Raw genomic sequence first — 57,671 nt, 5'->3', positions numbered from 1 at the left:
CGGTGTAGTCGGCTTCGGCCGCCCCGAGGCGTTTCTGCTGCGCGGCCCGGCGTTGCGCGAGGGTCCGGTCGACCTTGGCCCGGCTTTCGGTTGGTGCAGTGGCGCGCTTGGCAGGCTTGGGCGTCGGGGCCTTGGACGCAGGTTGGGAGCGGCGAACGACGCGGGGCCTGATCGGGGCGAGCTGGGCCGGGTCGCCGTTCTCGTCGACCACTCCGAACCCGACATGGCGTAGCGCGCTGGACAGCTGCCCGGTCCGCAACAGCTGGGCAGCGCCGGGGTCGACGAGGGCGGCGTCGAGAGTTTCGGTCAACCGCTCCGTGGTCTGCGCGGTGACGCGCCGACCACCGGCGGCACGCCAGCTCGCGACGTGGACGAGATCGCCGACCAGGTCGTGGCGCTGCCGGGTCAGCTCGCGCCGACGCCCGCTGTCGGCGGTCAGATAGGTCTCGCGCAGCTGCTCCCCCAACTCTGTCAGGGCATGAATACCGTCGGGGTCGGCGCGGACGAGCTGGTTGGCGAGCCAGGCAGCGATCGTGGGCTTGCGCAGGGCAACGATCGCCGCGGGGGCCACCTCGTCACCGTGGCCTCGGACCGCTCTTGCGAGCTGGTTGCGGGCGGCCACGAACTGCTCCGGTGGCAGCCCGTACAGCTCAACGACCGAGGCGTCTATCTCCACCCTTCCACGATCCAGGTCCGATCAGCCGGCGCCAAGCTCGGCCGCAAGCACGGGCAGGTCCTCGGGCCGTAGGTCCGGGCGCAGGCGCACGTACCGCATCCCGTGCCGGGCCTGCCCGGCCTGGGTCGCGGCGTCGGCGGTGACCTCGACCACGACGGTCCGGTCGACCTTGATCAACGGCTTCTTCGAGTCCGGTCCTCCCCACCGGTAGGAGCTGATCTCGTCCGGCCACGGGTGGCGGCGGCGCGCGGGGGTCAGTACGGCGGCGAGCTGGGCCGACTGCTCAGGCCTGAGCGCAACGGTGCGTCCGACAACTGTCAGCTCGGAATCGGCGGTGTAGAGGCCGGCGATGACGACCTCCGGGCGGGTGATCGAGCCCAGCACCCCGCCGACGATGACCTCACGGGTCGCGCGGTGCTTGACCTTTCAGAGGGCTCGATTCTGTGTCGTGCACTGTCGCGCTGGGTGGCATTCGCCAGGTGCGCGACACCGTCCACGGTGCTATGGCCTGCTCGACATCGCCCCGTGCCTCCGACTGAGCCGAACGACCGAGATTCCACGGACATCTGCCCTCGCCGGTGCAGAGGCGGCCGGCGAGCAGGGACCGGTATTTGAGCTGCGGTCGGTTCGCTTCAGTCCGTAGCGTGCGACATGTGCAGGGTAAACCGGAACCAAGGGAGCCGATAGACGTGCGCGCAGCGGATGCCGACAGTCCGGTGGTGGCGCTCTCGGATGGTGTGGTCACTCTCCGGTCGTGGTCGAGAGATGACGCCGGGTTCATGGCGGAAGCATTCGCCGATCCAGCGATCCGACGCTACAACGGGGCCCACGACCGACTCGGACGACCGGCTCCGCCGCTCTCGATCGAGGACGCTGAAGCGATCATCGACGAGTTCGCGTCGAGCTGGCGGGCGTTCGGCGCGGCGGAGCCACCATCTGGTGTTGCATTCGCGATCACGGACGCAGCCTCTGGTGGCCTGGTCGGCTGCTGCGGCGTCGATGACTGGTCGAAGGCAGACGTAGCGCAGTTCGGCTATTGGATCGGGCCGAGCGCGCGAGGGCGCGGGTATGCGACTCGGGCGGTGGTTCTGCTCACACGGTGGTTGTTCGAGCTCGGCGCAGCTCGCGCCTTCCTGACGGTCGAGGCGGACAATGAAGCGTCAGCTGCGGTGGCCCGCCGCGCGGGGTTCGTGCACGAGGGAACGATGCGCGCACACAGCGTGTGGCGGTGCGAGCGCATCGATGTGATGTGGTTCGCGGCGCTGCCGCTCGAATGGACGATGCGCGATCCGGACGAACCAGCGTGATGTGCAACGCGATCGGAGCCGGGCTGGTCATGTCCTTCGGCGAGGGCAACGAGTGAGTGGATGTACGCCATGCAATGAGAACGTAGACCGCTCGACGAGGACGATCCTCATCCGCTCGTAACGACTTGCCCTGCAGCAGCACGTCCGGACCCTGGAAAACCGGCCGTCAGAGAGCCTTGGTGAGGACGTCTTTCTCAACAGTGGCCTGGGCGCACCCGACGACGTCCGCAGCCTCCAGCATGCACTCGCCGATCGCGAGCAACAACTCCTCGAGCTGCGCCGCCAGCTCGAAGAACGTGGCGATGAACTCGCCGCGGCCCGAGCGGCCAACCGCGAATTGATGACTCAGCTCAACGCCCGGCCTACTTGACGCTCAGGCGGAACGGAGATCCGTCGATACTGTCGCACTATGTCTCGTGCCTTCCAGAGAGCGCTGGCCGCCGTGGCTCGCTTCAATGACGCCCATCCCTGGTCCCACAACGACGCATATGCCGCACTCGTCCTCCACCATGCACGTCGTGTCCGCGCGGCCGGTGGAACGGAGGCCCTGGACGTGGGCTGCGGGACAGGCAACCTTGTCCGCCGGCTTGCCAGCGTCTTTCCCGCAGTTACTGGCATCGAGCCCGATGCCCCGACCGCGGAGCAAGCTCGGCGCACAACCGCAGACCTCGCCAACGTCCGCATCCTGACCCAACCATTCGACGAGTCCCACAGGAACCGCTACGACCTCATCACCTTCGTGGCGGTGCTGCATCATCTGCCGTTGCAAGCCACGCTCAAGAAGGCGCGCGGATTGCTGCGCCCGGGTGGCCGACTCGTGGTGGTCGGCATCAGCCGAGAAGCGCGCGCAGACCTTCCATGGTCGATTGCCTCGCTGATCCTGAATCCGATCGTCGGCGCCGTCGCGCATCCGCGACGATCAAGCAAAACCCCAACGCATATGACCGCCCCCACCGCCATGGCCGCGGACTCGTTCGAGGAGATCGCCCTCACCGCTGAACCCATCCTGCCCGGCGCCCGGCTCAGACGCGGCCTGTTCTGGCGATACACATTGTCCTGGACCGTCCCACAGGGACGCTCCGCCGAGACCGACCAATGAAGGCGAGCTCGTCACTACACAACTCCAGTCGTGCACGACACCTGTCGTGCACCGTCGCGCGGCAACGACTCGCCGCCTGACCTTGCAGGTTCAGTCAGAGCTAACCCAACCGAACACTGGCCACCCCAATAGAATTGACCTTGACCCAGGCGTCGCGCCGCCCCGGGGTGTAGCGGGTCGCGGCACCCTTCACGACCAGACCCTCCACACCCATCGCGGCCGGCAAGACCTCGAACCACTCTCTGGCCTCCTCGGGGTCGGCGGTCACCGGGGTCAGCTGCAGCGGCGGCACCTTATCCGAACTAGTGCTCCAGCAGTGGTTCGTGATCAGGCAGGTCGGACTGCTTGACGGTGGTGGTGTGAGTCAGCGCAAGGGACTTCTCCAGAAAATCGACATAGGCGTGCCCGGCCGAGAGGCTGTCGAGGCGCCCGAGTGTCGCGAACTGGTCAAGCAGCTGACGCAGGGCGGCGAGGTGGTCTTTCCAATCGCCGTCAGGCGTATGGGGGCCGCCGAGGAACTCGATCGTCCGGGCCGTCTCTGGTGAGCGGCGGGCAAGTTGCTTTCCCGCGATCGGGACGAGCGCAAGCCGCATGGCCTGCTCATCATTGGAGCTCTTCGGGGTGGCCGACTCGTGCTGGCCGCGGGTGAGGTACTCGGAGAAGGTGGCCGAGGTCCGGTCGATGGCGCGCCGGTCGACGATGATCGTGCTGTCGGAAGGCCAGCGCGCCAGGGAGAGCGGGTGGATGTGCCAGTCGATCCACAGCGGAAGCCCATCCACGACGTACTGAGCGCTCACCGCTCTCGTGCCAAGGGGCCGTTGTGGCGGGCGTCGATGGCGAAGGCCAGTCGACCGCGGCCGTTGGGGAGGCGGCCGGGTGTCGCGTAGTCGTTGAGATGTGCGTCCTCCACGACGATGAGGAGGTCGATGTCGCTCCAGTCGTCGGCGCCACCGGCGCCCAGAGAGCCAACGAGGGCGGCGCCGGCCACTACCTGATCGTCTTGGAGGGCGGCAGTCACGGCGCTCAGCCACCGGGCTCGGATGCTGGCGAGGCGGGGCGCCGGCGGTGCACTGCTCTTGATGCTCATCGCATTAGACCTTAGACCGGCAAATGCGGATCCCGCGACCGACATCGGACGTGTCAGTGATGGTGGATGGTGGGGAGGCCGAGCAGGACGGGACCGTCGGCCGTGGTCTGGTGTTCCATCTGCTCGAGTTTCTCGTGTGCGCCGGTGAGGCTGACTTTCAGTCCTTCGACCTCGCCGAGCCAGTTGTTCTGTTCGGCTTCGGTGATGCGGGCATGCAGGTTGGTGATGATCTCGCGGAGCCGATCGGCCTGGGCGGGGTCGGGTCGGAGCAGCGCGCAGCGCAGGCAGGCGTGTTCGTGGTGGCAGTTGGTGCCGTAGGCGCGGCCGCAGCTGCCGAGGCTGACCTTGCGTTTCACAAAGTGGCCTTCGAACTCTTCCCACTCCGCGGGGGTCGGGCGACGGTATTCCTCGCTGGGCCGGGTGAGCCGTCGCTGGCCGATCCAGGTGCGGTGATGGCGGATCACGTCTTGAGGGTAGATCGCCGCGTAGCCCTGTGTGGTGGCGATGCTCTTGTGGCCGAGCAGGACCTGCACGATGTGCGGTGGCAGGCCGCTGGCCAGGGCGTCGGTGGCGAAGACGCGCCGGAAGTCGTGGGTGGTGAAGTGGACTTGTTGTCCGTCGATGATGATGTTGGCGCGTTCCGCGCACCTGCGTATCAATGTCCAGACGGTGTCGGGTGAGATTGGCCGGAGTTCGGGACCCCAGTACTTGGCGAACAGGTGCGGCAGTGCAGGACTCCACTCGTGGTCGTGCGGGTCCCATCGTGGCGTCAGCGGGATGTCTTGGTGGCCGCCGCGGACGCGGTGGATGACTTCGGAGAGTACGTGCACGAGTTCGGGACCTGCGACAAGGAGGCGTTCCTCGTCGGTCTTGCTGGGTGCGATGTGCAGGAGGGGGATCTCTTCTTCTGTTGAAGGGATCCGGTAAGGAACGATCGACACATGGGTCAGTTCGAGTAGCTCCTCGCACCGGATTCCGGTGAGCCGAAATGTCTCAATCAGCGCCCATGACCAGAAAGCTGCGTCCTCTTCGTAGCTGAGGTTGCGCGACTTGTGGTTTGCGCAGTCGATGCGAACCGGTCCGCTGGGCCGGGCCCGTCGGACCGTCCAGGTATCACCGGCAACGCTGATGGTGCCACCATGGCCGGCCGCGGCGGCCGCGGCGAGCAACTCGGCCGACGCGTGGCGGTCCTTCCGCGCTTGTGCGAGTAGCTGCGGGAGAACCGGCGCGATCTGGCGAGTCCGTTGCTGTGTCCGCGCAACTTGCTTGCGGCGCAGCTTGGCGTAACCGGCCACCTCGTGCCGGCTGATGGGTGAGGCGCATGCCCAGGGCGCCCAGTAGGAGTCCTCCAGCGCCCACTGGGCGAGGTCGAGATAGAACGCCCGGACGATGAACAGCTGGTTGAGGTGGTTGACTCGCAGCTCGCCGTTCTGCCGGATTCTGATGCCTTGCTTCCACTCGTCGGCGATCTCGCGTGTCAGAGCGAGGGTCGGCAGGTCGGGGTGGCGAGAGGTGACGTCCAGCCAGAAGTTCTTGATCAGGATCTGGGCGTGGCTGCGCCAGGTGGAGTAGTCCAGGTTCGGCCGGCGCTGTTTCAGGTACTCGAGGAAGAGCTCACGATGAGGACTGCGGAGCTCGTAGCGGTCGATCAGTTCCTCGGCCGACAGTTGCGGCTCGCGGCCCCGCTGCACCGGCCAGGCCACGGATTCATGTGTGATCCAGCCCAGGTCCATCAGCACCCGCCACAGGTGCTCGATCGAGCGTCGATGCGAGCTATGCAGTCGCAGCGGGGTCAAGGCCGCATCCATGGTCAGCAGGTCCTGCGCGGTGACTTGGCGGATCGTCTTGCCGGTGTGCGCCAAGATTTTGCCCAGCGTGTGCCGGACTCGCTTGCTGAGCGTGGTGCTGCCGAGAAGTTGATCGATTCGCGCGCCGATGGTTGCCGCGTTGTCGAGGTCGCGATATTCGCCAATCGTGTGGAACAGGCCGAGCTGGCGGCCCTGCTGCCAAGCGAAGGACGGTCGCAGGATGTCGAGGACGACCATCACGGTCAACCCCGCCGTCAAAGTATCCCGCAGAGGTTTGGCGCAGCCGGGTTGCACAACGGTCTGCCAGTCCTCGTGACCAGCTCGTCGGCGCCCGCGCGCCGACGTCGCGGCGTCGAGCAGCAGCCACCGGTCGTTCCACGTATCGCCCGGCAGAGCGGCCAGGTAGTCAAGCACCGCCCGAGCTCCTCTGCCTGAGCCGGCCGCCCAGTTGCGTTTCGCCGGTGTCATGGTGCTTGCGTGGTGTCCTCGACCGGTGCGCTGGCATGCTGCCAGTTGATGGTTCTCGACCGCCTGCTGGATGTCATCAGCGGTTGCGGTGGCCCACCGCATGGGCAGCGGTAGTTCGGTGATCGGCGCAGGGCGCGGCGGACCCGGCGACACCTCGAGCAGCGGATTCGGACTGCGGCGGGTGCCCTGTTTGACTCCGGCCATCATCGGTCCCTGCCCAACACCGTCGACAACGCCCCCGGGTCGTAGCTGGCCAGGCCGCCGTGTGGGTCTTGGTCGACGGAGGGACCGAACACTGCACGGTGGTGAGCGACAACATCCTCGAGTCGTGGCCTGCTGTAGACGGCGAGCGTGTCGAGGGACGCGTGGCCGAGCAGGTCCTGCACCTCGTGCATCGGCACCCCACCATCCAGTGCGCGGATCGCGAATGTGTGCCGCAGATCGTGCAACGTCCAGTTGGCCCCTAACGATCTGTTCACCCGAGCCATCACCGCCCGCAACGCGTCGTAGGTCAGCGGCCGGTGCGGCTCGCGCAACGTCAACCAGACCGGCTGTCCATCTCCGGGCGTTCCGCGGTCGAGCTGGTAGAGCCGCAACCACACGAACGCATCCGGCGACGCCGGCAGCCACTGCCGGGACCCGCCCTTGCGCACAACGCCGATCAGCTGGTCACCGTAGTTGATCATGTCGCCGGTCAGCCCGAGCAGCTCCGAGGCCCGTGCGCCGCTGCTGACATAGAACGCGGCCAGCGCCCGGTCGCGATGCGACTTCAGCTTGCGGAACAAGTCATTGAAACTCGCGTCCGGGATCGCCCGCGGCAGCGGCTGAGACTCCTTCTGCCGCAATGCACGCCGCCTGGTCGGCGCAAAGTCGTCCATCGGGTTGTGATGCCGATTCGGCCAGCCAGCAACCGGAACAGGATTGACCACAGGTCCCTCGCCCCGCTCGCGATGGAACTCGTAGAACTCGTGCACCGCCGACAACGTGTGGTTGATCGTCGCAGGCGCGTAACGGCCGGTCTGGGCCTTCTTACCCGTCACCCGGTTCACCGGCAGTCGAGGCCCGGGCGGATTCTTCGCGCCAGTGAACTTGTCCGCCTGACGCGCCCACAACACGAAGTCGCGGACCACCCTCTCCGATGTCTGATCCCAATGGCAGTCCGTCGCCCAGCAGAACCGCAGAAACCGCAGCAGCGACATCGCGTACGCCCGCACGGTGTGCCGGGAACAGTCGTTGGCCACCAACTGCAGCAGCCACTCCGTGCCTGGCCCGAACTCCAGCCCCCCGGTATCGACCACGATGAATCCCGGTTGCCGACCGGTCGCCCGAACGCAGCCGTCGGCACGCACATCCGGATCGGGTGTCCTGCTACTCCCAGCCATGCCTGCAACGGTGCTCCCCGCACACACCGGCCAACCGCTCCGACACGCGCTCTAACCTCGCAGACTGATTCGGTTAATACACCACCGTTGCAGCTCTCACCTGCCACCGACGACCCCGACGAGGCGAAGGAATGGCCGGCGGCGTTCAAGTCCAGTGGTGTCGAGGGCCTGGTGGCCAAGGGCGCGTCGACCGCCGCGCCGTGGGCCTGGTCTTTTATGACGCGAAGTGGCCGGCCCACGCCGACGACCCCGATCGAGCCGGCGCTGTCCGGCAGCACGACGGCTGCCGTCGTATTGGTCACCACCGCCTGGACCTGGGCGGCGTTCCTGCAGGACAACTTTGTGGCCTGGTGAAGACGGCCGTTCCAGCACCGCCAGCGACGATGCCGACCTGGGGTGGGCGACGTCGCCGATCATCGCACTGCGATCGGGTTCAGGGGTGCGCCGACCGCGCCGGTCACCTTCAAAGGTGCCGCGACGACGAAGAACTCGTAGATCCCGTCCTCCGCGCAGGCTGCCGCCAAGGCGTCGGGATCCCACATCTCGCCGATGAACAGCCCGATGTGCGGGATCGCGACCTGGTGCAAAGGCTGGAAAGCATGGTCGAACTCGTTGGGCCGGACCTCGAATCCCCACGTGTCCGTGGCGACGGCCGCGATCTCAGCGCGATGCAACCAATCCACGGTGGTAAAGGACAGTCCGGGGGCGGGCCCGCCGGCATACTCCCCCCAGCCGTCTCGGCGAGCGCGGGTGAGCTGGCCGGTACGGACGACCACGATGTCGCCTTGGCCCACTGCCGATCTCGGTCCCTGGGCGGCGATCGTCGCCTCGAGGTGTTCCTCGGTGATCGCGAACCCGTCGGGAAGTTCCCCGTGCATGCCGAGGACACGGCCGACGTCGAGCAGCACACCCCGTCCGGCGATCGGGTCGGCCACAGTCTCGATACCGGTCACTCCGTCGCCGAGACTGGTGACGACCTGGTCGGCGCGCCGCCCGTTCCAGGCGACGCCGTGGTCGAAGATGTGCCCCAGGCCGTCCCACTGCGTGGAACACTGCAGTGGCATGGAGATGACGTCGTCCGCGCCGCCGATGCCGTGCGGGAATCCCTGGGCGCCTGCGGCCGCGTCGGTGCCGGTGTCCAGCATGGTGTGTACGGGATTCGTCCGTCGACGCCACCCCCGCTGCGGGCCTTCCATGTCGAACGACTGCGACAGCGAGTACGACGCCCCTGTGCGCACCAGCCTCGCAGCGGTTCGGCGCTTCTCCTCGGTGAGGAAGTTCATGGTGCCCCGCACGTCGTCGGCGCCCCAGCGCCCCCAGTTGGAGACCCTCTTGGCAGCGGAAGCGATCGCGCCGTCGGGGTCTGCTCGATCCGGCTTCACGACAACTCCGCGAAGGTGCCGGCGACCCAGTCGGCGATGAAGGTACCCACGTGCGGCAGATGGTCGAGCCCGATGTGCTCGGTCGCACCCTCCTCCGGGCAGAAGATCCGCAGTTCACGCTTCGGGCTGTTGACCGCTTGCTCATAGGAGCGATGCGCGTACTCGAGCGGGATCTGCCGGTCGTTCTGGCCGTGCGCGATCAGGAACGGGCAGGTGATCCGCTCCACGATCCCGTCCAGGTGGACCGCCTCCGTCTTCTTGATGAACGTGTCCAGGTCGTCCTCGCCCCACACCCACATCGCGTGGTCCCAGTAGTGCGGGACCGGGTTCTCACCCTCACGCTCCAAACGCCGTTTCTGCACCGCACCCCAGTTGTGGTTGGCGCCCCACGCGACGCACAGGGCAAGGCGCTTCTCAAACGCGGCCGCACGCGGCGCGTAATAGCCACCCAGCGACCAGCCCACCAGGCCGATGCGGTCGGGTCGCACGTCCGACCGCATCAGGAGATAGTCGACGCAGGCGCTCGCCCAGCCCTCCGTGGCGACCCGTGCGGTCAGGGCACGCAAACGCAGCGCCTCGCCGCTTCCCGGACAGTCGACCATGAGCGTCGAGATTCCGCGGGCGGCGAGCTCGGCCGGGAACCCGGAGGTGTACATGTGCTCCTTGGTGGAGTCCAGGCCGTTCCACATGATCATCACGGGGGCGGGCTCGCCCGCACGGCTGGCGTCGGTGAAGTACGCCGGCAGGCTGCTTCCCTCGAACGGCACTTCGACCCGCGTGGTGGCGGGGTCGACGAGCTCGAAGCCCTTCTGCAGCAGATCCATGCAGTGCTGGTAGGTCGCGCTGCGGCCAGGGTCCTTGGCGCTCTGCATGCGCTCGGCCTGGCTGAGGTAGACCGCGGCGCGGATGTACTTCTGCCCGGCGGTGCGGCCGTGGCCTGCCTTCCCTGCCTCGATCGCCTGGTGCTCGAGTTGGTCCGCCACGTCCTGCCAGGCCCGCATGAACTCGGCGGTGCCGACGTCGGAGCCCTGCTTGGCGAGCTCGCGGATCGGGCGACACGCACGGTCGACCTCATCGATCAAGCCGCCGCTGTTGAGCGCCGCGACGACCCCCAGGTTCCACACGTAATTGCCGGGGAAGTACTCGAACATGCTGCGTTTCCTCGTTTCGATGGATCAGGGAGCGGCGTACACGGGCCGCAGGGCATCGGACACCGGTTTGGCACCAGCCTGGGACGCCGTTCCGCCGTCGACGGGGATCTCCGCACCGCTGACGTAGGAGGCGGCATCGGACAGCAGAAAGGCCACCACTTCGGCCACCTCGTCAGGCGTGCCGGTGCGTCCGAGCGGGCAGGCGTCCACGGCAGCTGTCCGGAACGCCTCGGGAGCTGAAGCGGTCATTGCGGTCTCGACGAATCCGGGGTGCACGACGTTGACGCGGATGCCTCGAGAACCGAGCTCGAGAACCGCAGCATGGGTGAGCCCGCGAAGGGACCATTTGCTGGCCGTATAGGCCACGGGGTAGTGCCCCTGGAGGCCGGCGAGCGATCCGACGTTGACGATCGAGGCTCCGGCCGGCATGAGCGGAGCCAACGCCTGAATCCCCAGCAGGGGGCCGAGCACGTTGACGGCCTGTACCTGCCCGAAGGCCTCGGTGGTGACGTCGCCGAGGCGGGCTCGCCACGTCGTGCCGGCGCAGTTGACCAGACCATGTACGGCGGAGCCGGAAAGCTCGTCGGCCAGCGTTCGCCAGGACTCGGCGTCAGTCACGTCGCAGAGGCGGATTCCGTCGCACGCCTTGCGGTCGATGCCGACGACCTCGCCCCCACGTCGGGCGACAATGGCGGCGACGACAGCTCCGATGCCGGATGCGGCTCCCGTCACGACGACCCGGCGGCCCGCAAGACTGGTCATCGCGCGACCGCCTTCACCCGACGGCGTACGTCGGGCACCGACGGGGCTGAAACGGCGTCCGCCACGGTGTTGCTCACCGATCCGATGCCCTCGACCGTGAGGGTGACGACGTCACCCGCCTTCAGCGGTGGCGGGTCCTGCGTGCCGCGGCGTCCCCACAGCTCGGCGAGGCAGCCTCCGTTGCCGACTGTTCCCGACCCGAGCACGTCGCATGGTGCAACGAGGCTGTCGCGCGAGGCGTAGGCGATCATCGCCTCGAACGTCCAACCCATGTGGGACAGCAGGTCGCGGCCAACCTCCGTACCGTTGACCTCGGCTGAGCACCGCAGCGCGAGGAAGCCGTCCTCGTCGCGGAACGATTCGAGCTCGTCCGCGGTCACGATCCAAGGCCCCAGGGTGCTGGCGAAGTCCTTCCCCTTGGCCGGACCAAGACCCACCTGCATCTCCCGGCGCTGCAGGTCCCGCGCGGACCAGTCGTTGAGGACGGTGTAGCCGAAGACATGGTCGCGGGCCTCGTCGACGGACAGCGACGAGCCTGCCGCCCCGACTACCACCGCGACCTCGAGCTCGAAGTCACGCGCCACACTCGTGGACGGGAAGCACACCTCGTCGCCGGGCCCGATCACCGTGTGTGGGTTGGTGAAGTAGAACGTCGGGCCGTCGTACCAAGCCTCCGGCACACCGTTGGCCCCGTCGACGCTGCGGCGAACACCCTCGACGTGCTCCTCGAACGCGACGAAATCCCGCACGCTCGCAGGCTGCAGCGGCGCTCGCAGCCGTACATCCGCGAGCGGGAGGCCGGCCGCGGTCAGCGCCGCATCCGACAACGACCGGGCGGCCGGCAACCCCTGCTCGACGACGCCGCGCATCGTCAGCCCGGCCGCGAAGGCATGGACGAGGTCGCCGTCGACGACACCGACCCGCTCGGTGCCGCCGGGATCGAGGAAGGTGGCGAGCTTCACGGGTTCACACAGGAGGCGCGACGAAGACGCCGCGGTCGGGGTCATTGAACGACCGCTTGGCGACGAACTCGCTCATCGGGTTCGCGGTCCCCCACTGGTCGGTGACGTCCGGGTCGGAGAAGTCGTAGAGGTGCGGATGCCAGGTGTCCTCGTCGAGTTCCTCGAGTTCGGTGGTGTATTCGATGGTGTTGCCGTGCGGGTCGAGGAAGTAGCTGAAGGTGTTGTTGCCCGCCATGTGTCGGCCGGGGCCCCAGACCTTCTCGATCCCGGCGCGCAGCAGCCGTCCTGTGCCACGCATGTACTCGTCGATACCGCGCATCTCGAAGGAGGCGTGGTGCAACGAGACGTGCGGGCAGCGGGCGATGGCGAGACTATGGTGGTACGCGTTCGTCCGCAGGAACCACATGACCTCGCCCAGGTGCGGGGAGAACAGGGTGTCGGACAGCGCGAAGCTCAAGTGCTTGTCATAGAAGGCGACCGTCGCCTCCGGGTTCGGCGAGTTGATCACCACGTGCGACAGCTTCACCGGGATCGACTCGCCCGCCTCGATCTTGCGGTGCCGCCTCACCTCGACGTCTGCGGAGACCTCGATGGTGCGACCGTCGTTGTCGAAGAAGCGGAAACCGTAGCCGCCGCCCGGCGTCTGGAGCTTGCCCGGCTCCGAGACCAGCTGGACACCATCGGACCCGAGCCGCTCGGCCAGCGTGTCCACGTCGCCAGCGCTGGCCGCGCCGAAGGAGATGAGGTCCAGCCTCTTCTCCCCCGCCTTGCGCAACCGCACGGAGTACTGCTCGGGCGAGCCCTCGGCCGCAAGGAACACGATGCCGTCGTCGGTGGTCTCGGGCTTGAGTCCCCACATGGTGGTGTAGAACTCGAACTGCTTGTCGTAGTCGGGCACGGCAAGGTCGACGTGCCGTAGATGGGTGAGCAGACGCGCGGTCATCTCGTCTCTCCGTTGGTTGGTCGGGTCGGTCAGGCGGGTTCGGCGAGCAGGTGGGAGATACGCCCGATCAGTCCGGACACGTCGCCCTGCTCGTGGTTCAGCAGCCACTGGCCCAGTTGCAGGGAGGCCTCGACGACAGCGCGGGCCCGCTCCACCCGTCGGGCGTGGAACTCGGACCACATCTCCTCGGTCAGGGCATCGGCACGCGTCAGCACGTCGTACAGCACTGCAGCATCCTCGAGCGCCTGGGCCGCGCCCTGCGCAATCGTGGGCGGGCAGGTGTGCGCCGCATCGCCGATGAGTACGACGCGCCCGCGGTTCCACGGGGCTTCGAGAAAATGGGCCTCGAACCAGGTGTAGTTCACCCGCGTCGCATCGGTCATGCTCTTCCGGATCTCGTCCCACGGCCCGTGGTACGCGGCTGCCAGTTCGCGCATCACCTCAAGGGATTGCTGCGGTGCCAGCGTGCTGCGGTTCTGGGCGGCCTCGACAAGGTAGGCGTAGAGGCTGTCCTCGCCGGTCGGGCAGTAGCCCGCGATGAAGCACGGTCCGCCGTAGAAGAGGTCGGTCCGGGTCACCGACGCCGGCCTCGGCGCGAAGACCCGCCAGATGCCCATCCCGGTCTTGCAAGTCTCCAGCAGGATCCCGAGCTCATGGCGAGTCCACGACCGCACGCCGTCGGCGCCGACGACGAGGTCGTAGCGGCCGCGACTGCCGTCGGCGAACCGGACCTCGACACCGTCCTCGTCCTGCTCGAGCGACGCCGGGATGGTGCCGAGCCGGAGCTTCGCGCCGGCATCGACGGCCCGGTCCACGAGGATCCGCGCGAGCTCCGGGCGATACATGCCCATCGTCGCGGGCAGATCCGGGCCGCCGGTCCGGATGTCGTCGATTTCCGCCAATGGCGTGCCCGCTGCGTCGGGTGCCCGCAGACCGAGGGTCGTGAACGCGAACCCGTGCTGACGCACCTCATCCCAGACACCGAGCTGCCGGAGAATGCGCAGGGCATTGCCCTGGAGGGTGATGCCTGAGCCGAGCGCGCTGACGTCGGGCTTGGTGTCGACCAGGTCGACCGCTACGCCCGCCTCGGCGAGCAGGATGGCCGTGGCGGTGCCGGCGGCACCGGCGCCGACGACAAGGACGTTCTGGACTGCGGGCACGGCTACTCCCAGGTGCTTGGGGAACGGCCACCTCTTCGAGCGAGTGACCGGCACCACTGTGCGCAGCGATCCCGCCATCACGGAACCACTAGTTGCCAATGGGCAGCATCGATGTGGCTTATGGTTGACTCGTGCCCGGGAACGATCTGCGGAATCTGGATCTCAACCTGCTACTCACGCTCGATGCGCTGGTCCACGAACGCAACGTCACCCGGGCGGCTGAGCGATTGGGGCTCAGCCAGCCCGCGGTGTCGGCGGCGCTCGGCCGCCTCCGTCGGCACTTCGGCGACGAGCTGCTCCACCGGACCGGGAACCGGTACGAACTGACCCCGCTCGCCCAGCAGCTGAGCTCACGTACGGCATCAGCGCTCGTCGGCGTCCAGCGAGTCTTCGACGCCTCACCCGACTTCGACCCGATGACGTCCGAGCGCGAGTTCACCCTCATGGTCTCCGACTACGCGGCGACGGTCCTGGGCGATCGCCTGGTGACGACGGTCGCCGACGTCGCCCCGCTCGTCCGGCTGCGGTTCCAGCAGAACGACACCAATGCGGTCGATCATGCACTCGAGACCTTGCGCAGTATCGACGGCATGGTCATGCCGCACGGTTTCCTGACCGACATCCCGGCCACCGACCTCTACGAGGACAGCTGGGTCTGCGTGGTCTCCCAGGACAACGAGCTCGTCGGCGACGAGTTGACGCTGGAACAGCTCGCCCAGACGCCGTGGGTGGTGACCTACCACCGGCCGACCGCCTTTACACCAGCGGCCCGGCAACTGCGGATGATGGGTGTAGAGCCGCACGTCGTGGTGGTGGTCGACAGCTTCCTCGCCGTCCCCTTCCTGGTGGCGGGGACGAATCGGGTCGCGGTTCTCCAGGCGAAGCTGGCACACCGCCTCGCCAGCGCCGGCATACGCGTTCTGCCGTGCCCGTGGGAGGTCGTCCCCCTCAAGGAAGCGTTCTGGTGGCATCCGATCTTCCGCCACGACCCCGGGCACGCCTGGCTGAGGAGTGTCCTGCAGGACGTCGGCCGCGAGGTAGCCGGACCACCAGCACATTAATGCGGTGGATACCTATACGAAACAGCATTGACTTCCCAGCTAGCTCGCTGAACCTTCACGCTCATTCCGTGGCGGCCGCCACCACGCCGGTTCCCCGAGCACAGCGGAGTTCACGATGACCGACAGCCACCTCCACCACGCCGTCACCCTCGATGAGCGACACCCAGGATCCGCACGCACTGCCGGGCGACCGCAGGGCACGTTGCTGATGTTGATGAGTTGCCTGCCGGTCCTCGGCGCCGTCCTGCTCGCCCCAGTGCTGCCGTCGATGCAGCAGCACTTCGCCGGTACGCCGAACGCGGCCGTGCTGGTCCCCGTAACGCTCACCGTCCCGGCCTTGGTCATCGGCCTCGTCGCGCCGTTCGCAGGTAGCATCGTGGACCGGTTCGGCCGCAAGCGGCTGCTCGGCGCCCTCGTCACCTACGCACTGTTCGGCACCGCACCGCTGTGGCTTGACGGCCTCCACGCCATCGTGCTCACCCGCGTCGGGGTCGGCGTCACCGAGGCGGCCATCATGACCTGCTGCACCACCTTGATTGCCGACTACTTCTCCGGCACCGCTCGCGACCGCTAGCTCGGCCTCCAGACCGTGTTCGCGTCGATCTCCGCCACGCTCTTCTTCGCCGTCGGCGGCGCGCTGGGTTCGCTGGGGTGGCGGGCGCCGTTCTGGCTCTACTCGTCCAGCCTCGTCTTCGCCGTTCTCACGGTCCGGCTCGTGTGGCAGCCGACGGCGACCCGCCCTGGCAGCCACGACAGCCTTCCGCCGATCCCGTGGCGCACTATCGCGGCACCGTGCCTGGTGACGCTGTTCGGCGGCGTCGTCTTCTATACACCGATCGTCGAGCTGCCCTACGTCCTCGACGCCGCCGGCGTCGCCGCCGTCACCACCATCGGTGCCGTCACCGCCATCGCCTCGGCCGCCACCGCCACCGGGGCGTTCGTGTTCGGGCGGATCTCCCGCCTGGGCACCCACACCCTCCTGCCGATCGCCCTCGCGCTGGCCGGTACCGGCCTTGTCGTCGTCGGGCTCGCCGGCTCCGTTCCTGCGATCGTCATCGGCGCCGTCGTCGCCTCCGCGGGCACCGGACTCATGTTGCCCACCCTGCTGGTCTGGGCCGTGTCCGGGCTGTCCTATGAGCAGCGCGGCAGGGGCACCGGACTTTGGACCGCGGCCGTGTTCATCGGCGAGTTCATCTGCCCGCTGCTCGTTCTGGCGCTCGTCCCAGCCACCGGTGGTCTCGGCGGTGCCCTCGTCCTCATCGGCAGCCTCACCCTCGCCCTGGCGGCCGGCACCCGCCTCCGGCTACCCCGTCCCGCTACCGCCTAGCACTCCAGCCAGGCGCCCGCGGTCGCGAACGCATCGCAGACCTGGAGTTCGGCCACCACCGACCATTGCTGAATGTGCGTCCCCTTCGCCGCTTCTACACCCTGGCCTGCGAGTGTGCAGCCCTTGACAGCCGTGACGATCGCGGTGGGGTGGTGTTCCTCGCTGCTCCGCCCAGGTCCGTGGCGATGTCGGCAACGGGCGGCAACCTTTTCGGCTCCGGCGGCAACTGCGCTGTGGAACGTCGACCGGATCTACCGAACGGATGGACATGAGGACAACGATGCACGGCGCGGCGGAGCCGCTGCGCAAGCGCCGGCGGGTCATCGGCATTCCGCTGGCTCTGCTGTTCGTCGGCGTCGTGGCCTTCCTGGCCGCGGCGCTCCTCATCGGGGGCCGCGCTGATACCCGGCGTACGGCCGAAGAGTCCGTTACGGCGGCCCCGGCGAGCGTCCCGGCCGATTCCGGCTCACCGACCGTGGCGGCCGACGCCTCGATGGCACCGACGCAGGCGCCGGTCACGAGCCCGCCGCCATCGCCCCGCGGTACCCCGACGCCGTCGGCCGCCAGCAAGTCGCCTGCCGCTTCTCGCAGCCCGCGCACGCCTGCCAACAGCCCGCTCAGGCCTTCCAGCACCCCGCACCCGGAGTCCGCGGCGTCGATAGCGCCTCTGGCCGGACGGATCAAGCCCGCCATCCGTTACCGGGGCGTCGCGACCGCCTACGAGGCGGGTGACGGGAATGGTGCCTGCCTCTACGGGCCGTCCAGCGACCTCATGATCGCGGCGATGAACCACACCGACTACGAGTCGGCCAAGGCATGCGGAGCGTACGTGCTGGTCCGCGCCGCCAACGGGGCGTCCATCACGGTGCGGATAGTCAACGAGTGCCCGTTGCCCTGCGCACCCGGGCAACTCGACCTCAGCCAGGAGGCGTTCTCCAGACTCGCCAACCTCTCCGTCGGCCGGCTCCCGATCACCTGGAAGCTGCTGAGCCCCCCCGCGTCCGGCACTCTCTCGATCCGGTACAAGTCTGGCTCCAGTCCGTACTGGTGCGGCGTCCAGGTGATCGGCCACCGCAACCCGGTGGCCGCGCTTGAGTTCCGGACCGCCAAAGGCTGGCGAAACCTGCACCGCACCGACTACAACTACTTCCTCGCCACCGACGGCAACGGATGCGGCAGAGCGATCAGGGTCACCGACATCTACGGTGAGCGGCTGACCATTGACGGGATCGCCCTCAAACCGGACGTCGCGCAGCCGACCCGGGTCCAGTTCACCCGGCATTGACCGTGCCGCCCGTCCATCGTCAGGACTGCCTCCTCCACGGGCGATCGCCTCCGGCAGGCGGTGAGGAGCACTGTTACGCTCGGCCCGATTGTTAACGCGAACATCGCAGGGAGAGGGCAACCGCGGGAGATGCTGGTCGACGACGCGTCCGCGGAGTTCCACGACTTCTTCGAACGCCACTACGCCGAACTGGCGCGTCTCGCCCACCTCCTGACCGGCGAGAAGGACGCAGCCGACGACCTCGCCGCCGATGCGCTGGTTGCCCTGTGGCAGCGCTGGGACCGGCTGCGGGCAGCGCAACACCCAGTCGCTTACGCCCGCGGCGTGGTGGCCAATCTGGCACGGGAACGGATCCGGAGCGGGTCCGCGAGCGACGGCGAGTAGCGCTGTTCTGGTCCCGCAGTACGGAGCCGGTGGACGGGCCGGACGTTGCGGTCGTGCTGGACGTCCGGGCCGCGCTCGCCCGGCTGCCGTTCCGCAAGCGGGCGTGCGTGGTCCTGCGCCACGCCCTCGACCTGTCGGAGAAGGACACCGCCGCTGCGCTGGGCATCTCGGTCGGTACGGTGAAAAGCCAGACCTCGAAGGGGATGGCCGAGCTGGAATCGTTACTCGGCGCGGAAGCGGTCGGCGAACTGGCGGCAGGAAGGAGGAACCGGTGAACGACGAGATCAGGCGACGGCTGCGAGAGGCCGCCGAGGCCCACGAGCCCAACCGCGCAAGGATCCTGGCGCGCGTGGAGCGCGGCGCGGCCGACCCCATCGTCCGGCACCGCACACCTTCGATCGCGAGGTCATGGCCCCGGGCGGCGATCGTCGGTCTGATCGCCGCCGCCACCCTCGCGACCGGTGGTCTCGCCGTCGCTGTCGCCGCCATCGGCGGAGCTCCGTCGCCGCCCGCCAGCTCCCCCACTCCCGCGGTCCCGTCCCCGACCGTCCCGTCCCCGAGCGTCACGTCCGCTCCGACGCCATCAGCCCGCAGCACCACTACCGGTCCGGCCCCCACCACCAGCTCGGGCAGCGCGCGCCCGACTCCGCCGGTCGGCAGCCGGGCCGAGGACGGGCCGTTGTGGTCCGAAGGCTCGCTGGACGTGCACAGCACCATCTACTGGGCGCAGAACAACCTGACCCTCAAGACCACCAAGCCGCTCACCTCACTCACCGTGGAACTGCGCATCGCCCAGACCGGCGACGTGCGGAGCACCGGCAACTGGCAGACCCTGCCGAGCGACGACTTCACCGTCACCGTTCAGGAGTCCGGCGGTGCGCTGCTCTACCGCTGGGTCCTCAAGCCGGGCCGCACGGTGCCGGCCGGACAGCACGAGTTCGCCGGCCAGTACAACCACGCCACCGGCGTCCGCAAGGTCAAGCGCGACAGCTACCGCGTCCACGCCCAGGCCTCAGGCGTTTCCGTCGCAGTCTGGGGAGGGTTCGGCCCGACCCGGTGAAGGCGGTCCCGCATGTTCATCGCCGGCAGCAACGCTGCAGGCGAACAGGTTGTGCTCCCATCGGGCGACCGGCAGCGAAAAGATTCCGGCCCGCGGCAACCTTTGCAGCGCCTGTGACCACTAGGGGGCGGACCAGGCCGCTCCGTTGCCTGGATCCGTCTTCCTCCGGTGAATGACATGCAAGGAGTACATCCCCCCATGGACACCCCCACGCACCGCGGGCGTTACCGCGGCCGCTGGACCGCCACCGGTCTGCTGGTCGGCGTGCCCGCCATCGTCGTGCCGTGCCTCCTGTTCCCGCAGCAGGACTCGCAGGCCGCGACGGTCGACGGCAGCGCGTACTACCAGCTGGTTTCCGTGCGCAGTAGCAAGGTGCTCGACGTCAACGGCTTCTCCACCGCCGACGGCGCCCGTATCCAGCAGTGGACCGACCAGCACACCGCCAACCAGCAGTGGAAGCTGAGGTCCACCGGGAACGGCTACTACGAGCTGGCGAACCGCAACAGCGGCAAAGTGCTTGGCATAGCGGGCAGTTCGACCGCCCACGCGGCGGCCACCGAGCAGCAGACCGACAGCTCCTCCACCGCCCAGGAGTGGAAGATCAGCGAGGTGAGCGGTTCCGACGCCGTCACCTTCACCAACCGCAAGAGCGGCCAGCTCCTGGACGTCTCCGGAAACTCCACCGCCCAGGGCGCAGCCGTCATCCAGTTTCCCGCTACGGGCGGCCCCAACCAGCAATGGAAGCTGGTGAAGTTGGCCCAGCCCCAGACGGCCGGGTCCGGACCGTACGCGTGGAAGAACGCCCAGGTGGTGGGCGGCGGTTACGTCACCGGTCTGGTGTTCAACCCGCGCGAGAAGGGCCTGCTGTACGGGCGCACGGACATGGGCGGCGCCTACCGCTGGGACACTGCGGCCGAGCAGTGGATCCCGCTGGCCGACTGGGTCGGCGAGACGGACTGGAACCTGCTGGGCATCGATTCGCTGGCCACCGACCCGGTAGACCCCGACCGGCTCTACCTGGGGGCGGGGACGTACACCAACGACTGGGCGGGCAACGGCGCGATCCTGCGCTCCACCGACCGGGGCCGCACCTTCCAGCGCACCGATCTGCCGTTCAAGCTGGGCGGCAACGAACCCGGCCGCGGGGCGGGCGAGCGGCTCGTGATCGACCCCGCGGACCACGGCACCCTGCTGCTCGGCACCCGCAAGAACGGCGTGTGGCGCAGCACCGACTACGGCGTGACATGGAGTCAGGTCTCCTCGTTCCCCGTCAAGGACGGGGCGAGCAGCGGCGCGGGCATCTCCTTCGTGACGTACGGCCCGGCCGGCAGCAACACGGTCTACGTCGGCGTCAACGACAAGTACACCTCCCTGTACCGCTCCACCGACGGCGGCAACAGCTGGCAAGCCGTCTCAGGGCGGCCCACCGGCCAGATGCCGCAGCACGGCGTGGTCTCCGGTGACGGCTCGCTGTACCTGACGTACACCAACGCCATCGGCCCCAACGACGTGACGGCGGGCTCGGTGTGGAAGTACACGCCGGCCGGCGGCGCGTGGAAGAACATCTCCCCGTCCCAGGGCGGCTACGGGTTCTCCGGTCTGGCCGTCGACCCGCAGAAACCGTCCACGGTGATGGTCACCACCCTCGACCGGTGGTGGCCCCAGGACGAGCTCTACCGGACCACCGACGGCGGTACGACCTGGAAGGCCCTGGCCGACAAGTCGGTGCGGGACGCCTCCGGCGCTCCTTACGTCGGTACCGGCATCGGGCACTGGATGACCGCCCTGGCCATCGACCCCTTCGACTCCGGGCACGTGCTGTACGGCACCGGCAACGGCATCTGGCGCAGCAAGGACGCGAACGCCTCCGACAGCGGCGGCACCAGCCACTGGATCTCCGGGGCCCGCGGGCTGGAGGAGACCTCGCTGGCGGACGCGATCGCCCCTCCCGGCGGCGCCACCGTCATCACCTCCATGGGCGACCAGGGCGGCTTCCGCCACGACTCCCTGACCGAGGTGCCCGCCGGACGGCTGAAGAACCCGCTGATGAGCAGCAGCACCGACATCGATTTCGCCCAGTCCGCCCCCGCGGTGATGGTCCGCGTCGGCACGGGCGGCGCGCAGGACGGCGCCTACTCCACCGACGGCGGCAGCAGCTGGAACGGCTTCACGGCAGAACCGGTCGCCAGCGCGAACAGCGGCCATGTCGCGATCGCGGCGGACGGCTCCACCATCGTGTGGACCGAGGCCGGCCAGGCCCCGTACCGCTCGACCGACAACGGAGCGAGCTGGTCGAAGGTCAGCGGCCTGGGCACCGACGCCGAGGTCGTCGCCGACCGCTCCTCGGCTGGGATCTTCTACTCGCTGTCCGGCGGCGCGCTCTACGCCAGCACCGACGGCGGCGCGACCTTCACCGCCCGCGCAGGCAACATGCCCGCCGGCCGGCTCACAGCCGTCCCCGGCATCGCAGGAGACCTGTGGATCTCCGGCGGCGGCAGGGGGCTGCTGCACTCCACCGACGGCGGCCGCAGCTTCGCCGCGCTCACCTCGGTGCAGTCCGCCTCCGCCCTCGGCTTCGGCAAGGCCGCGCCGGGCGCCACCTACCAGGCCCTCTACCTGATCGGCAGCATCAACAACGTCACCGGGATCTTCCGCTCCACCGACAAGGGCGCCACCTGGGTCCGTATCAACGACGACGCCCACCAGTGGGGCAGCATCGCTGGAGTCGGCGTGATCACCGGTGACCCCGACACCTACGGCCGCGTCTACATCGGCACCAACGGACGCGGTCTGCAGTACGGCGACCCGTCCTGACCCACAACCCATTGAGCCCCGGGCCGGCCTGCCAGCAGGCTGACCCGGAGCTCAACTGGCCAGACATCAAGCCTGTCCAAAGGCTTTGCCGAATCCATCGAAGCTGCGCCGCTCTCCTGACTAGGGTGGGCGCCGGATTCGAGGAGGATCACAAAATGAGACGCCTGATCGGGGGCTTGGTTGTACTCGCCACTCTGCTGCTACAGGCAGCGCCGGCGGTCGCGGCTGGGAGCGGTGACATCACGCTCGACATCCTGGCGAACCGGAACGTCACGCTGACCGGTGACGCGGTGGTGAACGTGCCCGATGGAACCACGATGTACGACGGGGTGATCCGCGGCGAAGGAACGCTGCGGATCGCGGGCAGCGGCACCTTGATCCTCACCAAGGACAGCGACTTCTCGTTGCCCAAGGCAAGGCAACGGCAGGCGGTCCGGATCCTCGGCGGCAACCACCCGTACGTCGTGGTCACGCGGCCCGATCCGCCGGCGGTCGTCGTCGACAAGGGCGCGTCGCTGCAGTACGGCAACGGCGGCGGCACCGGACTGATCGGCAGATTCCCGTACGGCACGCCCGGCTACCAGCTCAACCAGGACAACATCGAGGTGAACGGCACCCTGCGGTTGTCGCTCACCCGGTCCTTCAACCTCGGCACGATCAGCGGCTCCGGGTTGATCAGCCAACCACGGTTCCTCTGGGGCACCCTTGATCTGGCGGGCACCAATCCGTTCTCGGGCGTGATCGACAACGGGACCCAGGCGGCCGCCGGCAAACCGGAGACCACGGTCGCGCTGCCGAACGCCCGGGCGATCCTCAACCAAGGCACATGGACCATCGACACCCCGCTTCACCAGACCGTCACCATCCGGCAGAACTTCTACCAACGAGAGTACGGCAGCGACATCAACGTCCAGTCCCGCCCCGGCAGCAAAGTGATCCTGACCGGCCAGTACAGCTACACCGACCGTGGCGGCAACACCAACCCGTCGCTGAGCGACCCGGCGATCAACTGGCGGAAGATCCCGCACGACCTGAACAAGCGCGGCACCAACATCAAGGGCGCCGACGTCCAGTGGGGCGACGGCAGCACGAACAAGATCTTCATGCCAGGCACCGCGGACACCGTCTACATCAACCTGCTGGCCGCGCGGTTCCGCTCCAAACTCACCTTCGCCTACAACGGCCCGGTGACGCTCGGCGCCCCGATCGGTGGCGGTGTTTTTCACGACACCCTGAAGTCGCCTGGCGCCGGTGACGTCGTGATCAAGTCGGTCCGTGGCAACGATGTGACGTTCGCCGCCAACCAGTACTACGACGGCTCGACGACGATCGAGAAGGGTGCGACCCTTCGCCTCGGAAGTGGACGGCCCGGAGGTGATGGCAGCCTGTTGACGAAGGCCGCGTTGTTCCGGGTCGTCAACGAGGGTTCGCTGGTGGTTTGCAACGCCGACAAGGCGATCACGCTGTCGAAGATCAGCGGCACCGGTTCACTGACCCAGGCCGGCGCAGCGACGACTCGCCTCGCCGGGGCGCTGACCTACACCGGCACCACCACGATCTCGCGCGGAGTCCTGGCGCTCACCGGCGGCAGCCTGACGTCCAGCAGCGCCGTGACGCTCACCAAGTCCGGCGCGAAGCTGGATCTGACCAAGGCCGGCAACCAGACACTCCGAAACCTCAGCCAGGCCTCCGGCACCACAGTCCTGTACGGCGATCGCGCCACGCTCACCTTGAGCCGTCAGTCCAAGGTCTCCGGCACCTTCCAGGGCGGCCGGCTCGTCAACGTCGGCACCACCGGCGGGACGTTCACCGTCAAGGGCGATTTCGAGCAGACTCCCGACGGTCGACTGTCCACCCGAGCGACCGGTACGCCGGTCCGCGTGTTCGGCAGGGTATCGCTGGCCGGAAAGCTCGACCTCACCCCGCCGGCCAACCTCACCAAGGAAACCCTGCTGATCGCCAACGACGGCACCGACCCGATCGCCGGCGCGTTCACCAACCTCCCCGAAGGCACCCGGGTCGCGGGCTACCAGATCACCTACAAGGGCGGCGACGGCAACGATGTCACGCTGAAACCCGTCAAGGCGAAGGCAGCCCTCGACCAGCCCACCGCGCACAACACGCCCCCGGCAACCACCACGACTGCGGCCGACGGCTTCTCCCTCCGCCTCCCGGCCACCCTCGCGGCCGCAGCCGTCGCGCTCCTCGCCTTCATCTCGATCGTCGTCCGCCTCCGACGTCGCACCTCTCAAGGACAATCCGGTGCTGCTCGCCCGCGTCCCGGAGGACGTCGGCGAGGACACGAAACCGGCGCGTGAGCTCCGCGCGCTCCGCAGGCTCGCGCGCGAACGAGCGGCTGCCCCATCGCTGGTGCCGATCCCAGTCGTGGCTGGCGTAGAGGCGGAGGTCGGTCGCGACGAGGTAGAACCGGTCACCTTCCGGAGAGCTGATGTGCTCGGCGAGCGCCCACCGTAGCCCGGTAGGCGCTCGCCCTGATGGTCGTCTCGAAGGTCGACCTACCCAGCGGGCTTGATCTCTCCGTAGAGCTCGACCTCGGACAGATTCCCGAACCAGTTCGTCGCGTTGTAGATGCGCAGGTACCGGTAGTGACTGTTGCCTGACGCCTGTTGATCGCTCCAGGTGTTCGCTACCGCTCCGGTGACCGGCTTGGTGAGGTCGGTCCAGGTCTGGCCGTCGTTCGACCCTTGCACGACGGTCCCGTTGGCCCGCTGTGGGTGGCTGGCCCGCGGCAGGAACAGCACTTCCTCGGGTTGGACGGTTGTGTGCGCGCCGAAGTCGAGGATGTAGTAGGCGCCAGTCCCACTGTTCAGGTCGCTGTAGGTGCCGGGGTTGCGGTCGAAGAGCAGGTAGCCGACCTCGTCGGCGCCCAGCCCGGTCCCCGGCCATTGCTTGTCAGAGGCGGTGACGGTGGCCGCCTTGGCCACGTCGATGAAGTGTGCGGGGTCGCCCGCGATGTAGAGCTTCGATCCGTCGGTCGTTCCGTACTCGGTCGGGCCGGCTTTGCCATCGGCATCGACATAGTCGACCGCGACCTGGATGTTGCCAGCAGCAACGTTGTCCAGCTTGGTCGAGGCCTTCCAGTCGACTCCGTCCGCCGAGGTCGCCTTCGCCGTCACGCCTTGGACGGTGACCGTCACCTGCTGGAGCGGCTTCTTCGCGGTGACTGAGACATCGACAGTGTCGCCTGTCATGATCTTGCCCGCGATGGCCTGAGCGGACGTGATCGAGGCCGACTTCACCAGGTTCCCGATCTCGTGCCGTTCGCCGTAGATGTGGAACTCGGTCATCTCGAACACACCGCGCACGATCCCGTAGAGGACGTCCGGCAGCTGTTTGATCATCTGGATCTTCAGGTACCGGAACTGGCTGTCCTGCAGGTCCTTGGCGACGTCGAGGGTGTTGTAGTCCTGGGTGAACGCCGTGACTCCTGGGGTGAGCCGGGTCCAGGTGACGCCGTCGTCGGACCCGAACACGGCCGAGTTGGCGAGCCTGTCGGCGAAGATGTTGCTCTGGAAACCGAACTTCGTGGCGGACACTCGGTAGTCCGGCCCGAAGTCGAAGGTGTGCGACAGGTTGACGGCCTGGGGGTAGACCGTGCCGGTCTGTTCATCGCCGTCGACCATGTTGACGACGCGGTCCCCGGTGGTGGACGAGGCGACCAGTCCTGGGTAGTCGAGGCTGCCGTCCAGAGCGAGCTTCGGCGAGAGTGGCCGCAGCCCGCCGACGGCCGCGACGAGGTTGGCCAACGCGGCCAGGTACTCGGCGTCGGAGCCCTTCTTGCGCAGGTTGTCCGCGGCGTCGACGGCGGCGCTGAACGCATCCTTGGTCGCGGACTCGTACGTCGTCTGCGGGTTGTGCCCCTTCTTCGCGAGCTCCAACGCGCTCGTGCGGTCACCGGCCGCGGTGAGGGTGATGCGGCGCGCAGCCGTGTTGGTGCCGTCGTCGGCGGCGACGGTGACCGTCTGAGACCCGGGCCGGGCGGGCTTCCAGCTCAGGATGCCGGTGGTGGGGTCGAGCGCGGCGCCGTTCGGAAGCCCGGTCGCGGTGTAGGTCGTTCCGTTCGCGGCTGTCGCAGCGACGTTGATCTTGGCCTCGGCACCCAGCCAGCCGACGACCCGGTCAGCTGCGGCGTCGGGAAACACCGGCCCGGTGAGCTCGGCCGCGGCGTTGATGTTGATGCGGTCGAGGTCGACGGTCGCGCCCTCGATCCCGATGAACAAGATGTCGTCCATGGGTCCGTCGGTCGTGACGTAGCGCCACCTGCCGCCGGTGTTCGGCAGGAGCACGGGATAGTCGCGTTTCAGGGTGCGGCCGTTCCTGGCGGTGTGCAGATGCATGACGGCGTCACCATTGGTGCGGCCGAGGAAGCCCAGCTTTGGGCGGGCGGTCGCGCCGTTGAGATAGGCGATCTTCGAACCGGGAGCCATGCGCACGTAGCCGTCCCCGGCCTTGACGTCCCCGGCCAGCTGCGTGTATCGGTCCTCGATCTCGTAGAGATTGGGGTTGCTGCCCAGCGGAGCCGTCGATTCCCCGGCCGCCGTGGCGGGTGCGAACAGCCACGAGTCACCGCCGCCGTCGCCGCCGTCCCACGAGTTGCCCAGCACCCCGCCGCGGTAGTACAGCGGGCCGGGCCGTTTGGCGTAGGCCTCGGCGAAGTAGGGAGCCATCGCCTTGACGTCCTCGCCGAGCGTGAACTGGTAGTAGTAGTAGATCTCCCAGAAGCTCGCGGTGACGTACCGGCCGCGGTATCCGTCGGCGAGATGGTTGTAGGTGTCGCGGATCGTGCCGTCCGGCGAGATCGCGTACGCCATCGGTGTCCACGGAGTGTCGTAGCCGAGCATGAAGCGCCAGAAGTAGTCGGCGGCGGCGAGAATCCGGTTGCCGAGGAACTCGTACGGGCCGACTGCGTTCGGAGCGGTGGACACGGTACCGGCGACCGGATCGACCTTCGTGCCTTGCGCCAGCAGCATCCGGGAAATGATCGCGGCGTTCGTGAGGTCGCCCCCGCCATGAGCCTGGTCGCGGCCCATCTCGGTGTGCTGGACGTGCGGGTCCTTGATCGGCTTGCCGGTCTTGTCGTCGTGATCGACCCACCGGAACAGCCGCGCGACCGAGCCGTTGAAACCCTGGTCCTTCGCACTGGCGTTGACGGTGAACCATTCGACCGACCGCTGGTAGAGGGCGGTGTCGTCCATGAAGATCGCACCGGCCATCGCGCCCATGAGCGGGTAGTTGTGCTGGTTCATGAAGTGGTTGTTGTCGTTCTGGAAGGTCTCGATGACCGGTACGACGAGGTTGTGGGTGAAGGCCTGCGTGTCCGCGTCGGTCCACGGGTATGCCTCGTCGGCACACGAGGTGTAGCGCAACAGCTCGGCGGCCGACACCATCCGGTTGAGGGGGACGCCGGTGTGGATGTGCAAGTCGGTGAAGTACTCGTACTTCGCCGGGTCCATCTGCTCCCAGATACGGATGATGTCCAACGCGTTCTTGCGGTAGACCTCATCACCAGTGAGGACGTACAGGACAGCCTGCGTGTAGGACTTCAGGCCGTCGGCGATGAACCGGCCGTTGAAACCCTGGCTGTTGAACGCGTCGGAAGCGGGCTTGGCCGGATCGGTGCTGCTGCGATTGGACGACGTCACGGCCCTTCCGGCCGCCGACGACTTCTGCATCGCAAGGAACGACGAGGTCCAGGGTTCGGCGCCCGCGGCGATCTGCCGGCGGGCGTTCTCCAGAACGGGTTCGGTCAGGCCGACTCCGGGGTGGACGAAACCCTGCGCGCTGACGGTGGACAGGAACGTCACGGCACACGGGCCGGACTGTTGGGCGGCGGCCGGCCTGGCCGCGACGGCCAGAAGGCCGGTGATGAGCAGCATCGCTGTGGCAAGGACACCGAGTCGTCGGACACGGGCGCCGATGGCGCCTGGAGTCGGATCCACGGAGAGCACCTTCTTCCTGAGGCGGAGGATTCGCAGGAGGAGTTCGATGCCGAGCAGGAACCCGCGGCGATCGCCGATCAAGATTCGTACGCGGCCATAGTTAACGGTTTCTACGCTAGGCAACATTGAGACCCCTCGGCAAGAGTACGAGCCCTTGACGATAGGGGTTTTCTTCTCCTACGTTCGTAGAAATCGTTAACTATGACGATGCCCGCTCTCTTCCAGAAGCCCTATCCACCCCTGGAGATACAGTCATGCCCAGAACCAGCCGTCGTGCTGTGCTGACCGGCCTCGCCCTGTGCCTGGCCGCCACCACGGTCGCGTGCAGCAGCAGCGACGCCGACAAGAGCTCCGCGTCCGGCCCGGTCGAGATCGAGTACTGGGCCTGGGCCCCCGTCCAACCCGTCGTGGACAAGTTCAACGCCACTCACAGCGACATCAAGGTCAAGCTCGTGAAGCAAGCGGACCTGCCCACCACCGCGACCGGGCTGCGCAACGTCGTCGCTGCCGGCAGCAGGATCCCCTGCCTGGTGCAGAACTTCGGCGACGTGCCGGCCCTGCTGTCGGAGGGCCTGCTCGCCGACGTGACCGACTACATGAAGCCCGCAGAGAGCAAGTTCAAGCCTTCGTCGCTCAAGGCCGCCCAGGTCCAGGACAAGTACTACGGCATCCCGACCGGCACCGGTCCGACGTTCATGATGATCAACCGCGCTGTCTACGACAAGCACGGCGTACCCGTGCCGAAGACCTGGGACGACGTGGTTGCCGCCGGTAAGGCGCTCAAGCCGCACGGCGTTCAAGTGATGAACCTGGCCGGTGAGGACCCGAGCACACTGGTCAACCTGATCACCCAGGCCGGAGGCAGCTGGTACTCGGTGCAGAACGACGCCTGGAAGGTCGACTTCCTGTCACCCGAGTCTGTTGCCTCGGCCAACATTCTCCAGCAGCTCGTCGACAACAACCTGGTCGCCAACCAGACCTACCAGGACCGGCCTGCCCTGATCGCGTACTTCGACGAGGGCAAGATGGTCTCGTTGCCGACCTCGACCTGGCAGCTGACCAACTACGAACTCCACTTCAAGAAGACCGTCGGCGACTGGCAACCGATCGATCTTCCGCAGTTCGCCGGCGCCACGAAGTTCGCGACTCCCGCGCACGGCAATGCGCTGCTCGTCCCGAAGGGATGCCAGCACCCGAAGGAAGCAAGTGAAGTGGGCATCTGGATGAACACCACCAAGGACGGCATCGACGCCACCTACGACAAGACGACAGGTGCCTACGCCTGGCCGGGCGCGATGCCCGACCCGTCGCCATGGATCGACGCCGCGGTACCGCAGAAACTGTTCGGCAGCCACCGCTCGGAGGCCAAGGCCGTCATCAACAAGGCGTCCGAGTCCAGCGTGGACAACTGGCTCGTCGGGCCCAACTACACCGGCGTCTTCAAGGAACTGCAGGACCAGTGGGCGCAGGCGGTCACCAAGAAGATCACCTTCCGCCAGCTCCTCGAGAACATGCAGAAGTTCACCGTGGACGATCTGAAGGCCAAGGGCATCAGCGTCGCGAACTGAAACCGACGACAGAATTCGAGGAGTGCGGATGTCCCTGGATCTGAAACCGAAGCCATCGACCGCATCACCTGCCGATCGGGCCGGGGACATCCGGTCCTCCGGCGGGCGCTGGCGCCGTACCGTGGCGCTCAAGGGCGCGTCGTTCACTGTGCCGTTCTTCGCCGGATTTGTACTCCTCACAGTGGTCCCGGTGATCATGGCGCTGAGCAAGAGCCTCTACACCGCCAAGAGCTCGGGCCTCGGCTTCGGCGACAAGACCGTCAGCTTCAGCGGGTTCGAGAACTTCGATCGCGCCCTGCATGACGTGAAGTTCTGGGGCAGCCTGTGGCGCGTCGCGCTGTTCGCCATCGTGGTCATCCCACTGATCCAGGCCACCAGCTTGACCTTGGCGCTCTTGCTCGACTCCGTTCGCCGAAGGGTCGCCGGAAAACTCCGGATCGCGATGCTCGTGCCCTACATGAGCCCCGGCATCGTCGCCACCCTGATCTGGATCTACCTCTATAGCCCTGCCGTCGGTCCGCTCACGCCGTTCTTCAAGCTGTTCGGGATCGACGCGAACTTCTACAGCAGCGAGCTGATCTGGGTGTCGGTCGGCAACCTGATGGCGTGGGGCAGCATCGGTTTCAACATGCTGATCGTGTACGGCGCTCTGCAGGCCGTGCCGCGTGACATCTTCGACAGCGCGCGCGTCGACGGGGCATCCGAATGGCGCATCGCCTGGTCGATCAAGGTGCCCTACGTACGGCGCTCCCTGGTACTGGTCAGCGTTCTCGGCATCATCGGGACGCTGCAGATCTTCAGCGAACCACTGCTGTTCCGCTCCATGACTCCGGAGACCGTCACCAAGGACTTCACCCCGATCATGACCATCTACAACCAGGCCTTCGCCGTCGGCGACTTCAACTACGCCGCCGCGCTGTCCATCGTCCTCGCGCTCGTGGTCGGTCTGATCTCGGCGGTCTTCTACAAACTCACGAACAAGGCCCCCGCATGACCACAGCCACTGCCCGCAGACGCCGGTACGACGACGACCTGCCGGCCGGCCATCACCCGTCCAAGCTGTCCAGAACCCTGGTCTGGACAGGCCTCGTCCTCTTCCTCATCTACTCGATCGCACCAGTCTGGTTCCTCATCGTCTCCGCGACCAAGAACCAGCGGGACCTCTATACCACCAACGGCCTCTGGTTCGCCGAGTTCCACCTCCTCGGCAACACCCGGGACCTGTTCACCTTCCACGACAGCATCTTCCTGCGCTGGATGGCGAACACCCTGGTCTACGGCGTTGTGGGGACGGTCGGTATGACCGTCATCTGCGTCGCCTGCGGATACGCCCTGGCCATGTACCGGTTCCGCGGCCGAGGCATTCTGATGGGCTGCATCATCGCCTCGTTCCTGATCCCCGGCGCCCTGCTGACCATCCCGTCGTTCCTGCTCTACACCCGGTTGCACATCGTCGACACCCCCTGGGCGATCATCGTGCCGCACTTCTTCAGCGCCTTCTCGGTCTACCTGGCCAAGGTGTACGCCGAAGGCGCCGTCCCTCCCGAACTCCTCGAAGCGGCCCGCGTCGACGGAGCCGGCGAGTACCGCGCCTTCTTCACCATCGGCGCCCGGCTGATGACCACCGGCTCGGCGACCATCTTCCTGCTCGGCTTCGTCGGCTCCTGGAACTCCTTCTTCGGCCCACTCGTCTTCCTGCGCGGCGAACAGAAGTGGACCGTCATGCTCGGCCTCTACTCCTGGCTGAACATCAAGGTCGACCAGTCCGTCGACCTCACCGGGCTCGTCATCGTCGGCGCGATCGTCTCACTCATCCCGATCGTCGCCCTGATGCTGTCCATGCAGCGGTACTGGCGGTCCGGCATCACGCTGGGCAGCCTGAAATAACCTTTCACTCATGAACGGAGGAGCCCGTGGCCGATCGCCCTGCGGCACTTTTCGCCCTCGGTGCACACCATCTGCCGGACCTGTATCCACCACGGTCCATGCACCGGCTGCAGCAACTCGTGCGAATCGACCAGACCGTCGTCGCCGAGCGGTTCGACACCGACGCCATCCGGGCCGCCCTGGCCACGGCCGAGTTCCTGATCACCGGATGGGGCTGCCCACCGATCACCGCGGAAATCCTCGACGCGGCACCCGGACTGCGGGCGATCCTGCACACCGGCGGTTCGGTCAAATCACTCCTCGCTCCGGCCTGCTGGGAACGCGGCCTCGCGATCACCTCAGCTGCCACCGCGAACGCAGAACCTGTCGCCGAGTACACACTCGCCGCGATCCTGTTCGCCGGCAAGAACGTCTTCCGTCTCCGCGACCGGTACCACGCGACCAGACACTTCACCCTGGCCGAAGTACAGACAGGCGTGGGGAACTACGGCCGGACGATCGGAGTGATCGGCGCCTCGCGGATCGGCCGGCGCGTCATCGAACTGCTCCGCCCGTTCGATCTCGAGGTGTGCCTGTTCGACCCCTACGTCGACACGGCCACCGCCGCCGAACTCGGCGTACGGCAGGTCGACCTTGACACGTTGCTGCGCACCTGCGACGTCGTCAGCGTGCATGCTCCTGCGAACCCGCAGACCGATCGCCTGATCGGAGCCGAACAGCTCGCGCTGATGCGGGACGGAGCGACCCTGATCAACACCGCACGTGGCAGCCTCGTCGACACTGATGCACTGATCGGACACCTCCGGGCCGGACGGCTGTACGCCGTACTCGACGTGACCGAGCCCGAGCCACTGCCCGTCGGCTCCGCACTCTGGGAACTGCCCAACACCTTCCTGACACCGCACATCGCCGGCTCTCACGGCAACGAACTGGCACGGATGGGCGATTGCGTCATCGACGAACTCGAACGCTTCCTCGACGGCCGCCCGTTCGCGCACCGGATCCTGGCCTCCGACCTGGACCGGGTCGCCTGACCTATCGTTGACCCGTTCCAGTCTCTCCGAAAGGGGGCCGCGGTGGCTCGACAGCCGACCTCCGGCGACCGTCCGACCGTCAAGGACGTCGCCGCCTCGTCGGGCGTCTCCGCCACCACGGTGTCCCGGGTGCTCGCGGGCAACTATCCCGTGTCCGCGGCGACCCGGGCACGGGTGATGAAGGCCGTCCGCCAACTCGACTACGTCATCAACGCCCAGGCCCGAGCCCTGGGAGGCGGCGGCACCAAGACCGTGGCCTTCATCGTCCATGACCTGGTCGGGCCCGCGTTCGCGTATGTCGGTCAAGGCGTCGAGCAGGAGGCCACCGCTGAGGGCCGGCTGTGCCTGGTCTGCACCACCCACGGCGATGCCGAACGTGAGCTGGAACTCATCGAGCTCATGCGCGAGCAACAGGCCGAGGCGGTGGTCCTGGTCGGCGGCGGCAGCAACAGCCCAAGCTACGTCGAGCGGATGACCCAGGCCGCCTGGGCGCTTGACAAGTCCGGCTCCCGCTTGGTCCTCTGCGGCCGCCCGCCGCTGGGCCCGGACGTTCCCGCGACCGTGGTCGAGTACGACAACGAAGGTGGTGCCTACGCCATCACCAGCTACCTCCTCTCTCTCGGTCATCGTGACATCGCCTTCCTGGGTGCCGGCGAACCGGGTCACAGCACCGTCGACCAACGTCTCCGCGGGTTCGAGCGCGCTCACGAGGCACATCGCCTCCCGGTGACACCGCAGCAAACCCGCGCGATCACCTTCGACCGCGGGTCCGGCTACCAGGCCACCCGCGAACTACTGACGCGCGGCCAGAAATTCACCGCCGTCTTCGCCGCGACCGACGTCGTCGCGAGCGGTGTACTGGTCGCGCTGCGAGAAGCCGGCCTCCGGGTACCCGAAGACGTCTCGGTCGTCGGGTACGACGACATCCCACTGGCCAGAGACCTCACACCGGAACTCACCACAGTCCACGTCGACCACGAGGAGCTCGGCCGAACCGCCGTACGCTACGCCCTCAACCGCGACCGGCACGCCATGAACCAGCACACCGTGATCGGCACCCACGTGATCATCCGCAACTCCACCGGCCCAGCTCCCACGCGAGGCAAGCCCCGCGCCCGGAAGTAGCCGATCTCATCGAGTCAGCGCGGCCGGCCGATCGCGATCCGGCGCGGGCATTTCATCCCAGACTGCACCCGGATGAGCGGATCTGTACCAATCCGGGCCGCCTAGCAAACCCGTGTCCCGGGGATCTGTCTCTGTCGGCAATACGCACAACACGCTGCGGGAAGGGCATACGTGACCACGATGCCGAAGAAGTCGGGAGCATGGATCGAGGGTCAGTGGGCCAGGTCGGAGAGCAGGGGGTCCAGGACGTGTTCCTCTTCGACGGCCCGGCCGCTGGTGAGCATCGTTTGCGTGAGTTGCGGGTCCCAGGTCGCGGTGACGGAGGCGCCGCGCAGCGGGTGGCCGCGCGGTGGAACGCTCCCGGCCACGGACGCGTAGTCCGCGGCGCCGAACCTCCACGGATGCGCGGGTACGCGATCGAAGATGACGTTGGCGATCCGGATTCCGCCCCAGTCGAAATCGCCGTGGTAGACCAGCTGCGCCCCGTCGGCGGCCAGCCGGCGCAGCAGGTGCATGACGGCGGCGCTCGGTTGCCCGTTGCTGCACACCAGCGGCGCGCTCTCCGCACCGAGCCGGTCCGCGGCACTCGAGACGACGATCGGGTTCTCGCAGACGAAGACGTACGGCGCCTGCGCCCGGATCTCGTCGCGCACCACCTGACGCAACGTCAGTACGGCGGGCTGACCGTCCTCGCGCAGCGCGCCGAGTGCGCGTCCCGTCGCGGACGCGGAATTGCCTGGAAGCCCCAGTGTGAGCACGGTGGCCGAGAGCTCGTCGCGGAGAATGCCGACTGACGCCCAGGCTTCTCGTCTCCACTCGGCGCCGCTCCCTGGGGCGATGCCGGACAGGGCTCGGGCGGCGTTGAGCGCCAAGGTCGCCAGCGGCTGCCGGTCGTCGAGCGCGTGCGCACGTCCGATCACCCGCGCGGCGAACCTGCCGAGCAGCTCGCCCCCGGTAGGCAACTCCCGGACGACCGCTGCCAGCTCACCCAGTGCCGGCCGGGCTGCCGTTGGCGTCCCCATCAATCGCCGGACGAGGCCACCTCGCTCGAGTTCGATGAGCCAGTCGGCGAGCTCGGGGCGTCCCTCGACCGTCTCGCGCAGGGCGGCGAACGCGAGCCGCCATGCTTGGACCTGCTCGGCCGCCACCAGCTCACGGTCGATCACCTCGCCGGTCAAGGCGATGACGGCGGCCTCGAGACCGGCCGGGCTGGCACCGGAGTCGCGCAGCAACCGGTCGAGCGCGGGCAGCGACACAGTGAGCGCGCGGCCCGGTACCGGGCGCCGCCCGAGCAGTCGCTGTACAGCCGAGCGCTGAGAACCAGTTGCGTCAGGTAGCGTCACGCTGGTGTCCAGCGGCTGACCGCGCTCCATCCGCTGACGCACCCGGAGTACCAGCCAGGCAAGGTCGTCGGAGCCGAGCAGCCGCCGCAGCCTGGCTTCGTCGATCACGCCCACAACCCGTCCTGCGGAGTCTCGTGGACATCGCGATCAACTCGGGTCCGCCGCCGCCCGTCCCATTCCCAGTTGGTCACCAGGACGGCCGGTACGCCGTCCGCACGCGCCAGCTGTGAGATCGCGAGACCCGGCACCTCCGGGTAGCAACCCCACTCGCGCTCGCTGGTCATCACCACATCCATGTCGAACGCCGCGAGCAGACCCAGGTACTTCGCTCGCGCGTTGTCGTCCACACCCGCGAACGCCTCGTCGAGGGTGATGAGCCGCGGAGCATACGGGTTGCCCGCCGAGCTGTAGTGCGAGGACGCCGCCGCGAACAGTGGAACGCTCGCCGCGAGAACCCGTTCACCACCGGACGCCGGGCCGGTGGCCGACTTCCACTGCCCGTTCTGATAGCGCTGGATCACGAACTGGTTCCAGGTGCGATAGTCCATCGCCGCCGTCAGATGCTCCAGCCAGGTCCCGGTCGTGTCCTGGGCGCGGACCTCCGCGATGCGTGCCTGCAGGAAGTCACCGACGGCGGCACGGTCCTCGGGCGCCCAGGCGTCGGAGGTCTGGCGCAGCAGCCGTTCCCGGGCCGCGGCCAGGCCGGCCGGACCATCGGGACGAGGCTGCCACAGCAAGCGGAGTCGCATCCCGGTGCTGGTCGGGCGGTGTTCCAGTTCCGCGTTCATCGCCGCGACCTGCGCCTCGGCGGCGGCGATCAGCTCCTGCAGCGTGCTGGCCACCTCGGTGACGAGGTGGTTCTCGAGAACCTCTCGCTCACGTTCGCTCAGCAACCGTTCACGGTCGGCCACGTCCGTCGCCAGCGCTTCGACCAGCTGCGTGACTGTCGCCGGGCGTCCCAGGAACTCGATCTCGATGACGATCCCGTCCTCCTGCAGATCCGCCGACGCGCGGTTCCCATGTCGCGACAGCGTGTCCTGCAGCGTCTTCAGCTCGGTGTTGAGCCGATGCTGGGCGCGATCCCAGACCGCGTCCGCGTCATCCACGGTACTCAGCTCGTCGTTCACCCGACGGGCCAGCCGCATGGCGGGGACCGGCGCCCACGACGTACCGGCAGATGGGATCTCGAGTGTGGGCAATGCGACGGCCAGCAACCCGGTCCCGGCGAACCGCCGGAACAACTCGGCTGCCCCGGCCCGCCGATCCGCGGCCTCGTCGAGTTGCCCGGTCAGCGTCTGGAGCCGGCCGTTGGCCTGGCCGCGTGCCTCGATCGCCTCGTCCATCGCAGCTCGCGCAGTCTCCTGCTCGGACTGATTGTCCCGCAACAGCCCGGCGGTCTCGGCGAGCTGAGCCTGCAGCTCGGCCACCGCGGCGCCGACGGTGTCCTGCAAGGTCCGATGCCGCTCCGCATCCGCCGTCGCAGCCTGCTCGGCATCACGGGCGCGCATCACGAGCTCGGCGTACACGCGCTTGACGGTTGCGAGATCACTCGCAGCCTCGGCCACCTGCCGCGCCGCATCGGCGACTGCGGACAGTGCCGGCCAGAGCTCGACCAGGGCGATGCGGTAAGTGCCCAACGCGTTCCCAACGCTCGACAGCGCGTCCGGATCGGTCGGGAGTCCCACGTCCCGTGCTGCCGTTTCCAGCGTGGACCGCGCCAGCTCGGCTGCTTCGACGGCGGCGGTTTCCTTGCCTTCAGCAACTTCCCGGCGGGCGGTCAGCCCTTCCTGCTCGGCGACGAGCCCGAGTACGACGCTATGGGCCTTGCGCAGCGTAGCGTCGGACGGCACAGTCGCGACCTCGTGCGCGAGCGCAGCCTTCCGTTCGTCAAGGCGTTGCCGAGTCAGCTCGAGGTCGGCGAGCTGGGTCTCGACAGCCGCGGCCTGCTCGCGCAGCTCAGCGAGCCGGATGCGGCGCGCCGCATCGCGCGCCGTACGACCGATCAGGCTCGCGGCAGGCTTGTGCCATCGCCCGGCCAGCACGCCGAGACGGAACCGCCCATCCGCGGCAACCCAGGTGTGCATGTCCTGCTCGCCGTATCCGATGGAGGACAGCAGGACGTCGACCAGTTCGGCGGACACGGCGTTCAGCTGCGGATCGTCGGGATCCGTCACGGCCCGCAGAACAGCGCCGAGGTGCCCCGGCGTAGCATCGCCGGCGCGTAGCAGAACGTCGCCGGTGTCCGCCGCCCGCAAGTCACCCTCGGGTGTCACCCAGGCGTCGAGAATTCCGGCGGCCTCGAGCGCGGCCTCGATCCCCGCGCGGTCCGCGTGGTCGAGCCCCTCCGCGAAGTCGACAAGGCGCCACAGCGGTCCGCCGGGCCGACCTTCCCGCGCCGAGGGGTCCCTTGTGTACGGCGCTGGTGGGACCGTGTCCTCTCCCCGCTCCAACCGGGCGATTTCACCGGTCAGCTCCTGGTGCCGGCTCCGTTCGGATCGTTGGCGCGCGGAGACGTCGGCGGCTTCGGTCGCGAGCTCGGCCGCGAGCGACTGGCTTGCGGTGACGACCGCGGTGGCCGCCGGGTTCGGGCCGTCGAGTGTCTCCACCCACAGGTCGAGTTCAGCCAGCAGAGCCGCCGGATCCGCCACGCGAAGCTCGGTCGCGCGTTCCAGATGTCCGCGAATCTCCGACACCAGCCCGGTCCCGGCCTCGGTCACAGCGTCCACCGCAGCGTGACGCCGTTCCGCGAGACCTGCGGCTTCGGAATCGAGCTCGGCCAACTCCCGCCGTACGGCGGCCACGCCGTGATCGGCAGCGTCAGCCGCGCGGAGCAGGCCGTTCACGTGGTCGAGTGTTCGCTGTTGGCGACGCACGATCTGCTCGCCCAGCACACGGAGCTGGGCAGGATCGCCACCAGGCAGAGCCGGCGACCGCGGGTGCTCCGGCGCGTCCAACGCCCGATCGATGCGCTCGGCGTGATCGGCCGCGACCCGCGCTGCGGCCGCGGCGTCGACCGCCTGCGCCCGAATTGCTCCCAGGGCATCGTCCTGGGCAGTCCGCCGTGTCTCGGCTGCTGCGAGCCGCCGTTGCTGTTCCTCGACCTTAGCCTCGGCGTCGCCGCGCTCGCTGGTCAGCCGCTCCGACTCGACCCGCGACCGGCGCGCGTCCTCGGCCGCCCGCTCCAGCTCGCCGGCACTGCGCATCTCCGGACTCGTCCGCAGGGCAGCATCCCTGGCCTGCAGGCGAACCCGCTCCGCTTCGGCGGCTGCCAACCTGCCTTTCGCGTCGGTCAACCGGGTCTCCGTGGCGGACACCGCGTACTGCGCGTCGCTGAGCTCCTTGCTGACTCGTTCGAAGGTGCTGTGCGCCTCCCTCGGGAGCCTGGCACGGCGCCGTGACGCGATCCGCGCGTAGCGACGATAGTGATCCAGGAACGACGTCGCCGCATCTCGTGCCTCGGTCATCGCATCGAGCGCGGAGCGGTCCTCCTCGAGACTGCGGAACGCCTCAGCGACGTCCGCGATCACTGCCTGGTCCAGCGGCGGCAACGACTCGGTCAGCGCTGCCGACAGTGCCTTCTCGCTGGGCCGTTTCGACAGTTGTGGTTGCCGGAGCTGAATCAGCAAGTCGACGAGTACGCCGTACCGCTGCTCGCCCAGGCCGAACAGACTGTCGTCGACTGCCCGCCGGTAATCGCGCGCCCGGTCGTACACCGTCCCGCAGTCGCCGAGCACGTCGTCGAGGCGATCCCGGGTCAGCGCGGTCCCGGTCGCATCGACCAAGGACAGATCCGCGCCGACCCGCCGGCTGGTGACGAAGAACCAGTGCCGCGCGATTCCCCGACCGGCCACCGCCTTCAGACCACAGCCGATCGTCCGGAAGTGCGCCGTGCCGTCATCGTCGAGACGACCGAATTCCAGCCAGGCGTAGCCAAGGCGCTCGGGATGCGGGTGGTCCCCGCCGAGCAGCAGGTTCCACTCCATGCGTTTCCTCGGATCGGCATCCGGCTCGACCCGGTGCGCGGACAGATCGCCGTCGAGCAAGAACGGAAGGGTCAGCGCGAGCACCTTCGACTTCCCGGTGCCGTTGTTGCCCCGCAACAGCAGCCGACCGCCGCGGAACCAGAACTCCTCCTGGTCGTAGTAGAAGAGATCGACGAGACCGGCCCGCAGCGGCTGCCAGCGCTCGATCCTGGGCAGCGGGAGCTCGCGGATCATGCCGTTTCCTGAATCGTCGGTTCCGCCACCCGGTACCGCGAGAGGGCGGGCCGCGCGACGACGACGTTGCCGGTGCGCGAGATCAGCCGCAGCGCGAGCAGCCGGGTCAGCGCCGTCGCCGCGAGCGCGCGTTCGGCCCCTGGATCGGCGACATCGCGCCTCCAGTAGTTCTTGTGCTCGACAGCCTTCCGGCGCAGCAGCTCGTGGATCTCCTCCACGGGCACCTCTCGGTCTGCAGCTCCGGCGAGGTGTTCCGCCACGAGCAGCGTCGCATGCCCCTCGGTTCCGCTCTCCGGCATCCGTACGTCGGTCAGATCGTCGTACGGATCGACCATCGCGATGCCTTCGGCCCGTACCTCGGCCACCAGACCGGTCAGCTCGGTGATCCGGGCGGTGATCGCCGCGCGCTGACCGGTGAGGTAGGTGCGCTCCACCTCGTCGAGCTCCGCGTAGTACAGCACCGGGTCCTCGAGCAGGCGACGGGTCAGGTGATGGCGGATCCGCTGGTTCCGCAGGTCGTCCGTGGTCGGCGGTAGCTCCCGGGTCAGGGCCGCCAGCCGCTCGCCGAAGTCCGTCGCCTCGATGGTGGACGGTCCGCGCGGTGCGGTGAGCAGCGCGCCGAGCACTCGACGCCGTACGTCGTACAGCACGTCGCCGGTGTCCTTGACGAAGGAGTCCTCGTCACCGGCCACGCGCCCGAGGACGCCGATGTCCATCAAAAGCCGGACCACGGCCACCATATCGGCCCGCTCGTCTCGTCCCTCGAGCTCGAAGCCGACACCGGCGGCCGACAGCCGCGGATCCGCTGCCCCGAGCACCACCTGCTCGGCCAGCCTGCCTAGGGTGATCTGTGCCTCGGCGCGACTCAGAGCTGCCAGGGCCAGGCAGACCAGCACGTACCGTCGACGCCCGAAGGCCTGCTTCGACTTCACGTCCCGGGCCGGACGAGTCGCGTCGCCCGCGCCGGCGACAGTCTTCGCCAGCCGCGCCATCTCGCTGTCGACGAGCAGGTGCCAGCCAGTGTTGCGCTCGAACCACTCACGGAGCGCGGGCGCGTGCCGCCGTACCAGAACGAAGTCGTCGTCGGTCTGCCGCAGCAGCGGGCGGCGCAGCAAAGCCCGGGCCGCCCGGCGGGACTCGTCCGCGCGTGACGCGGCCAGCGCCTCCGTCAATCCGCTCATGCGCTCCGCTCCACGACGTCGGCCGCCAGCAGATCCACGATCTCGACGAGATGGTCCGGGCCACGGAAGGTGCCGTCCGGCGTCCGGACCTCCGCAGACCGGCCGTCTTCGAGCGCGGTAAGGCGGATCGCCATCGTGCCGTCGGACGTCGTCGTCTCGACCACCCGCCGACCGGGCACCCGGGCCGCCAGCGCGTCACCGAGCAATCCGAGGAAGGCTCGGAACGCCACCGGATCGAGCTCGCCGAGATCCGACAGGCGCGTCGGATGCGACGTCGCCAGCACTTCCCGCGCGGCCTGGGCCCCGGCGGACTCGCGGCGCGCCAAATCGGCGAGGTAGGCACGCTGCTCGGACCGATCGACCACCCGGCTCGGCTTACCACGCCGCTCGTAACTCCCGGTCCGGCGGAGCCGCGGGCTGATCACCAGCGGCGGCGCATCGGCCCACGGCGTCTGCGCCGGTACCGCGTCCGCCGTACCGTCACTCGTCGAGAGGTGACGCGCTCCGCTCAGGCCGAACGACGCCTGCCACAGCCGATGCAGGTCGTCCTCGCTCGGCGCCTCGGCGAACCACTGCGCCAGGGCGCGGAAGTCCGCCGACCGATCGGACCGGCCCGAGCGGCGCTCGTTCAGTACCGCGACGACCTGGAGCAACTGGGGAATCGCGGCCCGAGCCTGCGCACGCAGCAGCTTCGCCTGGCTCGGATGATGCGGCTCGCTGACGAACCACGCCCGGAACCCGAGCCACCGCTCCTGCCACAACCGCCGCCCGCGCTCGAACTCCTCGCGGCGCGGGTCGCTCTCCTCGGACGCGCCGGGCGCGGCATCCTCGGCCTCCCGCCAGGCCGCGACGTCCAGCAAGGTACCGACGTCGCGGCGTTCCAGCTCGCCGACGAGTGCGGCGATCTCGGCGCCGGTACTCACGAGATCCTTGATGAACCGTTCCAGATAGTCGATCAGCCGGTCCTTGTACGCACGGAACACGTCGGCATCCGCATCGTGCAGATCAATCGTGCGCTGCAGCGAACTCATGAAGGCCTGGGCGTTGCCGGCCAGATCGGTGAACCGGTCGACCAATCCTCTGAGCAGCAGATGCACCTTCGCCGCATCGGGTTCGGCGGCCTGCAACAGCCCGGCCAGCGCGCGGAGCTGCGTCGCGATGTCCGTCAGAGCGACCGCCTGCAGCGCACCACGCCGACCGAGCGCCTCGTCGTACGCCGCGACTGCCTGCTCGACCGCCTCGCCGCGCACGGTCAGCTGGTACAGGAAACGCGATCGGTGGAAGTCCTCGACCGATGTCACGCGGCTGGTGTCCGGGTCCGCGCGCAGATTGCCCCACTCCACCAGCCGCCCGAGCGCATCGGTGATCACCGGCAGCTCCGCCGCGTCCCGCATCGACGTACGCACGTCCTCCGGCCGCAGATGGACGACGAACCGCCGCTTGGCCTGCACGAACGCGTCCATGACGGCCCGGTACAGACGCTCGTTGGGCGCCGTCAGATAACTGAACGGCGTGAACTCTCCGTCCACAGGACCTCCTCCCGAACCGGCCAACGCCAGCGTACCGAGAGTCACCGACAGTACGACCGCCTCCGGTCGCTCCTGAACGCGGTCGTCGGGATCGGTGCGGACTCGACCTGAACAGCATCCTCCACGGCCTGGTCACCGCAGCCTGCGAGCTCGCCGGTGCCGCCTACGGCGCGATCGGCGTCCTCGCCCCGGAAGGCAAGCGCTCATCGGCCACGCCGCCTGGTGGCCGGCCACCAAGACGAGAAGGCTTCCCCGAGTGCGAGAGCGCCCATCCCGAGGCGCGCGAGTTCGAACCTGCCGGCTGTGCTCGGCCCTGATCAAGGCTCGAGTTCCCAGAGCGCGCTGATCGGCATGGCGCGCAGCTTGGGGCCGAACGAGAGCGTGTGTTGGCCTGTGTGCAGGACCACCCCGGCGATGAAGTCGTCGCCGAGTCGCTCTTGGAGATGCCTGAGGCCGCGAAAGTCGTCCGAGCGCGGGGTCGATGATGCTTTGACCTCGATTCCCACCACCTCGCCGCGGCGGTTCTCAAGTACGGCGTCGACCTCGACCTGGTCGCGGGTGCGGTAGTGGTACAGGTCAACGCGCGTGTCGTTCCAGCTCTGCTGCCTGGCGAGTTCCATCAGCACAAAGCCTTCGAGCAGCGGCCCGAACGAGCTCCCCGGTCGCTTGAACTGCGCGTCGGCTCCCAGCAGGTTCGCTGCGATCCCCGAGTCGGTCATGGCGACCTTCGGCGTTCCGGTGACTCGGGTGCTGAGGTTGCGCGACCAGGCCGGGATCTGCTTGATCAAGAAGATCTCCTGCAGCAGGCTCACGTACCGCGCGACCGTATGATTCGCCAGACCCGCCTTGCCCGCCAGCTCATTGATCACCAACTGCCCGCCAGAGCGTGCAGCGATCAACCGGACCAGCTTCTCCATCTCGCCGACCTTCTCGATCTCACCGACCTGGCTGACATCACGCGTGATGAGATTGCTGACATACGAGTCGAAGAACCGTTGCCGTCGGCGCGGCTGATCACGCGCAACCGCCTCAGGAAACCCGCCACGCACCACACGGTCGGCGTAGTCGGCACGCTCGAGACTCGACGAGTGCCGAAGATCAGGCCCATGAGTGAAGATCGCGTCGATGAAACGATCGGGTCGTCCGTCGATCTCACCTTGCGCGAACGGCCACAACTCGATCGTCTCCATCCGCCCCGGAAGCGCATCCGGCAACGTCCGCAGACCCAAGACCCGCGCCGACCCCGTCAGCAGAAACTGACCAGGCACCGGCCGCCCGTCAACCCGCGCCTTGATCGAAAGCAGCAACTCCGGGAGCCGCTGGATCTCATCGATGATCATCGGCTTCGCCCCAGCGACGAACTCCCTAGGATCCTCACGAGCCGCCTCACGAACGTCGGCGTCGTCGAATGTGTACCACTCCGCGTCCACCGCGGCCCCGACCAGACGCACCAGCGTGCTCTTGCCGCTCTGCCTTGCACCATTCACCAGCACAACCCGGGTATCAGCCATCGCCTCATCGACCAGCCCACGCGCATGCCGCGGCAACACTCGCCCCAACGGTGACGCCGCCTCAGCCCGGGATCCCGATCCATCACTCACCCCACGAGTATGCCCCAGACTGCAAATTTGCCGCTAGGCGACTTGCAAATCTGCCGGACAGTTGGCTGCAAATATGCCACGGCACCGGCTGCAGATCTGCCGTCCCCAATCAGCCGGGCCCGCGCCCCGGTCCTCGGACCCATCACGCCACTCTGTGTAGCCAGCAGCGCAAACCAGAATGCGACACGAACTCAAGACAAGCTTTCGGCCTGGAGGGCCGGCCTAGCCCGGCGCTTTCATGCCAGTTGGCTGTGAGGATGTGTCGTTGAACTGAAAGGTGCTCCTGACCAGCGACGATGTGGTTTGTCTAGTGTCGCGTAAAGGATGTTCTTTGACCTGGGGTGGTGTGGTCGAGGATGTCGTCGGCGGTCTTGGTCCAGGTGAAGGGTTGGCAGCGGTCGTTCCAGCCGTCGATGAATCGGCGGATCGCTGTGGTGAGTTCTTTGACGCTGTTGAAGCTGCCGCGGCGGATGGCTTGGCGGGTGATGATCCCGAAGAAGATCTCGACCATGTTCAGCCAGGAGCCGGACGTCGGGGTGAAGTGCAGGGTGATCCGCGGGTTCTTGGCCAGCCAGGCCTGCACGTTGGCGTGTTTGTGGGTGCGGTAGTTGTCGCACACGATGTGCAGCCGGCGGCGGGGGTAGGCCTTGGCGACCTGCTTCAAGAACTTGAGGAACTCGGTGTTGCGGTGCCGCGGGTAGCAGGCATCGACGACCTTGCCGGTGGCGACCTCGAGCGCGGCGAACAGCGTGGTGGTGCCGTGCCGGACGTAGTCATGGGTTTGTTTCTCGGGGATCCCGGGTCGCAGCGGCAGGATCGGCGCGGTCCGGTCCAGCGCCTGGATCTGGGACTTTTCGTCCACTGACAACACGATCGCGTTCTCCGGCGGGTTCAGATACAGACCCACGACGTCGCGGACCTTGGCCTGGAGTTCGGGATCAGTGGAGAACTTGAACGTCTCGACCCGCCATGGCTGCAGGCCCCACTGTTTCCACACCTTCGCCACGGTCACGTGCGACAACCCCAGTTCGACGGCCAGCAGCCGCGACGACCAGTGCGTCACCCCGAGCCGTTCCGGTGGCGGCTCCAGCGTCGCGAGCACGACCTCGACGTCATCGATCTGCTTGTGCCGCCCCGGTTTCGGTCGATCGTCGAGCCCCGCCGAGACCTTCCGCCAGATACCGCTTCTTCCAGCCGATCACCGTCGGCTTGGAGGCCCCGACCCGCTCCACGATGTCCTTCACCGCCACGCCGTCTGCCGCCAGCAACACGATCCGCGCACGCTGCGCCAGCCCCGCCCGCAGCGACGGCGAACGCAGCCACGACTCCAACACCTCACGATCGCCCGGCGACACGTCCACCACCACAGTCAACGCCACGAACGAATGATTCCGAAGAACCGAACCAGAGTAAAGCTACTTCGCTAACGCGACACTAGGACCATGTCGTGCGGGATCGAGGAGCACCTTCCAGGTGAAGACTACCGGGTTCTACCCGTGTGTTCGGGTTGATGCGGCGGGTTCGGGTGTGGTGTCGCGGGCTGGTGGTCTGCTGCTCACGGACGCGGTCCGGACCAGCGGGCTGGGCGCTGAGTTGTCGCGGGCGTTGGCGCCGTGGCGCAAGCCGTTGGCCAGGCACGACCCGGCCAAGATCGTGTGCGATCTGGCGGTTGCTCTCGCGTTGGGTGGGGACTGCCTTGCCGACGTCGCGGTGCTGCGCGGCGAGCCGGCAGTGTTCGGCCCGGTGGCCTCGGATCCGACGGTGTCGCGCACGATCGACGTGTTGGCCGCTGATGCTGAGCGGGTGTTGAAGGCGATCGGCACCGCCCGCGCCGCGGCGCGGGCGAGGGTGTGGGCGCTGGCCGGCGAGCATGCCCCGGACGCCGGGATCGACGCGGACAGCCCGATCGTGATTGATACCGACGCGACGTTGCTGACCGCCCACTCTGACAAGCAAGGTGCTGCGCCGACGTTCAAGCGGGGCTACGGATTCCATCCCTTGTGGGCGTTCGTCGACCACGGCGCTGACGGGACCGGTGAACCGCTGACGGTGATGCTGCGGCCTGGGAACGCCGGGTCGAACACTGCTGCCGATCACATCGCCGTGGTCCGCGACGCGCTCAAGCAGTTGCCGTCGTACCGGCCGGGAACCCGGCCCGGGCGCCGGGTACTGATCCGCGCCGACTCGGCCGGCTGCACCCACGACTTCCTCGACTGGGTGGCCTCACAGCGCATGTCGTACTCGGTCGGGTTCACCCTGCCCGACGACTTCGCCGACAAGCTCACGCTGATCCCCGACCACGTGTGGACCCCGGCCTACGACGCCGCCGGCGAGGTCCGCGACGGGGCCTGGGTCGCCGAGGTCACCGGGCTGCTCAACCTGGCGAAGTGGCCGAAGGGGATGCGGGTGATCATGCGCAAGGAACGCCCGCACCCCGGCGCGCAACTGCGCATCACCGACGTCGACGGACACCGCATCACCGCGTTCGCCACCAACACCACCCGCGGACAGCTGGCAGACCTCGAACTGCGGCACCGCCGCCGCGCCCGCGCCGAAGACCGGATCCGCTGCGCGAAGGACACCGGACTCACCAACCTGCCGCTGCACGAGTTCACCCAAAACCAGATCTGGTGCGCCATCGTCTCGCTGGCCTGCGAGCTGACCGCCTGGATGCAGATGCTCGCCTTCACCGACGCCTCCGGCAACCACCACGAAGCCCGCCGGTGGGAACCCAAACGCCTACGGCTGCGACTGTTCTCGACCGCCGCGAGGATCGCCCGCACCTGCCGCCGCATCATCGTGCACCTACCACGCGCCGGCGCCTGGACCGACCTCCTACTGACCGCGATCACCCACCTACGCCAGCTCGCCGGCCCCGGTTGAGCACCCGCCACCCCCTGCCCACCAACGACCAAGGGACCCCAACCGGCCGGAACCGGCGTCCACCGAGACGACACCCGGCAAACCGTCACACCCAACTGCAAGAATCAGACCAAGGCGGGACTCCAACACCCGCGCAGCCGAACTCATCAGGCCGATGAAAGATCCGGGCTAGTAGTCCCGGCATCGCGCCACTCACCTCTTTACGCACCTCAATCAGCGCGAGAGGATGATGATCGATGAGAATCGATGCGAACCGGACCACCGGCGAATCCCTTACCAGTAAGAGCTTTCGCACACCATCGACAAGTCGTGATCATTCTCCGGTGGTAATCAGCGGGTTCGGGGTTCGAGTCCCTGGCGGCGCACAAAAGCCCAGGTCACGAGAGTGTCCTGGGCTTTCGTCATGTCTGGTGCGCACCACTTACGCACCACTTTCCCGAATCTCCGCGCCGAACTGATCCGTCCGCGCTCACCGCACCTCCTCCTTCCGAGACCCCGGACGACCTGGTTGACCTTCACCTGATCGTGACTATGCGTCACATCCCATCGGTTCGCATCGTTGCCGACTTCTCGGATTCGGCGCCTCGCCCAGCGTTGAGCAGCCAACCACTACCCCGGTTGGAGGCGTGAGATGCCGAGAGCACCACTGCCCATTGGCACCTGGGGCGCGATCTCGACCTGGGTCGTGCAGACCGACGACAAGGGCCAGGCCGTCAAGCACAAGTCGCAGGCCAGATTCCGCGATCACGACGGCCGACTGCGTCCGGTGTCCGCGTACGGGACGACCAAGACGGCAGCCGAGCGCGCCCTCCTCAAGAAGCTCCAGGACCGGGCCAAGACCAACCAGTCCGGCGAGCTCACCGCGATGCACAAGATCAACCACCTCCTCGACCTCTGGGAGAAGAGGTTCGAGGGGCTGGTCGCCGACGGGAAACGCTCCCCGACCTCCCTGGTCACCTACCGGCGCGCCCTCAAGAACTACATCCGCCCCGCCGTCGGAGAACTCCGCATCGGCGAGGCCAGCACCCCGCGTATCGACACTGTCCTCTCCAAGATCAAGACCAACGCAGGCGCCCCGACCGCCAAGACCTGCCGCGCCATCATCTCCGGCGCCATGAAACTCGCCGTCCGCTACGGCGCCACCTCCGTCAACCCGGTCCGCGAGGTCGACGCCATCGAGGCAAAACCCAAGAACCCACCCCGCTCCCTGACCACCGAGGAAGTCACCCTCCTCCGCAAGAGCCTCGCCGCCGACGACCGCGCCGTCCAAGCCGATCTGCCAGACCTCGTCACCTTCATGCTCGGCACCGGCGTCCGCATCGGCGAAGCCCTCGCCACCGTTTGGTCCGAGGTCAACCTCGAAGCCGGGACCGTCGAGATCACCTACACCATCGCCCGCATCCCGGGCGAACTCCTCCGCAAGACCACCAAGTCAAGAGCCGGCGAGCGCGTCCTCAGCCTGCCCCGCTGGGCCGTCGCCATGCTCCGCACCAGGCACGCCGCCGGCATCCGCCTCGACGACCCGATCTTCGCCGACGCGCTCGGCGGCTTCCGCGATCCCTCCAACACCCGCCGCTCGCTCCGCACCGCCCTGTCCCCCGTCGGCAGCACCGCACGCCGCAACCTCGGCCAATCGCTGCAGACTCTCCGACGCAAGGTCTGCCTGACCCGCAAACAGGTCGCCGAAGCCCTCGGCTGGCCCCAGACCAAGATCGAACTCATCGAAACCGGCCGAATCAAGGTCGACCAGCAGCTCGTCGCCGACCTCGTCAAGACCTACAACATCAACCTGGAGGACTCTCCCACCCTCCAGGCCGAGATCGAGGCAGCTGCCCAACCAGCCGAGTCCGACAAGCTCGCCTGGATCCGCTCCCACGCCCTCCGCAAAACCACCGCGACCGCCCTCGATGAGGCGGGCCACACCGCCCGCCAGATCGCAGACCAACTCGGCCAGGCCAAGGTCTCCATCACCCAAGACGTCTACCTCGGCCGCCGCGCCGCCAACCCCGCCGCCGCCGAAGCCCTTGAACAAGCGTTCGACGACCCCGACTTACTCTGAACTGCGGCTGCATCCGAGGCCAGCGCTCTCCGACTTTGGCGATCCGGAGTTCGCTCTACAAGGCTTTATGCCAGGCAGGTGGATTCATGTGGCAACCTGATCAGGTGACGGACGCTGCGAGACTTCAACTCTTTGACGATCGGCGTCGTGCGAGGCGTAGGGGGGCGGCTGCCCGGTGCGGGTGTCCCGGTCGCGCTGCGGCAGAACACGCATGCTGCCGCAGGCAATGCCGGATTCGATCCGGTGAGCTTCGCGATTGCCGACCGCGCGGCAGCCGAGTCGTGGACTGCGCATTTCGACGCGCTCGGCGTACGACATTCGGGGATCAGGAGGGCCACACGCGGCTGGGTAGTCGACGTCTACGACCCGGACGGGTTGGCTGTTCGCCTATACAGCACAGGTGACGACGCCGAGGACCACACCAACCAGCCGGGCTACGCCCGCACCGTGTAGCGGGCCGAACGATGGTGAGGAGGCCTGGTGCCGCCACGGCGTCTCGGGCAAGCTCGGCACTGCGTCGAGCGACCGGTCATCGGCATGTCGGTTCGCGCTGTCAGCGGCATGAGGGACGCCCTGCCGTCGCACGCACGGTCGCCGATACGGTGGGCGGGTGAGCGATCCGAAGCGGAACAAGATCGTTGTCGAGCGGTTCATGGAATTGGTCGACCATGGCGGGGACCTCAGCGAACTGGACACGCTCTGTGCGCCCGACTTCGTCAACCACGCGATGGCGCCGGGGCGACCCAACGGAGTCAGCGCACACGCGAATTCCTGAGCTCGCCGGGCCGCCAGGCGCACGCCGGCCGCTGGATCGAGCGTGTGGTGGTAGCCGAAGGCGATTACGTCGTCGAGTTTGGAGTGCGGGCGGGTAACTGGCCCAGTGGCCCGTTCCGTGGGATCGACGTTCCTGGAGGGCCGTACGAGCGTGGGGCGGCCTTCATGTACCGGATCCTCGACGGTCGGCTGGCCGAGCGGTGGGCGATTCGCGACGACCTCGGGCTGATGCTGCAGCTCGGGGCGATTACCTCGACGGGCTAGCCACCTGCCCGAGTATCAGCCTTGTCCGCCAACCGGGTATCCCAGCAGGGGCTCTCTCATCAGCAGTTCCGAGCTTTCACTGACGGCGGCAGATCCGGTTGGCCGTCACAGTGGTCGCCACGTCGGACATGGGGGATCGCATTGGCGCAACCAGGGTTCGGCCGCACGGGAGTCGAAGCATGGAGCCAGGGCTACTGGTCAGGTGTTCACCAGCCACTGTTGCCCGTCGATGAGTTCGCGAACCGCGTCGAGGTGTCCGGCGTGACAGGCGGTCTCAGTGATCACATGGAGCAGGACATCCCGAACATTGTGCAGGCGCCACTCACGCTCGGGAAAGGGCCACCAGACCAGGTCGGCATCTGGGGATGAGACGGCGATGACGGCATCCGCCAGGGACGCCTCGCGGCTGTAGTGGTCGAGGACGTCGGCGGCCGGCAGCCCGGGATCCACCTGCCATGCGCTGGGTTGGCTACACACCTGGTCGATGACCTCCGGGTCCCCAGCCACAACAGCACGGAAGTATAAACGCTCGACCGACAGTGTGAGGTGCTGCACCATCCCCAGGCAGCTCCACCCAGAGGGCAGCACGGGGCGCCGCAGCGCCTCATCGCTCAGCCCTTCCACGGCACCCAGCACGTGGTTTCGCTGCCTCTGGAGGTACTGCATCAACGCGGTGATCTCGGCGTCGACTGCCACCGTCATTTCCAACCTCCCGAACACGACACTTCTTCACAGGCCGAATGTAACCTTGCGGGTACGTACCCACATGGTTACATTAGCGCCATGGACGCCGTTTTGCACGCGCTGGCAGACGAGAGCCGGCGCACGGTTCTCGAGATCCTGCGAGACCACCCGGCGAGTGCAGGAGAGCTGGCCGAGGCTCTCCCGATCGCTCGCCCGGGCGTGTCCCGGCATCTGCGCGTGCTGCGGGAAGCCGGGCTGGTCGACGTACACCAGGACGCGCAGCGCCGGATCTACTCACTCCGCCCGGAGGCGCTCGTCGAGGTCGACGAGTGGCTGGGAGAGTACCGCCGGCTCTGGGAGAACCGGTTTGACGCCCTCCATACCGAGATCGCACGAGGAAAGAAGGCACGACGATGAGCACGATCGCGACAATGCGAGTACTCGACGAGACCCGCGGAGCAGTCCGGGTCGAGGACCTTTACCACACGGACATCGACGACCTCTGGCAGGCGTGTACGACGCCTGAGCGGCTGGCCCGCTGGCTCGCCCGGGTCGACGGCGACCTGCGGGTCGGCGGCACGGTCCAGGTCGTCTTCACGAGCAGCTGGACCGGTCCGGCGCGCGTCGAGGTGTGCGATGCGCCCCACCACCTGCTGCTGACGACGGAGCCGGGTACGGACGACGAGGGGCAGATCGAGGCGTGGCTGACCGAGGAGGGCTCCAAGTCCCGGCTGGTGGTCGAGGAGCGCGGCCTGCCGATGATGCATCTCCCGTTCCACGCCTCTGGTTGGCGGGTCCACCTCGAGGATCTCGGTCGGTCGCTGGAGGTCGACGGCCCGGTCCATCCGGAGGGCTGGGGCTCCGATGCCGGGGCGCCCGGCTGGAAGGCGCGCTGGGAAGAGCTCACGCCCACCTACCAGCAGATGGAGATCGGCTGATGTCGGACCTGATCAGGCTCAGCCTGACGACGGTCAACGCGCCTGACGCGATCGCGCTCGCGCGGTTCTATGCCGAGATCACCGGGGGGGTCGCGAAGGGCGACGAGCACTGGGCGCTCGCAGAAGGGCCGAGCGGCGACATCGGATTCCAGCAGATCGACGACTACCGGCCCCCCACCTGGCCGGACGGCGAGGTGGGGATGCAGATGCACCTCGAGTTCCTCGTCGATGACCTGGAGGCGACCGGAGCTCGTGTGCTGGCGGCCGGCGCTACCCGGTTCGAGCATCAGCCCAACGCGGACCACTGCTTCGTGTACGCCGACCCGGCCGGGCACCCGTTCTGCCTGTCCATGTGGGGGGCCCCGAGAGTCGGCGACTGACTCAGCTCGTTCGGGCATCTGTTGTTCAGGCGCGACCGCTCGACGAGTTCTTGGCGCGCTCAAACCCAAGCGTCTGGAGCGTCGCGGAGGTGATCGTCGCAGCCGAACAGTGAGTGCAGCAAAACACACTCATCTCGGCATGAGCGCGCTTCACTCTCAGCGGCTATGTCCGGACGTTCACCAACCCTCGTCGGTCGCGGACGTGCAGACGTCCGCGAGTGCTAAGCCGTGAAGATGACGTGGCGCTTGCTCGCGGCCGCCTGCCGCCAGAATTCACTGAGATCAGTGAAGTTGTCCCACGTGTAGTCGAAGTCTTCGTCTCCGAATGCGTCGTAGTCCGCGGCGTTGATGCGCTCGTAGCCCGCGCGTAGCGACTGCTGCGTGACGGCCATCAGCGCGGCAGCGACAGTGGGGACTTGGTCTTTGTCGACCAAGACGACCAGCTCGTCCTCGCCGCTGGTCAGCAGCCTGCCACCGAGGACGGCGAGGTTGAGTGGACTGGAGCCGTTGTCGAAGGCAAGGCGGCCGTCGGTGAGGCTTCGGTGGATGGCGTCCCACGCTTTGTCGGTCGCTACGTTGTAGTTATCGTCGCGCTCTTCGATGTCTTCGTGGACATACTCAGAGATCGCCTCGTCGCCGTGCTCTCCAGAAGGGTCCGGCAATCTTCATCTGTGATCGCAAAGTGCATTCCCAGGCTCATACGTGCCTTCCCCTGTCCCGCCTTCCCGATGCGGACATCTTGCCCGCTTGAGCTTGCCTGTCAATGTGGCCAGGCACGTGCGTCAGCATGAGCGTGCCTCACTATCTGCTGCAAATCAGTGCGTTTCCTGGTGTTGCCTGAGGCTCAGTGCAGCGGTCTACCCGGGTTGGGCTACGAGCATCCCGTGAACCGCTGTTCGGCGCGCTGTGTGCTGCTTAGGGCGTGATGGTGATCCCCAGGGGCGGCGATATCGTGACGCCGGTGTGGGTCGCTAGCGGGATGATCAGCCCCCATTGTCCTGGCGGGACTGCGTAGCCCAGGTCGGGAACCACCGACGCTGTCCCGATCCAGGCGGGTACGGGGCTGCTTTGGTGAGGGTCGATCGTGAACCCCACCAGCGGCAAGGGTTGGGGCCAACGTCGAGACCGACGATGTTGCCGGAGCTGTCGGTCACGCCGAGTGGAGCATGCCGTTGGTGGACAGGACCTGCCGTTCGCCGGTCAGGTTCGTGATCAGCACGTTCCTGCGGGTGTCGCGGCCGGTCCGGATCGACAACGCAGCTAGGGGTTCTACGTCGAGCGCGGCGGGTTCAGCGGGTGCTTCGCTTAGCTGGTGCCAGCGCTCGTACCAGCGCGTCTTAAACCACAGGTGCCTGGTCGGGAAGGTCATCACTCCGACGCGGAGGTCCAGGAGGCTGCCGTGCTTTGCGTGCAGCGTGGCCGCGATGTCGGTTGCCCAGGCGGCCGCCTGGATGCGGATGGGCTGCCTACGCTGCTCGCTGTCCGGGTCGGGAAATACGACAAGCGCATCCGGCGATTCCTCGAGCAACCGGCGCAGGTCCACACGCAGACTCTCCCAGCCAGCCATAGTCTGACGGTATCGGAACCGCGCACCCTGCCGGCCGCAGGCTGACGACGATCGAGTCCGCTCAGCAAACTTCTTGAACTCGGCAGTTCCGGATTTCACCATCGGCGGCAAATCCGGACGTTGTTGGTCAGGAGGTCGGCGAGCAGGCGCCAGGACGGCGGTTCCTGGCTGTCGGTTCGCCTGGCACGGAAAGCGTCCTGATGCTGGGCGGCGAGAACTCAAGGACCACTGAACCGCCCGGACGCGACGAATACTTCCTTGTGACCTGTGCACGAGACGACATTGGCCCGGGCGGCGTCCATGGAACCTCCCTCGACCCACACTTCGTCGCCCAGCCTGCCAGCCGATTGCCCGGCGGCGTCGATCAGGGCGATACCGCCGTCCCGGATCGCGACACTCCAGCCGAGCGGCCAGGCGACGTCGACCAACATGTCCCCGACCAATGTGTTCCTCATGCGGACAACCAAGCAGTTCGTCGAAGGATCGATCTCCAAGTTCCCCATCAGCTGCGCCTGCATCGCGAAGTCCAGAGCGCGACGCTGAAGCGTCAAACCGGGGACTACAAGATCGCTGGCGCGGTCTGCATCGCCCGGAGCCGAATCATCTCGCGGAGTGCCTGAGTCGTCGACCATCACGACCACCACAAGCCTGGAATACCGGCTAGCATCTGACGTTGGTACATGACGACTCTTTCCTGCAAGGCGTTTTTCGCCCTCTTGGTTGTGTCGAGTGGGGTCCGCTTGAAGCTCGTTGTTACGCGTGATTCGCTCCCAAATCGTCCCATGGCGGCAGGCGATCGGATGGCCGGCCAAGGCCTGACCTCGCGATTCGATCTTGGCGGCATGTCGGGATTGCACGTACTGTCCGCGCTGTGCCTCAGAGGATGCTGGTTCTAATCGTCGGTCTGATCGGTGCGCTTGTGCTTGGGGCGATGGCCGTCGTTCTTGACGGTCCTGCCTACCTTGCGTTCGGCGCTACGGCGGCGTTCATCGCGATTGGAACTGCCATGCCGTTCCGGCGGTTGGCGAGCTACCGCGCAACACGGCAGCCCAAGGGAACCGAGGTGGTGCCCCGGGCCGCCGCTAGCTTCACGACTCTGGGCGTCGTCCTGTCGCTGTTCTCCACTCAGGCGATCGAAGCCAACGATTCGGTGATCCGAGCCATAGGATGGTTTGCCGTTGTGCTCGTCTCAGCCGCAGGTGTCATCGTCGTAGCGGGCCTTCGTTGTAACGAGAAGCTGAACGCGACTAAGGTTTAGTAGCGCTTGACGGTTACGTGTCAAGCGCACGGGCAGTCCTCCCGCATCGCTCCGATAGCTGACGACCTTAGGTTCGGTGCGGCGCGGGTCAAGGGTCGGAGATCCCGAAGGGACGCCGTGGGCGCTCTAATGGGTCTGTGTAGGCGCGGCTCGCGCCGCCGGTGTGGTGATCACTTTGGCGCCCGGAGGCTTGGATCTCTTCGTTAAGAGGGTGGCCCCTGCCGGTGGCGGGCGCAGACTGCTGCTTGAGCCGCCGGCGGGATGACCACTCAAGCGCTCAGAAACACTTGGATTTCTTCGTCAAGACGGTGGCCCCGCCGGTCGCTGGAGACCGCAGACGGCTGGTGGGGTGTCGCGCCGTGAGCGCTGTCCATTAGGGCGCCGCGTGGCCTCCGCGGCTCATTCGTGTGGCGAGCAGGGAAGGGAGGGAGATGTCGATGGTGGTCTTCTGCGGGATCGATTGGGCCGAGCATCACCACGATGCGGCGATGGTGGATGCCGACGGCGAGGTGTTGGTCAAACGTCGCATCACCGATGACATCGCCGGGTTCACCCAGCTCACCGAGCTGTTGTGTGCCCATGCGGGACAGCCGGCCGAGGTCAGCATCGCACTCGAGACCGACCGTGGACTGTTGGTGGCGGCGTTGCGGGCCGCGGGTTATCGGGTGTTCGCGATCAACCCCAAGGCGGTGGACCGGTACCGGGATCGCTACGCGGTCTCGGGTGCGAAGTCGGATGCGGCGGACGCGCTGGTGCTGGCGAACCTGCTGCGCACCGATGCGGCGCGGCATCGTGAGTTGCCGGATGATTCGGCACAGGTGGAGGCGATCGCGGTAGTGGCCCGCGCGCACCAGGACGCGGTGCGTACCCGGTTACGTGACACTGGCCGGCTGCGGTCGTTGCTGCGCGAGTTCTTCCCGGCCGCGCTGACCGCGTTCCCGAACCTGGCGACCAGGACGGCGTTGCAGATCCTGGCGGTCGCGCCGACCCCGAGCCAGGCGCAAGCCCTCGATCGCGACCAGATCCGCGCCCTGCTAGGGGCGGCGGGACGGATCTGTCTACGGGCCAGCGAGGTGGAGCGGCTGCACCAGATCTTCGCCGCCGAGCAGCTGCATCAGCCGCCCGAGGTGGAGGAGGCGATGGGTGTCGCGGTGCGGGCGATCGTCACCACGTTGATGGGCATCGACGCCGCCATCGCCGAACTCGAGGCCGCGCTGGCAGCCCGTTTTGACAACCACCCGGACGCCGAGATCCTGCGTAGTCTGCCCGGACTCGGTGTGGTCCTCGGCGGCCGGGTGCTGGGCGAGTTCGGAGACGATCCGACCCGCTTCCTCGATCCTGCCAGCCGACGCCGCTATGCCGGAACCGCCCCGGTCACCCGAGCGTCGGGCAAGTCCCGAGTCGTGCTGCTGCGCCGGGCCCGCAACCAGCGGCTGGCCGACGCCTGCCGCTGGTGGGCGTTCAACGCGATGCAGCACTCTCCGGGCGCCATGGCCTACTACCGTCGCCGCCGCGCCGCCGGCGACACCCACGAGGCAGCGCTTCGGCGACTGGGCAGCACGCTCGTCGGGCAACTCCACCACTGCCTCGAACACCGCGAGCCCTACCGAGAAGACATCGCCTGGCCCGCCAGCCTTCCAACCGCGGCCTGAACCGGACGGCCCGAACAGCCGCTGAACCACGGGTCACAGCGGCTGCGTCTAGGGCTGCCGCCAGGCAGACGCGCAGCGTCGCGAAGCGCCCTTGACCCATCCGCGAAGACCCGCACAATCACACGGCCGGGCCGGACGGTGGGCAACACAAACACCCACCACCACTTGCCATCCGCGCCCGTGGGGTGTCTTGACGCGTGCCGGGCCGTCCCCTCCATGATTGCTGGCGGGGCGATGCGGGACCCACGGTCAGGCGGGTGGTGTGAGCAACCCGGGTGAGCTGAGTTGCCGGCCGTTCCGGCGAGTGGTGCAACGGCACGGTGTCGAGCGTTGATGGCGAGTGTGCTGTCTTGGACCCGGCACCTTGTTGGCACATGCGCGCCAAGCCATGAGACGCGCCCAGAACGCGCACGGATCGCGGCAGATCCGTACGTTCGCCTGCCCGATGCTGGCACGATGCCTTTGTGGATGTGGATTGGCCCGACCGACGCAGCGACGTTCTCAACGCATTGGACCTGTTCGCCTCAGAGCCGCCGACCCTCGACAACGAGGGCCGGGACCCTCGGTGGCCTGACTTGACGAACGCGGTCCACTGGCTGGTCGATGACACCTTTTGGGATGTCCAAGACCCGGTGAAATCGATTGGAACCATCCTCCGCGACGAACGAGAAGCCAGCGCTATTCGAAGGGTGGTCGCCGCCGTCGTGGCTGTGTCGGACAGGCAGGGCGCCAGCTCGACCGACGCTCGATGGTTCGCTGACGAGGGTTGGGCAGAGGTTCGAGCCGCAGCGACTGACGCTAGCGCTCTACTCCGCCCGTAGCGCAAGGGCATGCGCGCTCAACGGCATGACAGCGCGCCTCGCGGCTGATCCGGAAGGTTCCCAGATCGACATCTCGCCACCGGCGCCGGCACGCCACGGCGGACCCACACGGCGCCCCTATCCTGGCGAGCGTGACTGTCAAGTACCCCTGTGTCTGTTGCGGACGTCTGACCTTGGACGAGCCTCCAGGCTCGCATCTGATCTGTCCGGTGTGCTTCTGGGAAGACGACGCGGTCCAACTTCGGTGGCCGGACTGGGGCGGCGGCGCCAACAAACCGTCCTTGATCGAAGCCCAGGGCAACTTCCAGCGGCGTGGCGCCGTCGATGAATTGTCGGTCCAACACGTTCGCGCAGCCAAGGATGATGAGTCCACCGATCCGAACTGGCGTCCCATCAATCCTCGCCAGGACACGTTTGAACCCCGCGGCGTCCAGCTGGCCGAATGGCCCGACGATCGCACGGTTCTGTACTGGTGGCGTTATCGCGACCCCGGCGCCTGGATTCGACAATGTTGAGCCTGTAGCCGAGCCGATGGCCCCGGCTGCCACACCCTAGTCGCCAGCCGGCCCTCGCTTGGCCACGATCTTGCAGGGTGATTGCATCCGGCCTTCTCGGGACCAACGGGCCGAACCGTCACGGCTAACGATCGGCACGAAACGCACTCAATTCGGCAGTTGAGCGCACTGTCGGCGGCATATGAGTGCACCGCTCAGCGACATGTCCCAATAGCCGAAAGTGGGAACCCCGACACCTCCCGCCGAGGAGTGAGTTCCCCGGACCCGGCCCGGCTCGAACGGGCAGCCACCCTCACCTGCGGCGGGCAGGACG

51 protein-coding genes and 1 pseudogene (1 of these 52 running past the window's edge) are annotated in these 57,671 nt (G+C 67.5%); 28 read left to right on the top strand and 24 right to left on the bottom strand.

The genetic code is table 11. The annotated features are described in order from the left end of the window. On the bottom strand, positions 1–676 hold the 5' portion of the coding sequence (locus AB0E63_RS31590) for a hypothetical protein (protein ID WP_360374370.1). The gene continues 245 nt to the left of window position 1, outside the view; 676 of the gene's 921 nt are visible here — the first part of the coding sequence; the start codon lies at positions 674–676; its stop codon lies off the left edge, out of view. A 21-nt stretch (positions 677–697) separates the two neighbouring features. Next, positions 698–1,060, bottom strand: coding sequence for a hypothetical protein (locus tag AB0E63_RS31585; RefSeq protein WP_360374368.1), 363 nt, complete (start codon positions 1,058–1,060; stop codon positions 698–700). A 194-nt stretch (positions 1,061–1,254) separates the two neighbouring features. Here AB0E63_RS31585 and AB0E63_RS31580 point away from each other — a divergent pair, with 194 nt between their 5' ends. Together AB0E63_RS31580 and AB0E63_RS31575 are read left to right on the top strand one after the other, a co-directional pair. Beyond that, a complete protein-coding gene (locus AB0E63_RS31580) occupies positions 1,255–1,983 on the top strand; it encodes a GNAT family protein (RefSeq protein WP_360374366.1) in 729 nt (242 codons plus the stop codon). Between the two features lie 409 nt (positions 1,984–2,392). Next, on the top strand, positions 2,393–3,082 hold the full coding sequence (locus AB0E63_RS31575) for a class I SAM-dependent methyltransferase (RefSeq protein WP_360374364.1): 690 nt from the start codon (positions 2,393–2,395) through the stop codon (positions 3,080–3,082). Between the two features lie 100 nt (positions 3,083–3,182). Here the strand turns inward: AB0E63_RS31575 and AB0E63_RS31570 are convergent, their stop codons facing one another. The 5 genes from AB0E63_RS31570 to AB0E63_RS31550 form a co-directional block, all read right to left on the bottom strand. After that, on the bottom strand, positions 3,183–3,374 hold the full coding sequence (locus AB0E63_RS31570) for a hypothetical protein (RefSeq protein ID WP_360374362.1): 192 nt from the start codon (positions 3,372–3,374) through the stop codon (positions 3,183–3,185). Positions 3,375–3,384: 10 nt separating this feature from the next. Then, positions 3,385–3,861 carry a hypothetical protein gene (locus AB0E63_RS31565; protein ID WP_360374360.1) on the bottom strand — a complete coding sequence of 159 codons (477 nt, stop codon included), beginning with the start codon at positions 3,859–3,861 and terminating at the stop codon, positions 3,385–3,387. A 14-nt stretch (positions 3,862–3,875) separates the two neighbouring features. After that, complete coding sequence (locus AB0E63_RS31560; RefSeq protein WP_360374358.1) at positions 3,876–4,169, bottom strand: nucleotidyltransferase domain-containing protein; 294 nt, start codon at positions 4,167–4,169, stop codon at positions 3,876–3,878. Positions 4,170–4,222: 53 nt separating this feature from the next. Then, complete coding sequence (locus tag AB0E63_RS31555) at positions 4,223–6,391, bottom strand: tyrosine-type recombinase/integrase (protein WP_360374356.1); 2,169 nt, start codon at positions 6,389–6,391, stop codon at positions 4,223–4,225. A 257-nt stretch (positions 6,392–6,648) separates the two neighbouring features. Next, entirely contained in the window at positions 6,649–7,743 is a 1,095-nt protein-coding gene (locus AB0E63_RS31550; protein ID WP_360374354.1) for a tyrosine-type recombinase/integrase, read from the bottom strand. 171 nt (positions 7,744–7,914) lie between these two features. Between AB0E63_RS31550 and AB0E63_RS31545 the strand changes: the two genes are divergently transcribed. Beyond that, positions 7,915–8,181: a hypothetical protein gene (locus AB0E63_RS31545; protein ID WP_360374352.1), complete on the top strand. Its 267-nt coding sequence runs from the start codon at positions 7,915–7,917 to the stop codon at positions 8,179–8,181. 59 nt (positions 8,182–8,240) lie between these two features. Here AB0E63_RS31545 and AB0E63_RS31540 read toward each other — a convergent pair whose 3' ends face one another. From AB0E63_RS31540 to AB0E63_RS31515, 6 genes are read right to left on the bottom strand one after another with little or no spacing between them, the layout of a single operon-like run. After that, on the bottom strand, positions 8,241–9,209 hold the full coding sequence (locus tag AB0E63_RS31540; RefSeq protein ID WP_360374350.1) for a cyclase family protein: 969 nt from the start codon (positions 9,207–9,209) through the stop codon (positions 8,241–8,243). Then, a complete protein-coding gene (locus tag AB0E63_RS31535) occupies positions 9,206–10,360 on the bottom strand; it encodes an alpha/beta fold hydrolase (RefSeq protein ID WP_360374348.1) in 1,155 nt (384 codons plus the stop codon). Before AB0E63_RS31535 ends, AB0E63_RS31540 begins: the two co-directional genes overlap by 4 nt. A 24-nt stretch (positions 10,361–10,384) precedes the next feature. Further along, positions 10,385–11,122, bottom strand: coding sequence for an SDR family NAD(P)-dependent oxidoreductase (locus tag AB0E63_RS31530; protein ID WP_360374346.1), 738 nt, complete (start codon positions 11,120–11,122; stop codon positions 10,385–10,387). Continuing rightward, positions 11,119–12,084, bottom strand: coding sequence for a fumarylacetoacetate hydrolase family protein (locus AB0E63_RS31525; protein ID WP_360374345.1), 966 nt, complete (start codon positions 12,082–12,084; stop codon positions 11,119–11,121). The genes AB0E63_RS31530 and AB0E63_RS31525 overlap by 4 nt, the downstream gene beginning before the upstream one ends. A gap of 4 nt (positions 12,085–12,088) precedes the next feature. Beyond that, complete coding sequence (locus tag AB0E63_RS31520) at positions 12,089–13,027, bottom strand: VOC family protein (protein WP_360374344.1); 939 nt, start codon at positions 13,025–13,027, stop codon at positions 12,089–12,091. A 29-nt stretch (positions 13,028–13,056) separates the two neighbouring features. Then, the gene (locus AB0E63_RS31515) at positions 13,057–14,187 is read right to left on the bottom strand and encodes an FAD-dependent monooxygenase (protein WP_360374342.1); all 1,131 of its coding nucleotides are present in this window, start codon (positions 14,185–14,187) and stop codon (positions 13,057–13,059) included. Positions 14,188–14,318: 131 nt separating this feature from the next. On the opposite strand from AB0E63_RS31515, the gene AB0E63_RS31510 reads away from it, so the two are divergent. The 9 genes from AB0E63_RS31510 (at position 14,319) to AB0E63_RS31470 (ending at position 24,436) form a co-directional block, all read left to right on the top strand. Continuing rightward, positions 14,319–15,248, top strand: a complete 930-nt coding sequence (locus AB0E63_RS31510) for a LysR family transcriptional regulator (RefSeq protein WP_360374340.1) — start codon at positions 14,319–14,321, stop codon at positions 15,246–15,248. Between the two features lie 115 nt (positions 15,249–15,363). Continuing rightward, complete coding sequence (locus tag AB0E63_RS31505) at positions 15,364–15,822, top strand: MFS transporter (RefSeq protein WP_360374338.1); 459 nt, start codon at positions 15,364–15,366, stop codon at positions 15,820–15,822. A gap of 15 nt (positions 15,823–15,837) precedes the next feature. Then, on the top strand, positions 15,838–16,575 hold the full coding sequence (locus AB0E63_RS31500; protein ID WP_360374336.1) for an MFS transporter: 738 nt from the start codon (positions 15,838–15,840) through the stop codon (positions 16,573–16,575). A 268-nt stretch (positions 16,576–16,843) separates the two neighbouring features. Beyond that, entirely contained in the window at positions 16,844–17,860 is a 1,017-nt protein-coding gene (locus tag AB0E63_RS31495) for an expansin EXLX1 family cellulose-binding protein (RefSeq protein WP_360374334.1), read from the top strand. 129 nt (positions 17,861–17,989) lie between these two features. Continuing rightward, positions 17,990–18,244 carry a sigma factor gene (locus AB0E63_RS31490; RefSeq protein ID WP_360374332.1) on the top strand — a complete coding sequence of 85 codons (255 nt, stop codon included), beginning with the start codon at positions 17,990–17,992 and terminating at the stop codon, positions 18,242–18,244. 29 nt (positions 18,245–18,273) lie between these two features. Next, positions 18,274–18,519: a sigma factor-like helix-turn-helix DNA-binding protein gene (locus AB0E63_RS31485; RefSeq protein ID WP_360374330.1), complete on the top strand. Its 246-nt coding sequence runs from the start codon at positions 18,274–18,276 to the stop codon at positions 18,517–18,519. Continuing rightward, positions 18,516–19,304: a hypothetical protein gene (locus AB0E63_RS31480; protein ID WP_360374328.1), complete on the top strand. Its 789-nt coding sequence runs from the start codon at positions 18,516–18,518 to the stop codon at positions 19,302–19,304. The genes AB0E63_RS31485 and AB0E63_RS31480 overlap by 4 nt, the downstream gene beginning before the upstream one ends. Positions 19,305–19,502: 198 nt before the next feature. Then, positions 19,503–22,118, top strand: a complete 2,616-nt coding sequence (locus tag AB0E63_RS31475) for an RICIN domain-containing protein (protein ID WP_360374326.1) — start codon at positions 19,503–19,505, stop codon at positions 22,116–22,118. A gap of 155 nt (positions 22,119–22,273) precedes the next feature. Further along, positions 22,274–24,436: a hypothetical protein gene (locus AB0E63_RS31470; RefSeq protein ID WP_360374324.1), complete on the top strand. Its 2,163-nt coding sequence runs from the start codon at positions 22,274–22,276 to the stop codon at positions 24,434–24,436. Positions 24,437–24,634: 198 nt separating this feature from the next. Here the strand turns inward: AB0E63_RS31470 and AB0E63_RS31465 are convergent, their stop codons facing one another. Beyond that, a complete protein-coding gene (locus AB0E63_RS31465) occupies positions 24,635–28,078 on the bottom strand; it encodes a putative Ig domain-containing protein (RefSeq protein WP_360374322.1) in 3,444 nt (1,147 codons plus the stop codon). Positions 28,079–28,332: 254 nt separating this feature from the next. On the opposite strand from AB0E63_RS31465, the gene AB0E63_RS31460 reads away from it, so the two are divergent. The 5 genes from AB0E63_RS31460 to AB0E63_RS31440 are packed head-to-tail and all read left to right on the top strand — an operon-like array spanning position 28,333 to position 33,692. Further along, complete coding sequence (locus AB0E63_RS31460) at positions 28,333–29,646, top strand: extracellular solute-binding protein (RefSeq protein WP_360374320.1); 1,314 nt, start codon at positions 28,333–28,335, stop codon at positions 29,644–29,646. 28 nt (positions 29,647–29,674) lie between these two features. Continuing rightward, entirely contained in the window at positions 29,675–30,640 is a 966-nt protein-coding gene (locus AB0E63_RS31455; protein WP_360374318.1) for a sugar ABC transporter permease, read from the top strand. Next, positions 30,637–31,533, top strand: a complete 897-nt coding sequence (locus AB0E63_RS31450; RefSeq protein WP_360374316.1) for a carbohydrate ABC transporter permease — start codon at positions 30,637–30,639, stop codon at positions 31,531–31,533. Before AB0E63_RS31455 ends, AB0E63_RS31450 begins: the two co-directional genes overlap by 4 nt. A 26-nt stretch (positions 31,534–31,559) precedes the next feature. Further along, on the top strand, positions 31,560–32,567 hold the full coding sequence (locus tag AB0E63_RS31445) for a hydroxyacid dehydrogenase (protein WP_360374314.1): 1,008 nt from the start codon (positions 31,560–31,562) through the stop codon (positions 32,565–32,567). A 42-nt stretch (positions 32,568–32,609) separates the two neighbouring features. Then, positions 32,610–33,692, top strand: a complete 1,083-nt coding sequence (locus AB0E63_RS31440; RefSeq protein ID WP_360374312.1) for a LacI family DNA-binding transcriptional regulator — start codon at positions 32,610–32,612, stop codon at positions 33,690–33,692. A 212-nt stretch (positions 33,693–33,904) separates the two neighbouring features. On the opposite strand, the gene AB0E63_RS31435 is transcribed toward AB0E63_RS31440, so the two are convergent. From AB0E63_RS31435 to AB0E63_RS31410, 6 genes and pseudogenes are all read right to left on the bottom strand, one after another. Beyond that, positions 33,905–35,143, bottom strand: coding sequence for a TIGR02679 family protein (locus AB0E63_RS31435; protein ID WP_360374310.1), 1,239 nt, complete (start codon positions 35,141–35,143; stop codon positions 33,905–33,907). Next, positions 35,140–39,252 carry a TIGR02680 family protein gene (locus AB0E63_RS31430; RefSeq protein WP_360374308.1) on the bottom strand — a complete coding sequence of 1,371 codons (4,113 nt, stop codon included), beginning with the start codon at positions 39,250–39,252 and terminating at the stop codon, positions 35,140–35,142. Before AB0E63_RS31430 ends, AB0E63_RS31435 begins: the two co-directional genes overlap by 4 nt. Next, the gene (locus AB0E63_RS31425) at positions 39,249–40,433 is read right to left on the bottom strand and encodes a TIGR02678 family protein (RefSeq protein ID WP_360374306.1); all 1,185 of its coding nucleotides are present in this window, start codon (positions 40,431–40,433) and stop codon (positions 39,249–39,251) included. Before AB0E63_RS31425 ends, AB0E63_RS31430 begins: the two co-directional genes overlap by 4 nt. After that, positions 40,430–41,962, bottom strand: a complete 1,533-nt coding sequence (locus tag AB0E63_RS31420; protein WP_360374304.1) for a TIGR02677 family protein — start codon at positions 41,960–41,962, stop codon at positions 40,430–40,432. Before AB0E63_RS31420 ends, AB0E63_RS31425 begins: the two co-directional genes overlap by 4 nt. Positions 41,963–42,279: 317 nt before the next feature. Then, entirely contained in the window at positions 42,280–43,473 is a 1,194-nt protein-coding gene (locus tag AB0E63_RS31415; protein ID WP_360374302.1) for an ATP-binding protein, read from the bottom strand. Positions 43,474–43,870: 397 nt separating this feature from the next. Next, positions 43,871–44,942 (bottom strand): annotated as a pseudogene (locus tag AB0E63_RS31410) (IS630 family transposase). Positions 44,943–45,036: 94 nt separating this feature from the next. Between AB0E63_RS31410 and AB0E63_RS31405 the strand changes: the two are divergent. From AB0E63_RS31405 to AB0E63_RS31385, 5 genes are all read left to right on the top strand, one after another. Next, positions 45,037–46,446, top strand: a complete 1,410-nt coding sequence (locus AB0E63_RS31405; RefSeq protein ID WP_360374300.1) for an IS1380 family transposase — start codon at positions 45,037–45,039, stop codon at positions 46,444–46,446. A gap of 631 nt (positions 46,447–47,077) precedes the next feature. Next, positions 47,078–48,505 (top strand): helix-turn-helix domain-containing protein, encoded by a 1,428-nt coding sequence (locus AB0E63_RS31400; RefSeq protein ID WP_360374298.1) that lies wholly within the window; start codon positions 47,078–47,080, stop codon positions 48,503–48,505. A gap of 147 nt (positions 48,506–48,652) precedes the next feature. Next, positions 48,653–48,958 (top strand): hypothetical protein, encoded by a 306-nt coding sequence (locus AB0E63_RS31395; protein WP_360374296.1) that lies wholly within the window; start codon positions 48,653–48,655, stop codon positions 48,956–48,958. A gap of 157 nt (positions 48,959–49,115) precedes the next feature. Then, positions 49,116–49,280 carry a hypothetical protein gene (locus tag AB0E63_RS31390; protein WP_360374294.1) on the top strand — a complete coding sequence of 55 codons (165 nt, stop codon included), beginning with the start codon at positions 49,116–49,118 and terminating at the stop codon, positions 49,278–49,280. Positions 49,281–49,324: 44 nt separating this feature from the next. Beyond that, positions 49,325–49,543: an ester cyclase gene (locus AB0E63_RS31385; protein WP_360374292.1), complete on the top strand. Its 219-nt coding sequence runs from the start codon at positions 49,325–49,327 to the stop codon at positions 49,541–49,543. A 198-nt stretch (positions 49,544–49,741) separates the two neighbouring features. Here AB0E63_RS31385 and AB0E63_RS31380 read toward each other — a convergent pair whose 3' ends face one another. Beyond that, complete coding sequence (locus AB0E63_RS31380) at positions 49,742–50,245, bottom strand: DinB family protein (RefSeq protein WP_360374290.1); 504 nt, start codon at positions 50,243–50,245, stop codon at positions 49,742–49,744. 81 nt (positions 50,246–50,326) lie between these two features. Here AB0E63_RS31380 and AB0E63_RS31375 point away from each other — a divergent pair, with 81 nt between their 5' ends. From AB0E63_RS31375 to AB0E63_RS31365, 3 genes are read left to right on the top strand one after another with little or no spacing between them, the layout of a single operon-like run. Further along, positions 50,327–50,644 (top strand): metalloregulator ArsR/SmtB family transcription factor, encoded by a 318-nt coding sequence (locus tag AB0E63_RS31375; RefSeq protein ID WP_360374288.1) that lies wholly within the window; start codon positions 50,327–50,329, stop codon positions 50,642–50,644. Further along, positions 50,641–51,165 (top strand): SRPBCC domain-containing protein, encoded by a 525-nt coding sequence (locus tag AB0E63_RS31370; protein WP_360374286.1) that lies wholly within the window; start codon positions 50,641–50,643, stop codon positions 51,163–51,165. The genes AB0E63_RS31375 and AB0E63_RS31370 overlap by 4 nt, the downstream gene beginning before the upstream one ends. After that, positions 51,165–51,545, top strand: coding sequence for a VOC family protein (locus AB0E63_RS31365; protein WP_360374284.1), 381 nt, complete (start codon positions 51,165–51,167; stop codon positions 51,543–51,545). Before AB0E63_RS31370 ends, AB0E63_RS31365 begins: the two co-directional genes overlap by 1 nt. 221 nt (positions 51,546–51,766) lie before the next feature. Here the strand turns inward: AB0E63_RS31365 and AB0E63_RS31360 are convergent, their stop codons facing one another. The 3 genes from AB0E63_RS31360 to AB0E63_RS31350 all read right to left on the bottom strand — a co-directional run bounded on the left by AB0E63_RS31360 (position 51,767) and on the right by AB0E63_RS31350 (position 53,756). Then, positions 51,767–52,207 (bottom strand): DUF1877 family protein, encoded by a 441-nt coding sequence (locus AB0E63_RS31360; RefSeq protein ID WP_360374282.1) that lies wholly within the window; start codon positions 52,205–52,207, stop codon positions 51,767–51,769. A gap of 488 nt (positions 52,208–52,695) precedes the next feature. After that, positions 52,696–53,112: a hypothetical protein gene (locus AB0E63_RS31355; RefSeq protein WP_360374280.1), complete on the bottom strand. Its 417-nt coding sequence runs from the start codon at positions 53,110–53,112 to the stop codon at positions 52,696–52,698. Positions 53,113–53,330: 218 nt separating this feature from the next. Continuing rightward, positions 53,331–53,756: a hypothetical protein gene (locus AB0E63_RS31350; RefSeq protein ID WP_360374278.1), complete on the bottom strand. Its 426-nt coding sequence runs from the start codon at positions 53,754–53,756 to the stop codon at positions 53,331–53,333. A 239-nt stretch (positions 53,757–53,995) separates the two neighbouring features. Between AB0E63_RS31350 and AB0E63_RS31345 the strand changes: the two genes are divergently transcribed. The 3 genes from AB0E63_RS31345 (at position 53,996) to AB0E63_RS31335 (ending at position 57,358) form a co-directional block, all read left to right on the top strand. After that, positions 53,996–54,370, top strand: a complete 375-nt coding sequence (locus AB0E63_RS31345) for a hypothetical protein (RefSeq protein ID WP_360374276.1) — start codon at positions 53,996–53,998, stop codon at positions 54,368–54,370. Between the two features lie 431 nt (positions 54,371–54,801). After that, the gene (locus AB0E63_RS31340) at positions 54,802–56,022 is read left to right on the top strand and encodes an IS110 family transposase (protein ID WP_360374274.1); all 1,221 of its coding nucleotides are present in this window, start codon (positions 54,802–54,804) and stop codon (positions 56,020–56,022) included. Positions 56,023–56,974: 952 nt separating this feature from the next. After that, positions 56,975–57,358: a CPCC family cysteine-rich protein gene (locus AB0E63_RS31335; protein ID WP_360374272.1), complete on the top strand. Its 384-nt coding sequence runs from the start codon at positions 56,975–56,977 to the stop codon at positions 57,356–57,358. Positions 57,359–57,671: the final 313 nt, after the last annotated feature.

This window comes from Kribbella sp. NPDC026596 (assembly GCF_040638415.1).
Lineage (GTDB): Bacteria > Actinomycetota > Actinomycetes > Propionibacteriales > Kribbellaceae > Kribbella.
This window is presented reverse-complemented; position numbering and strand designations above follow the sequence as displayed.

Coding starts and splice junctions, on each gene's coding strand:
- AB0E63_RS31575 (WP_360374364.1), top strand. CDS start 2,393: ATGTCTCGTGCCTTCCAGAGAGCGCTGGCCGCCGTGGCTCGCTTCAAT.
- AB0E63_RS31560 (WP_360374358.1), bottom strand. CDS start 4,169: ATGAGCATCAAGAGCAGTGCACCGCCGGCGCCCCGCCTCGCCAGCATC.
- AB0E63_RS31535 (WP_360374348.1), bottom strand. CDS start 10,360: ATGTTCGAGTACTTCCCCGGCAATTACGTGTGGAACCTGGGGGTCGTC.
- AB0E63_RS31530 (WP_360374346.1), bottom strand. CDS start 11,122: ATGACCAGTCTTGCGGGCCGCCGGGTCGTCGTGACGGGAGCCGCATCC.
- AB0E63_RS31520 (WP_360374344.1), bottom strand. CDS start 13,027: ATGACCGCGCGTCTGCTCACCCATCTACGGCACGTCGACCTTGCCGTG.
- AB0E63_RS31505 (WP_360374338.1), top strand. CDS start 15,364: ATGACCGACAGCCACCTCCACCACGCCGTCACCCTCGATGAGCGACAC.
- AB0E63_RS31495 (WP_360374334.1), top strand. CDS start 16,844: ATGAGGACAACGATGCACGGCGCGGCGGAGCCGCTGCGCAAGCGCCGG.
- AB0E63_RS31490 (WP_360374332.1), top strand. CDS start 17,990: ATGCTGGTCGACGACGCGTCCGCGGAGTTCCACGACTTCTTCGAACGC.
- AB0E63_RS31475 (WP_360374326.1), top strand. CDS start 19,503: ATGGACACCCCCACGCACCGCGGGCGTTACCGCGGCCGCTGGACCGCC.
- AB0E63_RS31470 (WP_360374324.1), top strand. CDS start 22,274: ATGAGACGCCTGATCGGGGGCTTGGTTGTACTCGCCACTCTGCTGCTA.
- AB0E63_RS31460 (WP_360374320.1), top strand. CDS start 28,333: ATGCCCAGAACCAGCCGTCGTGCTGTGCTGACCGGCCTCGCCCTGTGC.
- AB0E63_RS31455 (WP_360374318.1), top strand. CDS start 29,675: ATGTCCCTGGATCTGAAACCGAAGCCATCGACCGCATCACCTGCCGAT.
- AB0E63_RS31450 (WP_360374316.1), top strand. CDS start 30,637: ATGACCACAGCCACTGCCCGCAGACGCCGGTACGACGACGACCTGCCG.
- AB0E63_RS31430 (WP_360374308.1), bottom strand. CDS start 39,252: ATGATCCGCGAGCTCCCGCTGCCCAGGATCGAGCGCTGGCAGCCGCTG.
- AB0E63_RS31425 (WP_360374306.1), bottom strand. CDS start 40,433: ATGAGCGGATTGACGGAGGCGCTGGCCGCGTCACGCGCGGACGAGTCC.
- AB0E63_RS31415 (WP_360374302.1), bottom strand. CDS start 43,473: ATGGCTGATACCCGGGTTGTGCTGGTGAATGGTGCAAGGCAGAGCGGC.
- AB0E63_RS31400 (WP_360374298.1), top strand. CDS start 47,078: ATGCCGAGAGCACCACTGCCCATTGGCACCTGGGGCGCGATCTCGACC.
- AB0E63_RS31380 (WP_360374290.1), bottom strand. CDS start 50,245: ATGACGGTGGCAGTCGACGCCGAGATCACCGCGTTGATGCAGTACCTC.
- AB0E63_RS31375 (WP_360374288.1), top strand. CDS start 50,327: ATGGACGCCGTTTTGCACGCGCTGGCAGACGAGAGCCGGCGCACGGTT.
- AB0E63_RS31370 (WP_360374286.1), top strand. CDS start 50,641: ATGAGCACGATCGCGACAATGCGAGTACTCGACGAGACCCGCGGAGCA.
- AB0E63_RS31365 (WP_360374284.1), top strand. CDS start 51,165: ATGTCGGACCTGATCAGGCTCAGCCTGACGACGGTCAACGCGCCTGAC.
- AB0E63_RS31355 (WP_360374280.1), bottom strand. CDS start 53,112: ATGGCTGGCTGGGAGAGTCTGCGTGTGGACCTGCGCCGGTTGCTCGAG.
- AB0E63_RS31345 (WP_360374276.1), top strand. CDS start 53,996: ATGCTGGTTCTAATCGTCGGTCTGATCGGTGCGCTTGTGCTTGGGGCG.
- AB0E63_RS31340 (WP_360374274.1), top strand. CDS start 54,802: ATGTCGATGGTGGTCTTCTGCGGGATCGATTGGGCCGAGCATCACCAC.